Below are 55,821 nucleotides of genomic sequence, written 5' to 3'. Positions count from 1 at the left end.
TCCAACACGCCAGCCGCCAACCCGCGCCAACCGGCATGGGCCGCTGCGACACGAGTCCCTGCGCGGTTGCAGAATAACGCGGGCAGGCAATCGGCAGTCATAGAGGTACAAGCGATGCCTGGGTTGCTGGTCCAACAGCCATCGGCTTCAGCCGTGCGGCCAGGATCAGCCTCAACCACGGTCACCCCGTGAACTTGGCGCAGCCAGGCCGGCTGAATATCAAATGCGTCGCTAAGACGACGGCGATTTTCAAGAACGGCCTCCAGCCTGTCCTCTACATGATCGCCCAAGTTGAGGCTGTCGAACGGCGCCAGGCTGACGCCGCCCGCACGGGTGGTAACGCAGGCCTTTACCCGAGCCGGCGCGGGCCAGTCAGGTATCAGCCAGTCACTCATCCAACAAACGCCTCACGGTCCTGCTTGAGCAGTGACAGCAACCAGACAAAATCGTCCGGCAGTGGCGATTCCCAGCTCATGCGCTTACCACTCGTCGGATGATCCAGTTCCAGGAAGCGTGCATGCAGTGCCTGGCGCGGGAACGTCTTGAGCGATTCAACCATTGTCTGACTGGCCGCAGGCGGAATGCGGAAGCGACCACCGTAGGCAGGATCGCCGACCAACGGGAAGTTGATGTGTGCCATGTGCACTCGAATCTGGTGAGTACGACCGGTTTCCAGCTTGACCCGAACGTGGGTGTGGGAACGGAAACGCTCCAATACACGGTAGTGGCTTACGGCCTGCTTGCCGCCCTCCATTACCGCCATGCGCTGGCGCTGCTGGCCGTGGCGACCGATAGGGGCGTTGATCTTGCCACCCGCGACGACCACGCCGATCACGATGCACTCATAGATCCGGCTGACGCTACGGCTCTGCAACTGCGTAACCAGTTGCGTCTGCGCCTGAATGGTCTTGGCAACCACCATCAGGCCGGTGGTGTCCTTGTCCAGACGGTGCACGATACCGCAGCGCGGCACGTTGATGATGTCCGGGATATGGTGCAACAGGGCATTGAGCAAGGTGCCATCAGCGTGCCCGGCCGCCGGGTGAACCACCAGGCCTGCGGGTTTGTTGATGACGAGGATGTCGTCGTCTTCATAGACGATATCCAGCTCAATGTCTTGGGCGACCCATTCTCCCTGGGCTTCCTGCTCGGCAGTCAGCTCAAGAATCGCACCGCCATGGACTATGTCTCGCGGGCGGATAACCGCTCCATCCACAGTCAGGCGGCCGTCTTTGATCCAGGCGGAAAGGCGCGAGCGCGAGTGCTCAGCGAATAATTGTGCGGCGACTTGATCGAGGCGTTGGCCGCCCAATTCGGACGGCACCTCTGCGCGAAGTTCAATTTTATCGGACATGCTCAGACTAGGCGTGGCACAGCCTTTGGTTTCGGCTGCGCGCTTGTGGTTAAATACGGCGTCTTTTGCCCCGAGGCTTTCAACGGGGCGCTCATCATAACAGGACGGCCCCGCCCAAGACAGCGGCCGTCATAGGGACGCAAGCCGCCATGCAAGTGAAACACCTGCTGCTGATCGCCATCCTCGCCATGACTGCTGCTTGCTCGTCAACAAAGGAAGTCGTCGACGAAAACCTGAGCGAAGTCGAGCTGTACCAACTGGCACAGAAAGACTTGGACAATAATAGCTACACCAGCGCCACAGCGAAGCTGAAGGCACTGGAGTCGCGTTATCCGTTCGGGCGCTATGCCGACCAGGCTCAGCTTGAGCTGATCTATGCCAACTACAAGAACGCCGAACCGGAAGCCGCCAAGTCCGCCGCCGAGCGTTTCATCCGTTTGCACCCGCAACACCCGAACGTGGACTACGCCTACTACCTCAAGGGCCTGACCTCGTTCGACCAGGATGTTGGCCTGCTGGCGCGCTTCCTGCCGCTGGACATGACCAAGCGTGACCCAGGTGCTGCCCGCGACTCCTACAATGAGTTCGCCCAGCTGACCAGCCGCTACCCGAACAGCCGCTACGCCCCGGACGCCAAGCAGCGCATGATCTACCTGCGCAACCTGCTGGCGTCTTACGAGATCCACGTAGCTCACTACTACCTGACCCGTCAAGCGTATGTCGCTGCTGCCAACCGTGGCCGCTACGTAGTAGAAAACTTCCAGGAGACCCCTTCCGTGGGTGACGGCCTGGCAGTGATGACCGAGGCCTACCAACGTCTGCACTTGGACGAACTGGCCAACACCAGCCTGGAAACCCTGAAGCTCAACTACCCGGATCACCCGAGCCTGAAAGACGGCCAGTTCGTGCCTCAGGTTGCAGAAGCGGACAACCGTTCGTGGCTGAGCAAATACACCCTGGGCCTGATCGAGTCGCGCCCACCGTTGCCGCCGGGCGAAACCCGCGCCAATCAGGACGTGATCAAGCAGTACCAGGACGCCAAGGAAGCCATTCCTTCGGAGCTCAAGCCGCACGACGAGAACGGCGACGTGATCGAAGAAGAAGAGCCAGAGGCCCTGGGCAACAATCAGGACCGCTCCTGGTTCAGCTACATGACCTTCGGTGTGTTCGACTGATCTGTCGACGCAACGCAAAAAGGAGCCCCTCGGGGCTCCTTTTTTATTGGGCAGTATTATTGCGCTGTGCGCTTGCCACGTCCTTGGCTAAACTGGCGCATTCCTTATCGAGAAACCGCCCATCATGCTTCGTCTTCTGTTCTGGATTGCCGTTATTGCTGCCGCGGTATGGTTCTGGCGCAAATTCAAAAGCCCGGCCACCAAGCAGCGACGCACAAGCGAGCCAAGCGCTGCGTTGATGGTGCGCTGCGCCCACTGCGGCGTGCACCTGCCACAGGATCGCGCTCTAAGCTCGCGCCAGGAGTGGTATTGCACCCAGGCGCATCTGGAGCAGGGACCGAAGTCTATCCAGCGCTGACCCGACCTTCAGGCGCGTAAGGTGCGGGGTCGATAATCGGCGTATGCCCTAGCAGCAAGTCTGCAAACAACTGACAGGACGCCGGCGCCAGAACCAGGCCGTTGCGGTAGTGCCCGCAGTTGAGCCACAGCCCTTTGAAGCCGGGCACCTGGCCAATATAGGGAATGCCTTCCGGTGAACCGGGGCGCAAACCGGCCCAATGCCCAACCACCTCGGCATCCGCCAGAGCGGGAATCAGTTCCACAGCCGAGGCCTTGAGACTTTCCAGCGCAGTTTCGGTGGGTGTCTTGTCGAAGCCCTCATGTTCCAGGGTACTTCCGATGAGAATGTGTCCGTCGCGCCGGGGGATGGCGTAACGCCCCTTGGCCAGGACCATGCTCGACAGGAAGTCCGAGGCGCACTTGTACAAAATCATCTGCCCCTTGACCGGCTCCACCGGAAGCGCCAAGCCCAGCGTGCCAAGCAACTCACCGCTCCACGCTCCTGCCGCCAACACTACATGCGCCCCCACAATCGGCCCCTCTGCCGTATTTACGCCCACCACATTGTCGCCTTCCAGAACAAATCCGGTGACTTCGCACTGTTCGTGAACGATTACGCCAGGCATCGCCAATAACGCGGCTTTAAGGGATTTAACCAAGCGAGGGTTTCGCACATTGGCCACATTCGCCATATAGATTGCCTGGCAATACCCGCCGCCCAGCACCGGCACCGCATCATGGGCGGCCGAAACATCCACTCTGGTCAGGGGCCGACCTTCACGGATCGCCCACGCCAGCGCTTCAGCCTCGTCGTCCAAGTCCAACCAGTACAAGCCGGTGACATGAACCTCCGGATCCACGCCGGTGGCGGCAAACAGGCGCTCACCCAGTTGTGGATAAAAATCCTGGGACCAATGGGCCAAAGCAGTGACCGCCGGGCTGTAGCGCCACGGATACAGCGGCGAAACAATGCCACCGCCCGCCCATGAAGACTCCTGCCCAACGCCGGCGCGCTCCAACAGGACGACCGCCTGCCCCTGGCTCGCCAGGTTGTACGCCGTCAGCAGGCCAATGACTCCGCCCCCGACAATCACCACTTGCTGTTGCTTAGCCATCATTTGATCCAGCCGATAAAATAGGAACAGGCGCGCCCGGCGCCCAATCATCCAGCCACCTCATCATTGCCCCCAGCATGTCTGGCGCGACATTTCAGGAGCAGCACCCGGATTGGCCCGTAGACCGGTGCTGCTGAGGCTGAAGCCACCGCAAGGGTCACCAGCCATCAACGAATCGGCGCCCGGCGTAGCGACCAGGTAGAAATCCTGAGGGTTCAACGCAGCGGTGATTCTATAGCGATCATTGCCCGTGCTGATGCCGCTTGCGTCAATAAATGTGCCGTTCCTCGTATAAAAGCGCTCCAGTAGCTGAGCTTGCTCAGTCAGCAGCGCGACAATTTCCGCGCGATAGACTTTTTTCACATGGCCGGTGTACCCGGGGTAAGCGATCCCGGCCAGAAACGCGATAATCGCCACAGCGATCAGTAACTCGATCAGGGTAAATCCCTGGCTGTCCACGCCCATTCCATTGCTCCTTATTGAAGTTGTCGCCAAGACACTCGCCTAAAACGAGAGCCACTGGCTTCTTCCACTCGCGCGTACACGGTCTCCAATACCGTGCGTGACTGACCACTGATCCCAATCGCCGTCACCCGGTACAACGTTGCTGGGGTTTGCGGTGGCAAATTCGCCAGCCCTACGCTCGGACCAAGGGATTGAATACCGTAGAGCCCCCCTTTGATGGCAACCCAGTTAACTGATGAAACAGGACTGGTACCGGCCGCGACCACCGACAACGCCTCATCCGGAGGCCCACAGGCAACAATCGAATGGCACTGCGGCAAATCCGCACCCTTTCGCCTCACAACTTCCTCCCCCAGCCTTAAGCCACTTTCTGCTGATTGAAACGATTGGTTGCGATGCCACAGGCTGCCGGCAATTTTTTGCTGGGTGACTGCCCCCTGCATGGACGACAACCCGATCAACGCCAACAACAGCAGAAACACCAGGCTTATCAGCAGGACTATCCCTCTTTGTCGCAAAGAAATACCTCCAGCACTCTTCATGGCTGCCCTACCCCACACGGTTTCGCAGAGCCACCACCACGCTGTAGGTTTGATCTCTCACCGTCCCAGTGGGGTCCTGCAGCGTCATGCGGATGCGCACGCTGCGGATCAATGCCTCATCGGATGGCATGGCGTCGTAGCCCACAACTCGCGGTGATGACGCCCTGGCAGCCACGCCGAAACTGATATCGAAATCCCGTACGTTATCCACCAGCACCGCCTTGGCCGGCGCTGCGAGCGTGCTGACCTTTAACTGGCTGGTCTCGAAGGTGTAAGTCAGCTGTCGAATCGCAAAACGAATCTGTCCAGGATCAGGGGCAGGTGGATTCCCTGCATAGGCTTGAGCGTTAGTCGTGCAGTCGGACAGCACCGTCCAGTCTGGCCTGCCAACCCCTCGGCCGACATCAGTGGTGACCAGCGTTAGCGACTTTGAGCTACCCCCGGCAGTCCAGCGCACGGGCTGTTCAAAGGCTGGCGGCGCGTTATCAATAACTTCCGTGGCCAAACAGCCAAACATCCCAGCCTGACGAATGTCCTGAATCATCTTGCCCAGCGCAAACCGCGCGTCATCCTGCAACAACATGGAAGCCTGCTGGCTGGCGTAGGTAACTCGGGAGCTGATCACCACTTGGCTCCCTCCAATCACCAGTACCAAACCGACGGCCAGTGCCAGCAACAATTCCACCAGGCTGAAACCGCTAACCAGAGGCCTCATTGCATTACCCCTGGTTCATTGTCGATGCGACTGGTCAGGGACAAGGTTTCCCGCGCGCCAAGCGTGTTCTCACTTCGGCTGCCATCCCAACTGATACTGACAGTCACTTCATTTGTGCTGACCGCCACTGAACCTTTGGCACCCTCCCCGGCAAAGGCGCGAATATTGGATTCGAAATCATGGAGGTCCAAATCACGCACGCTGACGTTCCCAGTACTGGGGGCCTGCACTCCGTGGCGCAATGAGTAGTCCGCGCCGGAATTGGCGCGGACTCGGTCGAGCATATCGTAGGCAATAAAACTGGCCTGACTGGTCATCCTCGAACTTTCGGTGTACTTGAGGGCATTTAGTTGAAGCACCACTGCGCCTAACAGGCCCACGGTGAGAATCAGCATCGCCACCAGTACCTCGATCAACGTCATGCCGGTCTGGCATCGCGCAAAAGCGTGGGGAAAACAGGTGTTAAGGCAGGAAAGCATTACCGTCGTCATCCGTGTCGAAGGTCGAAGAAAGCAGGAAATCCCGCTGAGCGATCCAAGACTAGCGTCGGTTTTTCGCCCGTGCTGCCCACGGCACAAAGGGAAATACTTTGGACCTATAGGCCATCATTCGCCTCCCAGAAACGGACGCTATACCTATGCCTAGACCTGTTTCCTAAACACGCCCACGGAGAGAAAGCCGATGGAACAGCGAGGTTTTACCCTGATCGAACTGCTGCTTGGACTCCTTGTGAGCGGCACTCTGCTGCATCTGGCAGCACCTAATTTCATGGGCCTGCTGGAGTCACAGCTGCGACAAAGCGCGGCACAATCACTTACCAGCGGGCTTCGCTTCGCACGCACTGAAGCCATCGCGCGTAACCGTGCGGTGGTCATCCACGCACTGGACGAGGACTGGAGCAAGGGTTGGCGGGTGATATTGGATGTGAGCGGACACGGCCATCAGGACGACGACAACCCCGTGCTCTTGGAGCGCCAAGACAGCGGGCGCGTGCCGATAGTCGGGAATGGGCCGGTCAAAAGCCAGGTGCGCTTCAGCAGTTCAGGCGAGCCGGTGTTTTCAGGGGGAGGTTTTCGTGCTGGCACTGTGCACGTATGCGCCAGGGACTCGGCGCAAAGCCTGCACCAGTTGGTGCTGGCGCCTAGTGGGCGTATCAGCCTGCGTAGCGATAAAGCCGAACAGGCGTTGTGCCGAAGTTAATCCGGCACCCTGACGTTCAAAGCAATGAGCGAACGCGCAGCTCCTTGGGCATGGAGAAAGTGATGTTCTCTTCACGTCCTGCCAGCTCATCAGCGCCGGTAGCGCCCCAGGCGTGCAGTTGCTGGATAACACCGCGCACCAGCACTTCAGGGGCAGAAGCACCCGCAGTGATGCCAATACGCTCGACGCCATCGAACCAACTGCGTTGCATGTCTTCGGCACCGTCGATCAGGTACGCCGGTGTCGCCATCCGCTCAGCCAGCTCACGCAGGCGGTTGGAATTGGAGCTGTTAGGACTGCCGACCACCAGAACCACATCGCACTCGTCAGCCAATTGTTTGACCGCGTCCTGGCGGTTTTGGGTGGCGTAGCAGATGTCATCCTTGCGCGGGCCGCCAATGGCCGGGAAGCGGCTGCGTAGCGCGTCGATCACACGGCTGGTGTCGTCCATGGATAAGGTTGTCTGAGTCACGAAGGCCAAACGATCAGGGTTGTGTACCTGAAGGCTGGCGACGTCATTCTCGTCCTCCACCAAGTAGATGGCGCCGCCGTTGCTGGCGTCGTATTGGCCCATGGTGCCTTCGACTTCCGGGTGACCGGCATGACCGATCAGAATGCATTCCCGACCATCACGGCTGTAGCGCGCGACTTCGATGTGCACCTTGGTAACCAGCGGGCAAGTCGCGTCGAACACTTTCAGGCCCCGGCCCGCCGCTTCGGTACGCACGGCTTGGGAAACACCATGAGCACTGAAGATGACGATCACGTCGTCCGGCACCTGCTCCAGTTCTTCGACAAAGATGGCGCCACGTGCGCGCAGGTCTTCGACCACAAACTTGTTGTGGACGACTTCATGACGCACGTAGATCGGCGGACCGAAAACTTCCAGGGCACGATTGACGATTTCGATCGCACGGTCCACGCCGGCGCAGAAGCCACGGGGGTTGGCGAGTTTGATTTGCATGCTGTGCCTCGTGTCTTGCAGCTACTATGGGTCAGTATTGAAGCTACTCAACTGACAATGAAGATCAAAGGTGGGAGGGGGCTTGCCCCCGATAGTGATGGGTCAGTAAAAAACTTTGACTGATGCCCCGCTATCGGGGGCAAGCCCCCTCACACAAGTCCGATCCACACATTTAGTGTGTTTCGTCAGTTAGAGCGCTTTAACGTCGATGATTTCAACGTCAAACGTCAAGGTTTTACCGGCCAACGGGTGGTTGAAGTCGATGGTCACTTGCGCGTCATCGAACGCTTTCACCACGCCAGGCAGCTCAGTATTCGCGGCGTCGTTAAAGATCACCAGCAGGCCTTCCGACAGGTCCATGTCCTGGAACTGCGAACGCGGGATGATCTGCACGTTTTGCGGGTTAGGCTGACCAAAAGCGTTTTCCGGCAGGATCTGCAGGGTGCGCTTGTCGCCAGCCTTGAAACCGAATAGAGCCGCTTCGAAACCCGGCAGCAGATTGCCGTCGCCGACCTTGAAGGTCGCCGGGGCCTTGTCGAACGTGCTGTCGACCGTGTCGCCATTCTCCAGGCGCAATGCGAAATGCAAAGTGACTTCCGTGTTCTGGCCGATGCGTTGCTCAGCCAATACCTGATCAGTCATTGACGGTCTCTCCGGTTTTCTTACTTTTGAACATATCCAGCGCCAGCATGATTGCACCAACGGTGATGGCGCTGTCGGCAAAGTTGAACGCAGGGAAATAATGACGGTTCTGCCAATGCACCAGGATAAAGTCGATCACATGGCCCAGGGCAATGCGGTCGTACAGGTTACCCAGCGCGCCGCCCAGAACCAAGGCCAAGGCGACGGCCAGCCAGGTGTCATCGCGGCCCAGGCGCTTGAGCCAGACCACGAGCACCGCACTGACCACCAAGGCGATCAGCGCGAACAACCAGCGCTGCCAGCCGCCACCGTCAGCCAGGAAGCTGAAAGCGGCGCCGGTGTTGTAGGCGAGGGTCCAGCTGAAGTAATCCGGGATCACCACGATTTGCTGGAACATTTCCAGGGAGCCTTCGAAATGAGCCTTGCTGACCTGGTCGATGACCAAGACCAGCAAACTCAGTACGAGCCAGCCCAGACGTCCGAAACGACTGGTATTAGGCATAATGGCGAACCTCGCCTTCACCCGAGATGTTGTCGACGCAACGACCACAGATTTCTGGATGCTCAGGGTTCACACCGACGTCTTCACGGCAATGCCAGCAACGAGCGCACTTGCCAAAGGCCGACTTGACCACTTTGAGCTTGAGGCCCGGCACTTCGGTGGCCACAGCGTCCGCTGGGGCCTGGGCGAATGGCGCCAAGCTTGCAGTCGAGGTGATCAGTACAAAGCGCAGTTCGTTGCTCAGCTTGGTCAAGTCGGCGGTCAGGCCTTCCTCGGCAAACAGGGTGACTTCGGCCTGCAGGTTGCCGCCGACGGCCTTGGCCGCACGCTGCACTTCCAGCTCCTTGTTCACTGCAACTTTGACGGCCATCACGCCTTCCCAGTACTCGCGGCCCAGTTCGAAATCGGCCGGCAGTTCGGTCAGGCCTTCGTACCAGGTGTTGAGCATCACGGACTCGTTACGCTCACCCGGCAGGTATTCCCACAGCTCGTCGGCGGTGAAGGCCAGGATCGGTGCGATCCAGCGCACCAGCGCTTCGGAGATGTGAAACAGAGCGGTCTGCGCCGAGCGGCGAGCCTTGCTGTTGGCGCCGGTGGTGTACTGGCGGTCCTTGATGATGTCGAGGTAGAAACCACCCAACTCCTGCACGCAGAAGTTGTGGATCTTCGAATACACGTTCCAGAAGCGGTATTCGCCGTAGTGCTCCTGCAACTCGCGCTGCAGCAACAGGGTACGGTCCACAGCCCAACGGTCCAGGGCGAGCATGTCCTCGGCCGGCAGGATATCGGTGGCCGGGTTGAAGCCGGTCAGGTTCGACAGCAGGAAGCGCGCGGTATTACGGATACGACGGTAGGCATCGGCGCTGCGGGCCAGGATCTGGTCCGATACGGCGATCTCGCCCGAGTAGTCAGTAGACGCAACCCACAGACGCATGATGTCGGCGCCCAGGGTGTCGTTGATCTTTTTCGGTTCGATCACGTTTTTCAGCGACTTGGACATCTTGCGGCCCGTCTCGTCGACGGTGAAACCGTGGGTCAGCAGCTCGCGATACGGGGCGTGATCGTCGATGGCGCAACCGGTCAGTAATGACGAGTGGAACCAGCCACGGTGTTGGTCCGAGCCTTCCAGGTACAGGTCGGCACGCGGACCGGTCTCGTGGCCCATTGGGTGCGAACCGCGTAGCACGTGCCAGTGGGTGGTGCCCGAGTCGAACCATACGTCGAGGGTGTCGCTGATTTTGTCGTACTGCGGCGCTTCTTCGCCCAGCAACTCGGCGGCGTCCAGCTTGAACCAGGCTTCGATGCCTTCCTGTTCAACACGCTGGGCCACCACTGCCATCAGTTCGACGGTACGCGGATGCAACTCACCGCTTTCCTTGTTCAAGAAGAACGGGATCGGCACACCCCAGTTGCGTTGACGGGAGATGCACCAGTCCGGACGGTTGGCGATCATCGAATGCAGGCGCGCCTGGCCCCAGGCCGGGACGAACGTGGTGTCTTCGATGGCCTTCAGCGAGCGCACACGCAAGGTGTCGCCGCTGGTCGGTTCTTTGTCCATGCCGATAAACCATTGCGCGGTGGCGCGGTAGATCAGCGGGGTCTTGTGACGCCAGCAGTGCATGTAGCTGTGCTTGATGGTGTCGGTTTGCATCAGCGCACCGACTTCACGCAGCTTATCGATGATCGGCTGATCGGCCTTGAAGATGAACTGGCCGCCGAAGAACTCCAGCGAAGGCACGTAAACACCGTTGCTTTGCACCGGGTTGATGATCTCATCGTTGACCATGCCGTACTTCTTGCAGATCACGAAGTCGTCCACGCCATAGGCGGGCGAGCAGTGAACCACACCGGTACCCGAACCCAACTCGACGTAGTCAGCCAAGTACACCGGCGACAGACGGTCATAGAACGGGTGACGGAAGTTGATCAGCTCCAGCGCAGAACCGGTGGTGGTGGCGATCACCGAACCTTGCAGTTCGTAGCGAGCCAGGCACGCTTCGACCATTTCCTCGGCGAGTACCAGCAGGCGATCACCGACGTCCACCAGGGCATAGGTGAATTCCGGGTGCACGTTCAGCGCCTGGTTGGCGGGAATGGTCCACGGGGTGGTGGTCCAGATCACGATGGCAGCCGGTTTGCTCAGGCTAGCCAGGCCAAACGCCTGGGCCAGCTTGGCGTCGTCAGCAATCGGGAAAGCTACGTCGATGGTCGAGGACTTCTTGTCTTCGTATTCGACTTCCGCTTCAGCCAGGGCCGAACCGCAATCGAAGCACCAGTTCACAGGCTTGAGGCCCTTGAACACGAAACCGCCCTTGACGATTTCGGCCAAGGCACGGATTTCACCGGCCTCGTTCTTGAAGTTCATGGTTTTGTACGGGTTGTCCCACTCGCCCAGCACACCCAGGCGGATGAACTCGGATTTCTGCCCTTCGATCTGCTCGGCGGCGTAGGCACGGCACAGTTCGCGGGTTTTATCGGCACCCAGGTTCTTACCGTAGGTCACTTCGACCTTGTGTTCGATCGGCAGGCCGTGGCAGTCCCAACCCGGCACATACGGCGCGTCGAAGCCCGACAGGGTTTTCGAGCGCAGGATCATGTCCTTGAGAATTTTGTTCAGCGCATGACCGATATGAATCGTGCCGTTGGCGTAAGGAGGGCCATCGTGCAGGACGAATTTCGGACGATCCTTGCCAATCTCGCGCAACTTTCCGTACAGGCCAATACTGTCCCAGCGCTGCAGGATCTGCGGTTCGCGCTGTGGCAGGCCGGCCTTCATTGGGAAGGCGGTGTCCGGAAGGTTTAGCGTGGCTTTATAGTCGGTCATTTAAGGCTCTTCGGTTAGCGATGGGCGCTAGGTGCGGCTAGTGCACGGGCGGCGGCGACATCCGCATTGATCGCCGTTTTCAACGCCTCAAGGGAGGCGAAACGCTGCTCTTCACGCAGCTTCTGGTGGAAAACCACCGTCAAACGCCGGTCGTATAAATCACCGGCAAAATCCAAAAGGTGAACCTCCAGGTGGGCCTTGCCATCACCTGCAACCGTGGGCCTGACGCCTATGTTGGCGACTCCCGGCCACGACTGGCCGTCGATATCGACGCTAACCAGGTAAACCCCTGTCAGCGGCACACGACGGCGCTTGAGTTGCACGTTGGCGGTTGGCGTGCCCAATTGGCGCGCCAGCTTCTGGCCGTGCAGCACCCGCCCGGCAATGCGGAACGGGCGACCGAGCAAACGCTCAGCCAAGGCGAAGTCGGCAGCCGCCAGCGCATTACGCACTTGGGTACTGCTCACGCGCAGGCCATCTAATTCGACGGTTTGCGCGGCTTCGACGGTAAAGCCCTGGATGACGCCGGCGTGCTGCAGGAATTCAAAATCCCCAACCCGGTCGCAACCAAAACGGAAGTCGTCGCCGACCTCCAGATGTTGTACGCCCAGGCCATCCACGAGGATGCGGTCAACGAACTCGGCAGCGCTGAGGCTTTGCAAGCGCTGATTGAAAGCCAGGCAGAGGACGCGGTCCACACCTTCTTCAGCTAGCAGTTGCAGCTTGTCCCGCAAGCGAGCCAAGCGGGCTGGCGCCGTTTCCGGAGTGAAATATTCCCGCGGCTGTGGCTCAAAAATCACCACGCAGCTGGGCACGCCCAACTCGACCGCACGCTCGCGCAGCCGGGCCAGAATAGCCTGATGACCACGGTGAACACCGTCAAAGTTGCCAATAGTGGCGACGCAGCCCCGATGCTGGGGGCGCAGGTTGTGGAGACCTCGAACCAGCTGCATAACGCGCTTCTTGCTCATAAAGTGGTCGATTATAACCACACCCAGCCCCGGACGACAGGCAACAGCGCAGGGCAAGGTGGATGGAATCGATAAAACACCTGTTTTATCGCAGCAAACTCTCTAGCTCAGCGACTTGCGATTGAAATCGCGCAGACGGAAACCCTGCAGCAGCAACATACCGAAGTACACCACCACACCGGCGACCACCAGCGCACCCAGGCGCATGAAGCGATCTAACATGTGGCCTTGGTCCCACGCTGGCATAAAGTGCATCAGCCCAAGCAGAACCGCCGACATCATTGCCACCGCCACCAGCAATTTCAGGGCAAACATGCCCCAGCCCGGCTGCGGCTGGAACATCTGCTGTTTGCGCAGCTGATAAAACAGCAGTCCAGCGTTGATGCAGGCGCCCGCACTGATGGCCAGGGCCAGGCCGGCGTGAGCCAACGGGCCGATAAACACTAGGTTGAGCAGTTGCGTGACGATCAGCGTGAAAATCGCGATTTTGACCGGGGTGCGGATGTTCTGCTGGGCGTAGAAGCCAGGCGCCAGCACTTTGATCACGATGATTCCGAGCAGGCCAACGGAGTAAGCAACCAGCGCGTGCTGCGTCATCAAGGCGTCATGGGCGTCGAACTGCCCGTATTGGAACAGTGAGACCGTTAGCGGCTCGGCCAGGATCCCCAGCGCAAGGGCGCACGGCAACACCAGGACGAAACACAGGCGCAGGCCCCAATCGAGGATGCGCGAGTACTCCTGGCGGTCCTTGCTTGCGTAGGTACGCGCCAGGGTCGGCAGCAGAATTGTGCCCAAGGCCACGCCGAGCACGCCGGAAGGCAACTCCATCAGACGATCGGCGTAATACATCCACGACACCGAGCCCGATACCAGCAGCGAGGCAAAGGCCGTGTTGATAATCAGGGAAATTTGACTGACCGACACGCCGAGAATCGCCGGCAGCATATTGCGCATCACGCGCCAGACGCCGGTGTCTTTCAGATTCAGGCGAGGCAGCACGAGCATGCCGATCTTTTTCAGGTGCGGCAGTTGGTAGAGCAATTGCGCCAGACCACCGGCCAGCACCGCCCAACCCAAGGCCATGACCGGCGGATCGAAGTACGGCGTGAGAAACAGCGCGAAAATAATCATGCTGACGTTTAGCAACGTTGGCACGAACGCCGGCACCGAAAACCGGTTCCAGGTATTGAGGATCGCCCCGGCCAGGGATGACAGGGAAATCAGCAATATATAAGGAAAGGTCACTCTCAGCAGATCAGTGGTCAGCGCGAACTTTTCCGGCGTATTGGCAAAACCGGGGGCCGTCGCCCAGATCACCCAGGGAGCGGCGAGCATTCCGAGGAGGGTCACCAGCATTAAAACCAGGGTCAGCAGGCCCGAAACGTAGGCAATAAAGGTACGAGTAGCTTCCTCGCCCTGCTGAGTCTTGTATTCAGCCAGAATCGGCACGAACGCTTGGGAAAATGCGCCTTCAGCGAAGATCCTGCGCAGCAGATTGGGCAACTTAAAGGCAATAAAGAAGGCATCCGTGGCCATGCTGGCGCCAAAAATGCGCGCCAGCAGGGTGTCACGCACGAACCCCAAAACCCTGGAGATCATTGTGATAGAGCTGACGGCAGCCAACGATTTGAGCAGATTCATTGAAAGAGTTTGCGCCTATAGATAAAGAGCAGGCGAACAAAGCGCCCACTTATGCGATACTGCGCGCCTGCAACAGCACAGAGCCAAAGCTCGCGAGTTTACAGGTCAAGCGCCGGAAATAAATCACCCGCCTCTTCAGATCGACCACTCAGCAGTTCGCATCAGCCGCCCTTGACAACACATCAAGTCATCGGCATGATTCGCGGCCTATTTTGTTTGCTATTTCCTAAAAAGTCTTTCGAGGAGCTCGACGGTGGCCAACACACCTTCCGCCAAAAAACGTGCAAAACAGGCTGAGAAGCGTCGCAGCCACAACGCCAGCCTGCGTTCCATGGTTCGTACCTACATCAAGAATGTAGTTAAAGCCATCGACACCAAAGACGCTGAAAAAGCTCAAGCAGCTTACGTTCTGGCTGTGCCAGTTATCGACCGTATGGCCGATAAAGGCATCATCCACAAGAACAAGGCCGCTCGCCATAAGAGCCGCCTGAATGGCCACATCAAGGCTCTGAGCGTTGCTGCTGCAGCCTAAGTGGTAACAACTGCTACGTAACCTTGGTTGCGAAACAGTTAGGAAATGCCCCGTACCGAAAGGTCCGGGGCATTTTTGTTTGTGCCTGAAAACACATGCGAGAGTGGGCTTGCCCCCTGCCACAGATGGAGCAGTGATGATTTCAGGCACAAAAAAAAGCCCCGAACCAGTCGGGGCGTTTTTGCTATCAGCTGATTAACGCATCAATCAGTGCTGATGACCGCCTTCACCGTGAACGTGGCCGTGAGCAACTTCTTCCTGGGAAGCGTCGCGGATGGCAACGATCTTCACTTGGAAGTTCAGGCGCTGACCAGCCAGAGGGTGGTTGCCGTCGACGGTTACGTCGTCGCCGTCCAGATCACGGATGGTCACGATCTGCATTTGGCCGTCCGGCGCGGAAGCGTGGAACTGCATGCCCACTTCCAGCTCGTCAACGCCTTCGAACATGCTGCGGCTCAAAGTGCTGACCAGTTCAGCAGAGTATTCGCCGTAGGCATCTTCAGGTTCTACGGCTACGGTCAGTTCATCACCAACTGCCTTGCCTTCCAGGGCCTTTTCCAGGCCTGGGATGATATTACCTGCGCCTTGCAGGTAGACCAGCGGCGCGCCGCCGGCGGAGCTGTCGATGACCTCACCAGCGTCGTTGGTCAGGGTATAGTCGATGGAGACAGCCTTGTTAGCGGCGATCGTCATGGGGCGAGACCTTTTGCATAAGAATGAAGAACGGACAAGTCTAAACAAGGATTTGCCCGAAAGCGAACGGAACCCGGACGGACGGGACCAATCAACGGTCATGATCATCGGTTTTCATTCGGACGAAGAAGGGCATTGGGTGGCCGAGCTGTCATGCGGCCATACCCAGCACCTGCGCCACCAGCCGCCGTGGCAATCCCGCGCGTGGGTACTCGACCCCGCACAGCGCCTGGAAAAAATAGGCCAGCCCTTTGCCTGCGGCTGGTGTGCGCAAGCGCCGAATAACGATAACCTTGACGCCTGATTCCCGGTAGGCACTCAGCCATAGAGCGCCACCGAAGCCATGCACCTCCAGAGAATTCGCATGCAGACTTTTTTTATCGCGCCCACCGATTTTGGTGTGGGTCTGACCTCCATCAGCCTAGGGCTGGTGCGCACCCTTGAACGGGCCGGGCTGAAAGTCGGCTTCTTCAAGCCGATTGCCCAACCGCATCCTGGCGACACCGGCCCAGAACGCTCCACCGAACTGGTGGCACGCACCCACGGCCTGAAGCCTCCACAACCCCTGGGCCTCGCCCATGTAGAGCGGATGCTCGGCGACGGCCAGCTGGATGAACTGCTCGAAGAAATTATCACGCTGTATCAGCAGGCCGCGGTGGGCAAGGATGTGCTGATCGTCGAAGGCATGGTGCCGACCCGCAATGCCAGCTACGCGGCGCGGGTCAACCTGCACTTGGCCAAGAGCCTGGACGCTGAAGTGATTCTAGTCTCCGCTCCGGAAAACGAAGTGCTTACCGAACTCTCAGGCCGCGTGGAATTGCAGGCCCAGTTGTTCGGCGGCCCGAAAGACCCGAAGGTACTCGGCGTAATCCTCAACAAAGTACGCACCGACGAAAGCATGGAAGCTTTCTCGGCACGCCTGAAAGAACATTCGCCGCTGTTGCGCAGCGGTGACTTCCGCCTGCTGGGCTGCATCCCGTACCAGCCGGAACTCAACGCGCCGCGCACCCGCGACGTAGCCGACCTGATGGGCGCGCAGATCCTCAACGCCGGCGACTACGAAACTCGGCGCATGACCAAAATCATCATTTGCGCCCGCACCATGCGTAACACCGTAGAGCTGCTCAAGCCCGGCGTGCTGGTGGTGACCCCCGGCGACCGTGACGACATCATCCTCGCCGTCAGCCTGGCCGCGATCAACGGCGTACCCCTGGCCGGCCTGCTGCTGACCAGCGATACCCTGCCCGACCCGCGCATCATGGATCTGTGCCGCGGCGCCTTCCAGGCTGGGCTGCCGGTTTTGTCGGTGAGTACCGGTTCCTACGAGACCGCTAACCTGCTCAACAACCTCAACAAGGAAATCCCCATTGATGACCGTGAGCGTGCGGAGATCATCACCGATTTCGTCGCCAGCCACCTCGACGCGCGCTGGCTGCACCAGCGCTGCGGCACGCCGCGGGAGATGCGTCTATCGCCGGCGGTGTTCCGCTACCAGTTGATCCAACGCGCCCAGGCTGCCAACAAACGCATTGTGCTGCCCGAAGGCAGCGAGCCGCTGACCGTGCAAGCCGCCGCTATCTGCCAGGCAAGGGGCATCGCGCGCTGCGTGCTGCTGGCCAAGCCGGCAGACGTGGAAGCCGTCGCCCGCGCCCAAGGCATCGAATTGCCCGATGGCCTTGAGATTCTCGACCCGGACCTGATCCGCCAACGCTACGTCGAACCGATGGTCGCGCTGCGCAAAAGTAAGAGCCTCAACGCGCCAATGGCCGAGCAACAATTGGAAGACACCGTGGTGATCGCCACGATGATGCTCGCGCTGGACGAAGTGGACGGCCTGGTCTCTGGCGTTATCCACTCCACCGCGAACACCATCCGCCCTGCCCTGCAGCTGATCAAAACGGCGCCGGGCTGCACCCTGGTGTCGTCCGTGTTCTTCATGCTGTTCCCCGAGCAGGTGCTGGTCTACGGCGACTGCGTGATGAACCCGCACCCAAGCGCTGCGGAACTGGCGGAAATCGCCCTGCAAAGCGCCGATTCGGCGGCGGCATTCGGCATTACCCCACGTGTGGCGATGATCAGTTATTCCAGCGGTGATTCAGCCAGCGGAGAAGAAGTGGAAAAAGTCCGCGAGGCCACCCTGCTCGCCCACGAGCAGCAAAGCTCGCTGCTGATCGACGGCCCGCTGCAATACGACGCCGCCGCCAACGAAAACGTAGCGCGGCAATTGGCGCCCAACAGCCAGGTCGCCGGCAAAGCCACGGTGTTCGTCTTCCCCGATCTGAACACCGGTAACACCACCCACAAAGCCGTGCAACGCAGCGCCGACTGCGTAAGCCTTGGCCCGATGCTGCAGGGCCTGCGCAAACCGGTCAACGACCTGCCCCGTGGTGCCCAGGTCGACGACATCGTGTACACCATCGCACTGACTGCGATCCAAGCCGCCAACCGACCAATGGATATCTAAATGCTGGATTTTCTACCTGCCGCCGTGCGCGGGGTCATCGCTTCGCTGTTGCTGGCACTGAACACGATACTGCTGTGTTCATTCCTGTTCATCGTCGCGCTGTTCAAGGCGCTACCGTTTGCCAAACGCTTCAGCGAATGGCTGATGAACCACACCCACGAAGCCTGGGTAACTAACAACAAGGGCTGGATGAACCTGGTACAGCGAACGCGTTGGCATCTCAAAGGCCTTGAAGGGCTGGACTATCAGCACTCGTACCTAGTGACCAGCAACCACCAGAGCTGGGTCGACATCATGGTGTTGCAATACGTGCTCAATCGACGGATTCGACCGCTGAAGTTCTTCCTCAAGCAGGAATTGATCTGGGTGCCGGTGATTGGTCTGGCGTGGTGGGCGTTGGGCTTTCCGTTCATGAAGCGCTACACCAAGGCTTACCTGGAGAAACACCCGGAGAAGAAAGGTAAAGACCTGGAAACCACCCGCAAGACCTGTGCGAAGTTTCGCGCAAACCCGGTAGGGATTTTCAACTTTGCCGAAGGCACTCGGTTTACGCCGGGCAAACATGCCCAGCAGAAGTCGCCGTTTCGCTACTTGCTCAAACCCAAGGCGGGCGGAATCGCGTTTGTGTTGGATGCCATGGGGGAACAGCTGAAATCACTGGTCAACGTGACCATTCACTACCCTGGCGGACGCCCTGGGTATTGGGACTTGCTCTGCGGCAAGGTGCAGGACGTGGTGGTGCAGTTTGAAGAGGTGCAGATTCCAGCCGAGTTCGTCGGCAGGAATTATGAGCAGGATGCGGAGTATCGGCTGGCGTTCCAGGGGTGGATTAACCAGCTGTGGGAAACCAAGGATGCGTTGCTGGAGCAGCTTCACACCGAATTCCCAAGCAAGCGATGATCAACCTGCGGGAGGGGGCTTGCCCCCGATGAGGGAGTATCAGTTGATGCAGCCGTAGCGGACCCCCCGCTATCGGGGGGCAAGCCCCCTCCCACATCTGACCGCGCCCGATCTTGAAGATGTGAAAAAGCCCGCCACCGATCACTCGGTGGCGGGCTTTTTTGTGGCCGCGAAGTTTAGATCGCGCCGCGCTGACGCAACAGCTCCAGCACTTGCTTGACGCTCTCTTCCAACGACAGAGCCTGGGTGTCGAGTACCAGATCGGCATTCAACGGCACGTCGTACGGGAAGGACTCGCCAGGGATGTTATCCCCACCGGCAGCGTACAAACCTTGCGGATCACGCTCGGCGCACACCAACGGCGACGCTTGCACGTAGACGGTCAGCAAGCGGTTGCTGCCAATCAGCGCCTTGGCCTGTTCACGGCCTTCGGCATCCGGGGCAACGAACGCCGCCAGGGTCAGCAGGCCGGCCTCGTTGAACTGACGCGCCACGTGAGCAGCACGACGCCAGTTCTCGGTGCGCCCGGCACGATCCTGAGGCAAGCCTTTGTTCAGGTCGTGGCGTAGGTTCTGACCATCCAGTACGAACACTGCACGGCCCATGTCGAACAGCTTGCGCTCAACCGCGTAGGCCAAGGTGCTTTTGCCAGCGCCCGAGAGGCCGCTGAACAGAACGGTGGCCGGTTGCTGGCCAAAGCGCTGGGCACGTTCTTCAGTGGCCACATGAGCCAACTTGCCGTGCTGCGCCGCGCTGCCGTGGGTAACAGGCGGTGCGATGATCATGCCCGCGGCGACGGTGCCGTTGGTCAAACGGTCGATGACAATAAACGCGCCCGTGGTGCGATTGCTGTCGTAACCGTCCAACGCGATGGCGGCGTCGAGGCTGACCTTGACCCGGCCAATCTCATTCAGTTGCAACGAACTCGCCGGGCCTTCGGCCAGGGTGTTCACGTCCACGCGGTGCACGATGCTGGTGATGGAACCCGGCACATAGCTGGTGGCGCGCTTGATGTCGTATTTCTTGCCCGGCAGCATCGGTTCTTCGGCCATCCACACCAGCATGGCGTCGAAGGCGTCAGTCACTTGCGGCACGTTGTCGGCATGCACCAACAGGTCGCCACGGGAGATGTCAATCTCGTCTTCCATGGTCAGGGTCACGGCCTGACCTGGGCCGGCGTGCTCCAGTTCACCGTCGAAGGTGACAATGGATTTGACGCGGCTGCTCTTGCCCGATGGCAGAACAACGATTTCGTCGCCCTTATGCACGATGCCGCTGGCCAGGGTGCCGGCGAAACCGCGGAAGTTAAGGTTTGGACGGTTAACGTACTGCACCGGGAAACGCAGGTCGGTGTAGTTGCGGTCGTTGGCAATCTCGACGGTTTCGAGGATTTCCATCAGCGACTGGCCGGTGTACCAAGGCGAACGCTCGCTCTTGTTCACCACGTTGTCACCCTTGAGCGCCGACATCGGCACGAATGCCAGGGTGCTCGGCTTGAACGCGATACCGTCGGCGAACTTCAGGTAATCAGCCTTGATCGACTCGAATACGCTTTGGTCAAAGCCATTGATGTCCATCTTGTTGATGGCAACGACGATGTGCTTGATGCCCAGCAACGAGGCGATGAAGCTGTGGCGACGGGTCTGGGTCTGCACACCGTAGCGGGCATCGATCAGGATGATCGCCAGGTCACAGGTGGAGGCACCGGTAGCCATGTTGCGGGTGTACTGCTCATGGCCAGGAGTGTCGGCGATGATGAATTTGCGTTTGGCGGTGGAGAAGTAGCGGTAGGCAACATCGATGGTGATGCCCTGCTCACGCTCGGCCTGCAGGCCGTCGACCAGCAACGCCAGGTCGATGTCATCACCGGTGGTGCCGGACTTCTTCGAATCGCGGGTAATGGCTTCCAGGTGATCTTCGTAGATCATCTTGGAGTCGTGCAGCAGGCGCCCGATCAGGGTGCTTTTGCCGTCGTCGACGTTGCCGCAGGTCAGGAAGCGCAACATCTCTTTGCGCTCGTGCTGGCCCAGGTAGGCGAGGATGTCCTCGCTGATCAAATCAGATTGATGCGACATGACAGCCCCTTAGAAATAGCCTTGACGTTTTTTATCTTCCATCGAGCCTGCACCATCGTGGTCGATGACACGGCCCTGGCGCTCGGAAGTTCGCGTCAGGAGCATTTCCTGAATGATGTCCGTCAGCGTCTCGGCTTCGGACTCCACCGCGCCCGTCAACGGGTAGCAGCCAAGGGTACGGAAACGTACTTTCTTTTTGACGATACGGGCTTTGTCTTCGTCGGACAGGTGCTCGAGGATGCGGTCGTCGTCGATCATGATCAACGTGCCGTTCTTCTCGATGACATCGCGTTCGGCGGCAAAGTACAGCGGCACGATCGGGATGCCTTCAAGGTAGATGTACTGCCAGATGTCCAGCTCGGTCCAGTTGGACAGCGGGAACACACGGATCGACTCACCCTTGTTGACGTTGCCGTTGTAGACATTCCACAGCTCGGGGCGCTGGTTCTTCGGATCCCAGCGGTGCTTGCTGTCGCGGAACGAGTACACGCGCTCTTTGGCACGGGATTTCTCTTCATCGCGACGGGCACCGCCGAAGGCAGCGTCGAAACCATGCTTGTCCAATGCCTGCTTAAGGCCTTCGGTCTTCATGATGTCGGTGTGTTTGGCGCTGCCGTGGGTGAACGGGTTGATGCCCTGCGCAACACCATCGGGATTGACGTGGGTGATCAGGTCCAGGCCCAGTTCTTCGACCATCTTGTCGCGGAACGCGTACATCTCCTGGAATTTCCAGCGGGTATCGACGTGCATCACCGGGAACGGCAGTTTGCCCGGGAAGAAGGCCTTGCGTGCCAGATGCAACATCACGGCGGAGTCTTTACCGATCGAGTAGAGCATCACCGGGTTGTCGAACTCGGCGGCGACCTCGCGGATGATGTGGATGCTTTCCGCCTCCAGCTGTTTCAGATGCGTCAGTTTGTCGACCATGGCTACTCACGGAAAAACGATCTTATGGACGGCCAGCGGGCCGTGTTCGAGCGAGGCATGCTAGCACAGCACCTTCTTCTATTCAGGGAGCCAGCTAGATCGAAACGATATAAGAATATGCCCCCAGGTTTGGCGCTCAAATCGGGTTGGGACAATCGATAAACAGATGCTCCAAGGCGAAACGTCGCGCTAAATAATCTCCCAAAGCCTGCACACCGTAGCGCTCGGTTGCGTGGTGCCCGGCGGCGATGAAGCTGATGTCGTTTTCCCGCGCACTGTGGAAAGTTTGCTCGGAAGCTTCACCGCTGAGGAACAGATCAACGCCGGCGGCAATCCCATGGTCGATGTAGCCTTGGCCACCGCCGGTGCACCAGCCGACGCGGCGGATCATCTCGCTGCCTTCGATCAGCAGCGGTTCGCGGCCCATGACGTCCTGTACGCGGCGGGCGAAGTCACGGGGCGACAAAGGTTCGGCGAGGGAGCCGACGAGGCCGACGATCTTGGGGTTACTTGGGTCCAGCGGGCCCTCGACGGTGATGTCCAACTGCTTGGCAAGCTGCACGTTGTTGCCGACGTCGGGGTGCAGGTCCAACGGCAGGTGGTAGGCCAGCAGACTGATGTCGTGCTTGAGCAGGGTTTTCAGTCGCCGTTGCTTCATGCCGGTGATGCAGGGGTTTTCGCCTTTCCAGAAATAACCGTGGTGCACCAGGATCAAATCGGCCTGGGCTTCGACGGCTGCGTCCAGCAGGGCTTGGCTGGCGGTCACGCCGCTGACGATGCGCATCACCTGCGGGCGACCTTCGACTTGCAGCCCGTTGGGGCAGTAGTCGGGGATTTTTGCACTGCCGAGGTAGCGGTCTGCTTCCTCAACGAGGGTGGTAAGGGGGACGGCCATAAAAGACTCCTAAATATCCCGTTCCGAGGCGCTCGCAGCCTCGTATAATGCGCGACATTATGGGCGCTCTCCCGCCCCCTGCAACCTGTCAGGACTTACTTGATGCTCAAGGCACTGCGTTTTTTTGGATGGCCATTGTTGGCTGGCGTGCTGATCGCGATGCTGATTATTCAGCGTTTCCCCCAATGGGTGGGCTTACCGAGCCTTGATGTGAACCTGCAACAGGCACCGCAAACCAGCGCGGTGGTACAAGGCCCGGTGACATACGCGGACGCAGTGGTCATTGCCGCGCCGGCAGTGGTCAACCTGTACACCACCAAGGTCATCAACAAACCAGCGCATCCGCTGTTTGAAGACCCACAGTTCCGCCGCTATTTCGGCGACAACGGGCCCAAGCAACGGCGCATGGAATCCAGCCTGGGTTCCGGGGTGATCATGAGCCCCGAGGGCTACATCCTCACCAACAACCACGTGACCACCGGCGCCGACCAGATTGTGGTGGCCCTGCGTGATGGTCGCGAGACCCTGGCTCGTGTGGTGGGCAGCGACCCGGAAACGGATCTGGCGGTATTGAAGATCGATTTGAAAAGCCTGCCGTCCATCACTCTCGGCCGCTCCGATGGACTGCGGGTGGGTGATGTGGCACTGGCCATCGGCAACCCGTTCGGGGTGGGACAGACGGTGACCATGGGCATCATCAGCGCCACCGGACGCAACCAGCTGGGGCTTAACAGCTACGAAGATTTCATCCAGACCGACGCGGCGATCAACCCTGGCAACTCCGGCGGCGCGCTGGTGGATGCCAATGGCAACTTGACCGGTATCAACACGGCGATTTTCTCCAAGTCGGGCGGTTCCCAGGGCATCGGTTTTGCGATCCCGGTGAAGCTGGCGATGGAAGTGATGAAGTCGATCATCGAGCACGGCCAAGTGATTCGCGGCTGGCTGGGGATCGAAGTGCAGCCGCTGACCAAGGAACTGGCCGAGTCGTTTGGCCTGACCGGGCGCCCAGGCATTGTGGTCGCCGGGATCTTCCGCGACGGTCCGGCACAAAAAGCCGGGCTGCAATTGGGTGACGTGATCCTGAGCATCAACGGCGAACCGGCGGGTGATGGTCGCAAATCGATGAACCAGGTGGCACGGATCAAGCCGACCGATAAGGTGACGATCCTGGTGATGCGCAACGGCAAAGAGATCAAGTTGTCGGCGGAAATCGGACTGCGCCCGCCGCCGGCTCCAGTTAAAGAAGAGGAATAAGCCGCTTCGCTCAGGTGCCCGTTCGCGGGCACCTACAAGCCAACATTTCATAGCGATTCATTCTCATTGGTCATGTTATATTGTTTCAATATCGCTATTGGAATGCTCTATCATGCCGTCTCGAAGAATTGCCCCCTTGGCTGGCCTGGCCTTGGGCTTGCTGCTTGATCCCGCTTTTGCCGAAGAAACCACCGTCGAACTCGATACCATCAGCGTCACCACCGACGCCTATGAATCCGCAACCGGCCCAGTGAAGGGCTACCGCGCCACGCGTTCAGCCAGTGCGACTAAAACCGACACGGCCCTGCGCGATATCCCACAATCCATCAGCGTTATTCCGGCCACGGTGCTCAAGGACCTGGGAAGCACCAACGTGGAACGCGCCCTGGAATTCGCGGGCGGCGTATCCAAGCAAAATAACTTTGGCGGCCTGACACTCTACGAATACAGCGTGCGCGGCTTCACGACCTCAGAGTTCTATCAAGACGGTTTCAGCGCCAACCGTGGTTACCCGAGCACACCGGACGCGGCCACTATCGAACGCATCGAAGTGCTCAAAGGCCCCGCGGCCAGTTTGTACGGGCGTGGCGACCCAGGGGGCACCGTGAATATCGTGACCAAAAAACCTCAGCCAGAAGCCTTCACTACCCTGCAAACCAGTGCCGGTAGTTGGGACCGTTATCGCACCGCTCTCGACGTCAACACGCCGCTGGACAACGAAGGCCACGTGCTGTCGCGGGTCAACCTGGCAGTGGAAGACAGCCACAGCTTCCGCGATCACGTGCAGAGCAAGCGCGTGTTCGTCGCGCCCTCGTTCAGTTGGCAATTGGACCCAGACACCAGCCTGCTCGTCGAAAGTGAATTCGTGCGCCACAGCTCAACCTTCGACCGTGGCATCGTCGACGCCCCCGGCCTGTCACGCGAAACCTTCCTCGGCGAACCCAACGACGGTGACATCGACAACCACAACAATCGCATCCAGGCGACCCTCGAACATCACCTAAACGACGCCTGGAAACTGCGCCTGGCCAGCCACTACAAACAAGGTAGCCTGTGGGGCGACGCCTCGGAAAACCGCGCTCTCAATGCAGATGGCCATACCCTAAACCGCCGCTACCGCGAACGCTCCATGGGCTGGCACGACAGCATCACCCAGTTGGAACTGCGCGGCCTGTTCGACGTCGGCAGCTGGCAGCATGAACTGTTGATCGGCACTGAATACGAGGACTACCGCAAGAAGGAACGCGTGACGGCCATCGCCGGCAGCCCCGGTAGCTCGTACGCCATCGACATCTACAACCCGGTCTACGGCCAAACCAAACCCAATGGCATACGCTCCGGCACCGACTTTTTCGAGCACACCAAAAGCCACGCGCTTAACCTGCAAGACCAGATCGTCTTTACCGATCGCCTGCGCGGCATGGTCGGCGCACGCTTCGAGCATTTCCAGCAAACCGTCGACGACTTCACTCGAAATGTCCCACCGAGCCGGCAAACTCACGACGCTCTTACCCAGCGCGCCGGCCTGCTTTATCAACTCACCCCCGAAGTCGGCGTGTTCGCCAACGCCTCCACTTCGTTCAAACCCAACAGCGGCCTGGACGCGACAGGTAACACCTTCAAGCCCGAAGAAGGCGTGGGTTATGAAGTTGGGATCAAGAGCGAGCTGTTCGACGACCGCCTCAGCGCTACCCTCGCGGCGTTCCATATAGAAAAGGAAAACGTATTGGCCCTGGACCCGGCCACCAACACCAACCGTGCAATGGGCAAGGCGCGCAGCCAGGGCTTTGATCTGCAACTGACCGGGCAACTGACCGACGCGGTGCGAGTGATCGGCGCCTTCGCCTACATTGACGCCGAGGTGACCAAGGGCGACAAGGCCATTCCGGCGGGCAGCCGCATTCTCGGCGTGGCCAAGCGCAGCGGCAGTCTGTTGGGGGTGTATGAATTCCAGGACGGCGCCTTGCGCGGCTCAGACGTGGGCGCGGCGTTCACCTATGTGGGAGACCGCTCGGGTGAAGCCGGCAGCAGTTTTGAACTGCCGGCCTACCACACCGTGGATTTGCTGGCGCACTACAAAGCCACCGAGAACGTGACTGTGGGCCTGAATCTGAACAACCTGTTTGACGAGAAGTACTACGAGCGGTCCTACAGCAACTACTGGATCAGCCCCGGCGAACCGCGCAATCTCACCGTCAGCTTGAGCCTCAGCCTATAGGGACAACGGCGCTCTTTCGCACAAAGTATTGAGCGCCGCCGCCCACTGCGGATCATCATTCAAGCACGGCACCAACACCAACTCCTCGCCCCCCGCCTCACGGAATTGCTCCAACCCGCGATCGCCAATTTCTTCCAGGGTCTCGATGCAATCGGCCACAAACGCCGGGCACATCACCAGCAGCTTTTTCACGCCTTGTTGGGCCAGCGCCTCCAGGCGAGCTTCAGTGTAGGGCTCGATCCACTTCGCACGGCCCAGACGCGATTGAAACGCCACCGACCATTTGCCATCCGGCAAACCCAGGCGGGCGGCTACATCGCGGGCAACACTGAAACATTGTGCGCGATAGCATTTGGCAAGCACTTCAGGCGAGGCTTTCTTGCAGCAGTCGGCATCCTTGAAACAATGCTGGCCAGTCGGGTCGAGCTTAGTCAGGTGGCGCTCGGGCAAACCATGGAAGCTCAGCAGCAAGTGATCGTAATCCTGCTCGACATAACGCCGTGCGCTCGCCGCCAGGGCATCAAGGTATTCCGGCTGGTCGTAGAACGGCTGCAGAATCGAGAGTCGCACATTCAGTTTCTTGCTTCGCACCACGCGCCGGGCTTCTTCGATCACCGTGGTCACGGTGCTGTCGGCGAACTGCGGGTACAACGGCGCCAGGGTGATCTTCTGAATACCCTGGGTGGCGAGGCGCGTCAGTGTCGTTTCCAGGGACGGCTCGCCATAACGCATGGCCAGTTCCACCGGGCCTTGTGTCCACTGCGCCGTCATCTGCTGTTGCAGGCGACGACTGAGCACAACCAGCGGCGAACCTTCATCCCACCAGATCGACGCATAGGCATGGGCCGACTGCTCGGGGCGCTTGATCAGGATCAGCGACACCAGCAATCGACGTACCGGCCACGGCAAGTCGATCACATAAGGGTCCATCAAAAACTGGTTAAGGTAGCTGCGCACATCCGCCACCGAAGTGGACGCCGGTGAACCCAGGTTGACCAGTAACAACGCGTGATCCGTCATGCAACATCCTATTTCTAGAGGCGGCTGGACAAGTCATCCAAAGCCGTATGCAACTCAGTGAACTGGAAAGTGAAACCGGCGGCCATCAAGCGTTCGGGAATCGCCTTCTGCCCGCCCAGCAACAGCCCCGACAACTCACCCAAGCCTACCTTCAGTGCAAAGGCCGGCATCGGCATGAACGCCGGGCGGTGCAGTACCTGGCCCAGGGTCTTGGCGAACTCGCGGTTACGCACTGGGTGTGGGGCGCAGGCATTATAAGGACCGCTGGCGTCATCCTTGTGCAGAAGAAAATCAATCAGGGCGATTTGATCCTTGATATGCACCCATGGCATCCACTGCCGACCATTACCGATAGGCCCGCCCAGCGCCAGTTTGAACGGCAGCAGCAGCCGCGACAAAAAGCCGCCCTCGGCCGCCAACACCAAACCGGTGCGCACCAGAACCACGCGCATGCCCAAGGCTTCAGCACGCTGGGCGGTTTCCTCCCAGGCGATACAGAGCTGGCTGGGAAAATCGTCCTGTACCGGACCACTGGCCTCGGTCAGTTCGCGCTCACCACCGTCGCCGTACCAGCCTACCGCCGAGCCGGAAATCAACACCGCCGGCTTTTGCGCAAGACCTTCCAGCCACGCCAACAGGGTTTCGGTAAGACCGATGCGACTGCTCCACAACAGCGCCTTGCGTTTGTGGGTCCAGGGACGATCGGCGATGGCGGCGCCGGCGAGGTTGACCACAGCGTCCACGACGCCGATCACCTCTTCCAGGCGCGCAACGCCCAGCACCTCGGCGCCACACAAGGCGGCAACCTCTTCGGGATGACGGCTCCACACGGTCAGGCGATGGCCTTGACCGAGCCAGTGTTGGCAGAGTTGGCGGCCGATCAAGCCGGTACCGCCGGTCAGCAAAATGTGCATGGGATCTTCCTCATGTAACGTTCGCCGCCGATCACTGGTCTATTTTATAAGCAGGGATCAATTTGTAATCGTGCGTGACTGTTGTTTAAGCCTCAGCTTTAACCATAGGCCACGCCACACGTTCAGGTACGCCAAAACTTATACCAAAAAACAATATTGTACAGCTATTGGTGTCGGCGTAGTCTGTACCCAACGGTAGAACGAGGCCCTCCATGACTGTCCCCATCGCGATCATCGGTACCGGCATCGCCGGTCTCTCCGCCGCCCGAGCGTTACGAGACGCCGGGCACGCTGTGAAACTCTTCGATAAAAGCCGCGGCAGTGGTGGCCGCATGTCCAGCAAGCGCAGTGATGCCGGTGCGCTGGACATGGGCGCCCAATACTTCACAGCCCGCGACCGACGCTTCGTCAATGAAGTGCAACGCTGGCAAAGCAACGGCTGGGCCGAGCAGTGGAAACCGCAGTTGTACAACTTCAAATCCGGCCAGCTCACCCCTTCCCCCGACGAGCAGATCCGCTGGGTAGGCTCACCGCGCATGAGCGCCATCACCCGTGCCCTGCTCGATGACTTGCCGGTGGAGTTCGGTTGCCGCATTACCGAGGTGTTCCAAGGGACTCAACACTGGAACCTGCTCGACGCTGACGGTGGCAATCATGGACCATTCAGCCACGTGATCATCGCCACGCCAGCGCCACAAGCCACCGCCCTGCTCGCTGCTGCGCCAAAGCTGGCCAGCGCCGCCGCTGGGGTAAAAATGGACCCCACCTGGGCCATCGCCCTGGCCTTCGACACACCCCTTGATACGCCAATGGAAGGCTGCTTCGTGCAGGACAGCCCCCTCGACTGGCTGGCGCGTAACCGCAGCAAACCTGGACGCGATACCACCCTCGACACCTGGGTGCTGCACGCCACCAGCGCCTGGAGCAAAGCCCACTTGGACCTGTCCAAGGAGGCCGTGATCGAACACCTGCACGGCGCCTTCGCCGAGTTACTGCACAGCGCCATGCCTGCGCCGTCGTTCAGCCTGGCGCACCGCTGGCTCTATGCGCGGCCGTCCAGCAGCCATGAATTCGGTGTGCTGGCCGATGCCGACCTGGGTCTGTACGTGTGTGGCGACTGGTGCCTGTCCGGTCGAGTGGAAGGCGCCTGGCTCAGTGGCCAGGAAGCCGCGCGACGCCTGATCGAGCACCTGCAATGAACCGCATCAACCCCGCTAAGCTGCTGCTGTCAAAGTGGACAGCAGCCCATCCCCGTAATAAGGAAAAACACTTTTTGGTCACCGAGCTGTTTCGGGATGAAGAAGGCACGGTGCTGGAAATCGAGCTGCAAGCCATCATGACCAAACGCGGCGAACGCCTTCCGTGGCAGACCTTGCAGAATGCCGAGGCATGGAAAATGGGCTGGAAATAGTCTCCCCCGCAAAAAAAACCTGTACAAATAATTTGACTTGTACAGCTTCAGACCTATGATGAGATTAGTTGTACAGAAATCAACGCTTGTACAAGAATCTTGCAGAGGTTTGGCCATGTCCAGCAGCGCAAAACCGAAGATCGCTATAAGCGCCTGCCTACTAGGCGAGAACGTGCGCTTCAATGGCGGCCATAAACAATCCCTGCTCTGCAGCCAAACCCTCGCCGACTACTTCGACTTTGTGCCCCTGTGCCCCGAAGTTGCGATCGGCCTGGGCATCCCCCGCGAACCGATCCGCCTGGTTGGCGACCCTGCCCATCCGCAGGCCGTGGGCACTGTGCGCCGCGAACTCAACGTGACCCAGCCCCTGAACGAATACGGCCAGCAGATGGCTGAAGAACATACCGATTTGTGCGGCTACATCTTCATGCAGAAGTCGCCGTCCTGTGGACTGGAGCGAGTCAAGGTGTACCGCGAAAACGGCACACCGGTCGACGGTGGCGGACGCGGCATCTATGCCCAGGCGTTTTGCGCGCGCCACCCCAACCTACCGGTCGAAGAAGACGGCCGACTGAACGACCCGGTGCTGCGGGAAAACTTCCTGACCCGCGTTTTCGTCTACGCCAGCTGGCAAAAGCTGCTGGCCGAAGGGCTGACCCGTCACCGCCTGCTGGCCTTTCACTCGCGCTACAAATACCTGCTGATGGCCCACAGTCCCGCCCATTACAAAAGCCTGGGTCACCTGCTGGGCAGCATGGGCAAAGACACCGACCTCAATGAACTCGCCGAGTCTTACTTCAGCGATTTGATGACCGGCCTGACCAAATGCGCCACTCGCGGCACCCACACCAATGTGCTGCAACACATCAGCGGCTACCTCAAGCAGGTGATCAGCGCCGATGACAAGCAGGAAATGCAAACCGTCATCGGCCAATACCGCCACGGCATCGTGCCGCTGGTGGTGCCGCTGACGCTGCTCAAGCATCACTTTCGCCAACACCCGGACCGCTACATCGCGCAGCAGGCGTACCTGCAACCGCACCCGGAAAATCTCAGCCTGCGTAATGCGATCTAGACCATGAAAGCTGCCCTGCAAGACGAACCCGGCGAAGACATCGCACAAGCCCTGGAAGACGGCTGGCTGCCGATCCGCGAAGTGGCGCGCCAGACCGGCGTCAACGCTGTGACCCTGCGCGCCTGGGAGCGTCGCTATGGCCTGATCGTGCCCCAGCGCACACCCAAGGGCCATCGGCTGTTCAGCGCCGACCATGTACAACGCATCCACGCCATCCTCACCTGGCTCAATCGCGGCGTGCCGGTCAGCCAGGTGAAGCACCTGATCGACTCTGCCCAGGCCAACACCGACACGTCGCAGAATGAATGGCACACCCTGCGCCAGACCTTGGTACAGGCCATCAGCGAACTGACCGAACGCCGGGTCGACGATGCCTTCAACCAGGCCATGGCACTGTACCCGCCGCGCACCCTGTGTGAACAACTGCTACTGCCCCTGATCAAGGAGCTGGAGCAGCGTTGGCAGGGCCAGTTCGGCGCGCAGATGGAGCGGGTATTTTTCCTGTCCTGGCTGCGCAGTAAGTTCGGTGCGCGCATCTACCACAACAATCGCCAGTTGCACGGTGCGCCGCTGCTGCTGATTAACCAGTCCGACCTGCCCCTGGAGCCGCAGTTGTGGCTCAGCGCCTGGCTGGCCAGCAGCGCCGACTGCCCCGTGGAAGTGTTTGACTGGCCGCTGCCCGCCGGCGAGCTGGCCCTTGCAGTCGAGCACCTGCAACCGCGCGCGGTCTTGCTGTATTCGAGCAAAGCACTGCACCTGCCGGGCCTGACCAAGCTGCTCACGGGCGTCAGTCGCCCGACGCTGCTCGTCGGACCAACGGTCTGCATCCATCAGGCGGAGTTAGCCGTATTAACCCATGACACTCCTGAATTATTCGTGGCCGAAGATGTGTTGTCGGCCCACCAGCTACTGATACAGCGTGGACTTATTTAAATGCACTTGATCTGGCTGCGCACCGACCTGCGCCTACACGACAACACCGCCTTGGCCGCCGCGACCCAGCGAGGCCCGGTTGCCGCCGTGTACCTGATCACGCCTGAGCAATGGCTGGCCCACGATGATGCTCCGTGCAAGGTCGACTTCTGGCTGCGCAACCTGCAGCACTTGAGCAAAGACTTAGGCGAGCTGAACATTCCCCTGCTGATCCGCACAGCTGCCACCTGGGACCAGGCGCCCAGCGTGCTCAGCGAACTGTGCCGGGACCTGTCGGCGCAATCGCTGCACGTCAACGAGGAGTACGGCATTCATGAAAGCCGTCGTGACGCCGCCGTGGCCCAGGCGCTGGAAGCCGAGGGCGTGACCTTCCACAGTTACCTTGATCAATTGTTCTTCCAACCGGGCAGTGTGCTGACCAAGACCGGTACCTACTTCCAGGTCTTCAGTCAGTTTCGCAAGGTCTGCTACACACGGCTGCACAGCGCGCTTCCACAGGTAGTGCCCACGCCAAAGGCCCAGGCCAAACTCGACCTTAAAAGCGATCCGGTCCCGACCACCGTCGCAGGCTTCGAGCCGCCCAGCGACACCCTGCGTGCCCTATGGCCAGCCGGTGAGGACGAAGCCCGGCGACGCCTCGATGCATTCGCCGACCAGCAGATCAGCTACTACAAAGACGAACGCGACTTCCCCGCCAAGCCCGGTACCAGCCAGCTGTCGGCCTACCTCGCTGCCGGCGTGGTTTCGCCGCGCCAGTGCCTGCATGCAGCCTTGCAGAGCAACCAAGGCGAATTCGAAAGTGGCGACATCGGCGCCATCACCTGGATCAACGAACTGCTCTGGCGTGAGTTCTATAAACACATTCTGGTGGGCTACCCAAGGGTGTCCCGTCACCGTGCGTTCCGCCCCGAGACCGAGGACGTGGCCTGGCGTGATGCGCCCAAGGATCTGGCAGCCTGGCAAGAAGCTCGCACTGGCCTGCCGATCATCGACGCCGCCATGCGTCAATTGCTGGAAACCGGCTGGATGCACAACCGCCTGCGCATGGTAGTGGCAATGTTCCTGACCAAAAACCTGCTGATCGACTGGCGTGAAGGCGAGCGCTTCTTCATGCGTCACCTGATCGACGGCGACTTGGCCGCCAATAACGGTGGCTGGCAGTGGAGCTCGTCCACCGGTACCGACTCGGCGCCCTACTTCCGGATTTTCAGCCCGCTGAGCCAGTCAGAAAAATTCGACAGCGAAGGCGTGTTCATCAAGCACTGGCTGCCGGAATTGGCCGCACTGAATAAAAAGGAAGTGCATAACCCCGAAGCCGCCGGTGGTCTGTTTGGCGTGGCAGATTATCCGCGCTCGATTGTCGACTTGAAGAAGTCCCGCGAGCGCGCCCTGGCCGCCTTCCGTAGCCTGCCTTCACGTCAATCGGTCGTCGAACATGAGTGACTTCCTGCAACGCTTCGCCCAAACCTTCGCCACGCTGGACAAGCACAACCTGCACCTGCTCGACAGCCTGTACAGCAAGGACATTGCCTTTACTGACCCGCTGCACGAGGTCCATGGGCTGACCGCGTTGCACAGTTATTTCGCCGAGTTGTACAGCAACGTCAGCCAACTGCGCTTCGACTTCCACGGTTTCGACCAAGTGGCCGAAGGCGAAGGCTACCTGCGCTGGAAAATGAGTTTTTGCCACCCGCGCCTGGCCAACGGCCAAGTCATCCGGGTGGAAGGATGCTCGCACCTGATGTGGCGGGACAAGGTGTACCGCCACCGCGATTACTTCGATGCCGGCGCCATGCTCTACGAGCACCTGCCCGTGCTGGGCAGAGTCGTCAGTTGGCTCAAAAGGAGAGTGGGATGAACGCAGTGTCGCCACGTCGTTATTGGCTGACCGGTGCCAGCAGTGGGATAGGCGCCGCCTTGGCCGTGGAGCTGCTTAACAGCGGCGCCCATGTCGCCTTGAGTTCTCGCACCCAGGCACCGCTGGATGCGCTGGCTCTACGCTACCCCGGCCAAGTGTTGGTGGTGGCCGGTGACCTAACCAACAGCCAGACCGTGCGCGAAATTGGCGAGCACATCGGTGACGTCTGGGGCTCGCTCGACACCGTGATCCTTAACGCCGGCACCTGTGAATATGTCGACGCCAAGCAGTTTGATTCATCGATCATCGAGCATGTGGTACGCACCAACCTGCTGGCCAGCAGTTATTGCATCGAAGCGGCCCTGCCGTTGTTGCGTGTCGGGCGTGCACCGCATCTGGTGGGCGTCGCCAGCGCCGTGACCTACCTGCCGATGCCCCGCGCAGAAGCCTATGGCGCGTCCAAGGCCGGCCTGCGTTATCTGTTCGAGTCCCTGCGCATCAGCCTGTCGCCGGAAAATATCGATGTCACCGTGATCAGCCCGGGCTTCGTCGATACGCCACTGACCGAGCGCAATGACTTCCCGATGCCCCTGAGCTGGCCGGCCGACAAGGCTGCTCGGCATATATTCTCCAAGCTGGACAAACGCCCGCTGGAAATCGCCTTCCCGGCCTTGTTTATCGCCACTTTGTGGCCGCTGTCGAAACTGCCTAATCGCGCGCAATTGATCATCGGCAAACGCATGCTGCGCAGCCCGCCACCGAAAAAGGACGACCTGTGAAGATCGCCATTATCGGCAGCGGCATTGCTGGCCTGACCAGCGCCTACCTGCTTAGCCGCAGTCACGAAGTCACCGTGTTCGAAGCGGGCGACCGGATCGGCGGGCATACCCATACGGTCAACGTCAGCGTCGACGGCAAAAGCTACGCAGTGGATACCGGCTTCATCGTGTTCAACGACTGGACCTACCCCAACTTCATCCGCTTGCTGGGGCAGATCGGTGTCTCGTTCAAACCCACCGAAATGAGCTTTTCGGTGTGTGACGAAAAAACCCGGTTCGAATACAACGGCAATAACCTCAACAGCCTGTTCGCCCAACGCCGCAATATCCTGTCGCCGGGCTTCTGGGGCATGTTGCGCGACATCCTGCGGTTCAACCGCCAGGCACCGCTGGACCTGCAGGAGCAACGCATCAGTGCCGAGATGACCTTGGGCGATTACCTCACGGCCGGCGGCTACGGCGAGCGCTTTGTGCGGCACTACATCGTGCCGATGGGTGCGGCGATCTGGTCGATGTCCCTGGCGGACATGCTGAGTTTTCCGCTGCAATTCTTTGTGCGCTTCTTCAAGAACCACGGCTTGCTGTCAGTGAACAACCGGCCGCAGTGGTGTGTGATCGAAGGTGGATCCAGCAGCTATATCGAACCGCTGACCCACGGCTTTCGCGAGCAGATCCGCCTCAACAGCCCTGTGCATAACGTCGAGCGCACCGAGCAAGGCGTAGTTATCCACAGTCCTGCCGGCAGCGAGGCATTTGATCGGGTGGTATTCGCCTGTCATAGCGACCAGGCGCTGGCATTGCTCGCCGACCCAAGCCAGGCCGAACAAGAGATTCTCGGTGCCCTGCCCTACGCCGACAACGACGTGGTTTTGCACACCGACACGCGCCTGCTGCCCGACCGCAAACTGGCCTGGGCCAGTTGGAATTACCGGCTGAGCGGTAACATCCAGACTCAGGCCGCCGTCACCTATGACATGAACATCCTGCAAGGCATCGACAGCGCCACCACCTTTTGCGTCAGCCTCAACCAGACGCCGATGATCAACCCGCTGAAGATCCTCGCGCGCTTCACCTACGCGCATCCGCAATACAGCCTGGCGGCGGTGGCCGCGCAAAACCGCTGGGAAGAACTGGCCGGCGTGCGCAACACGTTTTATTGCGGCGCCTACTGGGCCAATGGTTTCCACGAAGACGGCGTGGTCAGTGCGCTGCGCGTGGCCCAGGCCTTTGGGGAAACCCTGTGAACAGCGCCCTGTACAGCGGCTGGATTGCCCATCGACGGTTTGCGCCCAAGGCCCATGCCTTTCGCTACCGCATCGGCCTGCTGTACCTGGATTTGAGCGAACAAGACGAAATCCTAGGACTGTCACCGTTGGCCGGACCAAGTCGCCTGGCGCCCTTCGGCTTTCGTCAGCAGGACTATCTGCGTGAATTCACGCGTCACGGCATGAGCTTGAGCGATGCCGTGCGCCAGGAAGTCGGCAAGGCTCTGGGGCATACGCCTCAGGGCGTTATCTGCCTACTGACCCAGGCCCGCAGTTGGGGCCTGGCTTTTAATCCCGTGAGTTTCTTCTACTGTTTCGAGGCCGATGGGCAACTGGCCGCGATCTTGTGTGAAGTGACCAACACCCCGTGGCGCGAGCGCTACCACTACGTACTGCCGGCCCAAGCCCTGGGCGCTGATGAGCACCAGCATTTCGCGGTGGCCAAGGCCTTCCATGTGTCGCCGTTCCTGCCTCGCGACCTGGAATACCGCATGAGCTTCAGCCCGCCCGCAGACAGGCTCGGCGTGCACATGGCCGACTGGCAGGGCGAGCTGAAAGTCTTCGACGCCACCTTGAGCCTGCAAAAGGAAGCGCTGACCCGCGCCAGCCTGCATCGCTACTTGTGGCGATTTCCGTGGATGACCGCCAAGACTTGCCTGGCCATTTACTGGCAGGCGATACGCCTGTTTCTTAAACGCACACCGATTTTTTCCCACCGGGCCGCCGATGGCGCCTCTCGTACAGCAGTCGGGTATACCAAGGATCGCCGCCATGAAATCCCCTAGCTTATCGGTCAAGACCAGCCGCCTGAACGTCAACGGCGTGACCAGTGCGCTGCTGCGCAAGGGCGTACTGCGCCAACTCAGCCAATTGCGCCATGGCCAATTGGTGGTGATCGAGGACGGCGAACGGCAGGTGTTCGGCGCACGGGAAGCGCACTTGCTGGGGGAAATCCAAATCCTCGACCCTGCGGTGTGGGGCCTGGTGGCGGCCAACGGTTCCATCGGCGCCGGCGAGGCGTTTATTCACGGCTATTGGAGCAGTCCGGACCTGACCGCGGTGGTACGTGTGATGGTCAGCAACCTGGACGTGCTCGACGCCATGGAAGGTGGCCTGGCGCGGCTGGCACGCCCGTTCACTCAAGGTCTGCACTGGCTCAACCGCAATACGCGCAAGGGCTCGCAGAAAAACATCGCCGCGCACTACGACCTTGGCAACGACCTGTTCGAAGAATTCCTCGACCCGACCATGATGTATTCGGCGGCGCAATTTCTGAGCGACGACGACACCCTGGAACAGGCGCAACTGAACAAGCTTGAACGCATCTGCCAGAAACTCGCGCTCAAACCCACCGACCACCTGCTGGAAATCGGCACCGGTTGGGGCAGCATGGCGCTATACGCGGCGCAACACTATGGCTGCAAGGTCACCACCACGACCTTGTCCAAGGAGCAATTCGCCTACACCGAAAAACGCATCGAAACCCTCGGTTTGCAAGGCCAGGTCACGCTGCTGCTGAGCGACTATCGCGACCTCACTGGCCAATACGACAAGCTGGTGTCCATCGAGATGATCGAAGCCGTGGGCCATCGCTTTCTGCCCACCTATTTCAAGCAGTGCGCGCATTTGCTCAAGAGCGATGGGCTGATGCTGCTGCAGGCCATCACGATCCGCGAGCAACGGTTTGAGCAGGCCAAGAACAGCGTGGACTTTATCCAGCGCTACATTTTCCCCGGCGGCGCCCTGCCCAGTGTGCAGAACATGCTGCAGATCGTCAGCCGCGACACCGATATGAACCTGCTGCACATGGAAGACTTTGGCCTGCACTACGCGCGAACCTTGCGCCTGTGGCATGAGAACTTTCGCCGCGCCCACGGCCGTCTGACGGAGCTGGGCTATGACGAATACTTTTTGCGGTTGTGGGAGTTTTACCTCTGCTACTGCGAAGGTGGCTTTATGGAGCGCACTATCGGCACCGCGCAATTGCTGCTGGCCAAACCGGCAGCCATCAACCCGCCGTTGCTCGGGCGCTTCAATGCTTAAAACCCTGGCCAATGCCGCGCTGTTCCAGTGCGGCTGGTTTGCCTGTGTGCTGGGCGGCGACAGCCTGTGGCTGCTGGTTGGCCTGGCGGTGCTGGCCGTTCACCTGCTGTGGATAAGTGCGTGGGCCGAGGACGGTGTACTGATCATCAGCGTGATGCTAGTGGGCACCGCAGTGGACACGCTGTTGCGCGCCGTAGGGGTTTTCCAGTTCAGCGAGCCGGGGCCATTGATTCCGTTCTGGTTGATGCTGCTATGGGCATTGCTGGCGACCACCCTGCGCCATTGCCTGGCCTGGAGTGCGCGGCCGTGGTGGCGTGCCGCACTGCTGGGCGCGATGGGCGGGCCGTTGTCCTACTACGCGGGGAGCCAATTGACCGATGTTCAATTTGGCTATGGCCTGGGCCCTACAATGGCCGGCCTTGCCGTGCTTTGGGCGGTGCTTTTTGTCGGGCTGCACCGGCTGGCACGCTGACGTCCGTCAGAGCATTCATACGTAAATGACCGGCTTGCCTTACACTGCTCGTCTATGACCAACATCCCCCACACCCAAATCACTGAGCCCACCGTCACCTGCTCGACGTGCGCGGCCTGCTGCTGCCAGCTGGAAGTCATGTTGATCACCGATACCGGCGTGCCGGAGCGCTATATCGACACCGACGACTGGGGCGGCGAAGTGATGCTGCGCCTGGACGACGGCTGGTGCGCGGCGCTGGATCGGGACACGATGATGTGCACGATTTATGAGCGTCGGCCGCTGATTTGTCGGGAATTCGAGATGGGCGCACCGGAGTGCCTGACCGAACGCGAAGGAATCGCCACGGCGTACCGCTGATCTCAGGCCAGTGACGACCTCAATGTGGAAGGGGGCTTGACCCCGATAGCGGTAGATCAGTTGGAAAATTCCGCGACTGACACTCCGCCATCGGGGCAAGCCCCCTCCCACAAGGTTTTGAATTACAGCGGCATCGTGTAGTGCAGTGAGTAGCTTTCTACACCGTCGTTATTGCTGCTGATCCCGGCATTGGAGTAGTGCGTGGCGCGAATGCCCACTTCATGCCCACCGGTGAAGCGCAGGCCGAAACCCAAGCGGTCTTCGAACTGGAAAGCCTGGCCGATGTTGTTGTCCTCCAGTTTGGTACGGGAGAACACCGCCACGCCGATCCCGGCTTCGATGTAGGGCTTGACCGACTGACCGGCAAATTCATACACAAAGACAGGCGAGAACGACAGGCTGCTGGCGCCTGCACGGTCATCACCTTCCCAATAGGTATAGGCGCCGCTCCAATAGCCGGTCAGGCGACCGACATCACTTTGCATCCAACTCTTGTCCCAATCTGACGTCAGCCCCAATCGATAGGTGAGCGTCGAATCACTGGTGGCCCCCAGGCCAAACTCAAGCCCGGCGGCCTGCGCCGAAAAAGAGTGTCCCACCACAGCGGCCGCAATCGCAGCCAAACAGAACAAGCGCTTCATAAGAAACATCCTTTCCGAACGAAGTTATATGGTTTTGTACAAGCAATCTGGCTATAGAAGCCTACGCAGTGCCAGAAGTTCAGCGTCTAATGGCGATATTTCACGAAATTTTCACGCGCCAAAGCTTCGCACAACTCCGGAATATTTCCACAGTGTCGGTAGGATATTTCTTAGGTGATACACATCACCGCTGGTCCAGAACTGCGCAGGCTCAGGATCACCGTGGGCAAGCAGGTCGCGTTCGCCCAGTAAACGCTTGAGCTGGCGAGCCACGGCGGCGCCGGTGTCGATGAGGATGATGCTGGGGGGCAGCATCTGCGCCAGGAGCGGCTTGAGGAAGGGATAGTGGGTGCAACCGAGGATGAGCGTGTCGCAACCGGCGCTTAGCAGCGGCTCGATGTAGCCCTGCAACAACTGACGCAGGGCCGGGCTGTGCAGATCACCGGTTTCAATCAGCTCCACCAGGCCCGGGCACGGCTGGGTGATCACCTGCACATCGGTGGCGAAACGGTCGAGCAACGCGGCGAACTTGGCACTTTGCAGAGTACCGGTGGTGGCCAGCACACCGACCACGCCACTGCGCGTGGCGGCAGCCGCAGGTTTGACGGCGGGTTCCATGCCCACCAGCGGCCAATCGGGATAGTCCTGGCGCAAGTCGGCTACGGCGGCGACGGTCGCGGTATTGCAAGCGATCACGAACGCCTTGGCGCCCCGTTCGCGGAAAAACTCAGCGACCCGCCGTGAACGCTCACGAATAAATTCGGGGGTTTTCTCGCCATAGGGGATATGGCCGCAATCGGCCACGTACAGCAGCGATTCGTGGGGCAACAGTTGCTGGATTTCATCCAGCACCGACAAGCCGCCGACCCCGGAATCGAACACACCGATCGGCGCGTCCTTAACCATGTTGCGTCCCACAGACACTGCAACCGGGATCACGCTTGACCCGCAATTCACGAAAGCGCGTGGTCAAGGCATCAATCAATAACAAGCGGCCCACCAGCGGTTCACCAAAACCGGCAAGCAGCTTCAAGGCTTCCAAGGCTTGCAGGCTACCGACCAGCCCCACCAACGGCCCGACCACCCCCGCTTCGCTGCACGTAAGCTCGGTGTCGCTGCCATGCCCGTATAAACAGTGGTAACACGGGCTTTCGGCGCGACGCGGGTCGAAGACAGACAATTGGCCTTCAAGCCGAATTGCCGCGCCGCTGATCAACGGCTTGGCTGCGACGACGCAGGCGGCGTTGACCGCTTCGCGTGTGGAGAAGTTGTCGCTGCAATCGAGCACCACGTCTACCGCCGCCACTGCGGCCGCCAGGGAGTCGGCGTCCAGCGCGGTGCGATGGGCAACCAACGTGATTTCAGGGTTGATGGCGGTCAGGCGGCGCAGCGCCGAGTCGACCTTGGTCTGCCCAACGCTGTCGGTGTCATGGATGATCTGGCGTTGCAGGTTGGTCAGGTCGACGGTGTCGAAGTCGGCCAAATGCAGCTCGCCCACGCCCGCAGCGGCCAGATACAGCGCCACCGGCGCGCCCAGGCCACCGAGCCCGACGATCAGAGCTCGGCTGTTTTTCAGGCGTAATTGGCCCTCGATGTCGACATGTTGCAACAGAATCTGTCGGCTATAGCGCAACAGCTCCTGATCAGTCAGCACGGGCGACGTCCCAGGGTGATGCGTTCGTGACCACCGAGGTCGAGACGGCTATGCACTTCGTCAAAACCCTGGCTCAGCAACAGATCACGTACGGCCAAAGCCTGATCGTAACCGTGTTCGAGCAGCAGCCAGCCACCCGCATTCAGGTGGGCCGGCGCCTCGTTGATGATCAACCGCAAGTCGTCCAGACCATCATGGCCCGCCACCAGCGCACTGGCCGGTTCGAAACGTACATCGCCTGCGACCAGATGCGGGTCGTTGTCAGCGATATAAGGCGGATTACTGATGATCAGATCGTAACTGCGACCTTGCAGTGAGCTGAACCAATGACTGCTCAGAACTGTGGCGTTATTCAGGTGAAGACGCTGGCGGTTGCGTTCGGCCAGGGCCACGGCTTCAAGCACACGGTCGACGGCAGTGACTTGCCAGGCCGGGCGCTCACTGGCCAGGGCCAGGGCGATGGCGCCGCTGCCGGTGCCGAGGTCGAGAACCTTGGCTGGCGTGGCCGGCAGTAATTCCAGGGCCGCCTCCACCAGCAGTTCGGTTTCCGGACGCGGGATCAGCGTGTGAGGCGCGACCTCCAGGTCCAGCTTCCAGAAGCCTTGCTGGCCGAGAATATAAGCGACCGGCTCACCCCCGCGGCGGCGCTGAAGATAGTCGGCAAAGGTCAGAGCGTCTTCGCTGCTGACGATTTTTTCCGGCCAGGTGTGCAGGTAGCTGCGGGATTTGCCCAGGGCAGCCGCCAGCAACAATTCCACATCCAGGCGCGCAGTGGGCGAGTCTGGCAAATCAGCGGCACGCAGCAGGCTGGCGATGATGGTCATTTATTCACCTATCGCGGCCAGTTGATCGGCCTGGTATTCGGCGAGCAAGGGCTCGATCACCGCATCGACGCCACCGGCAAGAATCTCGTCGAGGGAGTACAGGGTGAGGTTGACCCGGTGGTCGGTGACCCGGCCCTGGGCAAAGTTGTAGGTGCGAATGCGCTCTGAACGGTCGCCCGACCCCACCAGCAACTTGCGCTCACTGGCAATCGCATTGGCGGCGGCGCTGGTTTGCTGGTCGTTGAGTTTGGCCGACAACCAGGACATGGCCCGTGCACGGTTCTTGTGCTGGGAACGCTCTTCCTGGCATTCCACCACGATGCCCGACGGCAAGTGGGTGATGCGGATCGCCGAGTCGGTCTTGTTGACGTGCTGCCCCCCGGCACCCGACGAGCGATAAGTGTCCACGCGCAAGTCCGCAGGGTTGATCTCGATGGCTTCCTGCTCGTCAGGCTCAGGCAGTACGGCCACGGTGCACGCGGAGGTGTGGATACGGCCTTGAGATTCGGTCGCTGGTACACGTTGTACGCGGTGCGCGCCGGATTCGAACTTCAGCTTGCCGTAGACATTTTCGCCTTCAACCCGCGCGATGACTTCTTTATAGCCGCCGTGCTCGCCCTCGTTCTCGGACAGGATCTCCACACGCCAGCCACGTCGCTCGGCATAGCGCGAATACATGCGGAAGAGGTCGCCAGAGAAAATCGCCGCCTCGTCACCACCGGTGCCGGCGCGGATTTCGAGGAACACGTTGCGTCCGTCGTTGGGATCCTTGGGCAGCAGCATGCGTTGCAGGTCGCCTTCCAGCGCGATCAGCTTGTCCTTGGCTTCGCGGACTTCTTCGACGGCCATTTCGCGCATGTCCGGGTCGCTGTCCTTGAGCAGCGCCTGGGCGCCTTCAAGGTCGGCCTGGGTCTTCAGCCATTGCCCGTAGGTGCTTACGATCGGCTCAACTTCCGCGTATTCCTTGGAATAGGTACGGAATTTGGTCTGATCGGAGATGACTTCGCCATCGCCGAGCAAGGCGGTCAGTTCTTCGAAACGGTCCTGGAGCACGTCCAGTTTATTGAGCAGTGACGCTTTCATTGCGATTTTTTATCCGAAGAGCTATCTGACGCGCCCTCACCGAGGGCAAAGAGTTCCTGGGCCATGGCCAGCGCATCGAGGCGGCCTTCGGCAGTCAATTTTTTAAGCTGCACGCTGGGGGCGTGGAGTAACTTGTTGGTCAGGCCACGGGCCAGTTGCATCAGCACCTCTTCGGCGCTACCGCCGTTGGCCAGCAAACGCTGAGCCTTGAGCAGCTCCTCGTCGCGCAGCCGTTCACCCTGCTGACGATACGCCTTGAGCACATCCACCGCCGCCAGTTCACGCAGGCGCACCATAAAATCTTCGGCACCGGTGCTGACCATCTCCTCGGCAGCCTGGGCAGCCCCTTGGCGACTCTTGAGATTTTCGGCGACCACTTCGTGCAGATCGTCGACGCTATAGAGGTAAACGTCGTCCAACTCGCCGACTTCGGGCTCGATATCCCGGGGAACGGCGATATCCACCATGAAAATCGGTTTATGCTTGCGCAGCTTCAGCGCACTTTCCACCGCGCCTTTGCCCAGAATCGGCAATTGGCTGGCAGTGGAGCTGATGACGATATCGCTGCGCACCAGTTCAGCCGGAATATCCGCCAGCAGCACGGCGTGGGCACCGAATTGTTCGGCGAGGATGCTGGCCCGCTCCAGGGTACGGTTGGCGACCACGATGCGCTTTACACCCAGGTCATGCAGATGACGGGCGACCAGGGTGATGGTCTCGCCGGCGCCAATCAGCAAGGCCTGGCTGCGCTGCAAGTCGCTGAAAATCTGTTTGGCCAGGCTGACGGCGGCAAATGCCACGGACACCGGGTTTTCGCCGATGGCTGTATCAGTGCGCACTTGCTTGGCGGAATTGAACGTGGCCTGAAACAGCCGACCCAGCAACGGACCAACGGTACCGGCCTCACGCGCCACGGCGTAGGCGGACTTCATCTGGCCCAGAATCTGCGGCTCGCCCAACACCAGCGAATCGAGACCAGCGGCCACACGCATCATGTGACGAACTGCCGCATCCTCTTCGTGCACATAAGCGCATGCGCGCAGGTCGTCGAGGCTCAAATGGTGGTAATCGGCCAGCCAGCGCAGGACGACATCCGCTGAAAGATGTTCCTGCTCTATATAAAGCTCGCTGCGATTGCAGGTCGAAAGGATCGCAGCTTCGCGGCTGTCGGTGAGCCGGCAGAGCTGCTGCAAGGCCTCAACCAACTGCTCTGGCGTAAACGCCACGCGCTCGCGCACGTCTACGGAGGCAGTCTTGTGGTTAATACCGAGTGCGAGGAAGGCCATTCAATATCGCTGATGATGTCGGGAAGCCGACAATTGTCCTACTTCGAAAGATTCAGAACAACCACCGTCGTCTATTGTCCTAATGCCTTGTGTCTATAAAGGCATCAACTGAGACTCGGTTATGTTTGGCCGAAGGCTTGTGTCATGATGATCCGACCGCAGGTTAGTCGTCCTCTTCCTATATGAATAGATCCTCCGCGTTGCTCCTTGCTTTTGTCTTCCTCAGCGGCTGCCAGGCCTTGGCCCCCGTGTCGTCGGACGGTACGCCGCCGGTAGAAGACAGCACCCCCGCCCCTGAAAAGCCCAAGGTTTATTCCTCGTTCAGTGAAGAAACGGTGTTCAGCCTGCTGAGTGCGGAACTGGCTGGCCAGCGCAATCGCTTCGATATTGCGCTGGATAACTATGTGACCCAGGCCATCAACACCCAGGACCCAGGCATCTCCGAACGCGCATTTCGCATCGCCGAGTATCTGGGAGCCGATCAGGCTGCGCTGGATACCTCGCTGATCTGGGCAAAAAACGCACCGGACGATCTGGAGGCGCAACGTGCCGCAGCCATTCAACTGGCGCGGGCCGGGCGCTATGACGACTCCATGGTCTATATGGAGAAAGTCCTGCAAGGCAAGGGTGATACCCATTTCGACTTCCTCGCGCTGTCGGCTGCCGACACCGACCAGGACACGCGCAATGGCCTGATGAAGAGTTTCGACCGCCTGCTTCAAAAGCATCCCAAGAACAGCCAACTGATTTTCGGCAAGGCCCTGTTGCTGCAACAGGACGACGAGCCTGACGCCGCGCTAAAGCTGCTGGAACAGAACCCGCCGGACGATGGCGAGATTGCGCCGATCCTGCTGCGTGCACGCCTGCTGCAAAATCTCAATCGCGGCAAGGAAGCCATTCCGCTGCTGGAAAAAAGCATCAAGAAGTACCCAGACGACAAACGCCTGCGATTGACCTATGCGCGCATGCTGGTTGAGCAGGACCGTATGGAGGACGCCAAAGTGCAGTTCGCCAATCTGGTCCAGCAATACCCGGACGACGATGAGCTGCGTTACTCCCTGGCGCTGGTATGCCTGGAGGCCAAGGCCTGGGATGAGGCCAAGGGCTATCTGGAAGAGCTGATCGAGCGTGAAAGCCATGTGGACTCCGCACACTTGAACCTGGGCCGTATCGCGGAAGAACGCAACGATCCACAAGCTGCCCTGCTCGAATACGCTCAGGTTGGCCCCGGCAACGACTACCTGCCCGCCCAGTTGCGCCAGGCCGACATCCTGATGAGTAACGGGCGCACTGATGAGGCGGAAAAACGCCTGACCGCGGCCCGCGATGCCGAGCCGGACTACGCGATCCAGCTGTACCTGATCCAGGCCGAGACCTTGTCGGCCAACAATCAGGGCGAGCGCGCCTGGAAACTGCTGCAACAAGCCTTGTTGCAATTCCCCGACGATTTGAACCTGCTGTACACCCGTGCCATGCAGGCGGAAAAACGCAATGACCTGGCGCAGATGGAAAAAGACCTGCGCCTGATCATCAAGCGCGACCCCGACAACGCCATGGCTCTCAACGCCCTGGGCTACACCTTGTCTGACCGCACCACGCGCTACGACGAAGCCAAGGTGCTGATCGAACAAGCGCACCAACTCAACCCGGAAGACCCGGCCGTACTCGACAGCCTGGGCTGGGTGAATTATCGCTTGGGCAACCTGGATGAGGCCGAACGTTTGCTGCGCCAAGCGCTGGAGCGCTTCCCCGATCAGGAAGTCGCGGCACACCTGGGTGAAGTGCTGTGGGCCAATGGCAAGCAGCGCGAAGCACGTCAAATCTGGGAAAAATTCCTCAAGGAACAACCCGAAAGCCCCATCCTGCGCGGCACCATCAAGCGCCTGACCGGATCCGAGACCCTTTAAGCTTATGTTCTTGCGCCACATTGTAGTGTTCAGTCTTATTGCCCTGCTCGCCGGTTGCGCGGGTGTAGGCACCCGTGAATCCGTTGAAGGCCAGGGCAACCCGGCGCAATGGAAACAGCATAAGGATCAGCTCAGCAGCATCGATGGCTGGCAGATCGAAGGCAAAGTCGGCGTTCGCGCCCCCAAGGACTCGGGCAGCGGCACGTTGTTCTGGCTGCAACGCCAGGACTACTACGACATTCGTTTGTCGGGCCCGCTGGGCCGTGGTGCCGCTCGCCTGACGGGTCGCCCGGGTCAGGTCAGCCTCGAAGTGGCCAACCAAGGTCGCTATGAGGCGACTTCGCCGGAAGCGCTGCTTGAAGAACAGATTGGCTGGAAGCTGCCCGTATCGCACCTTGTGTGGTGGGTGCGTGGCTTGCCCGCGCCCGATAGCAAGAGTCGACTGAGCCTTAATGGCGACAGCCGCCTCGCCTCGCTGGAGCAGGATGGCTGGCAGGTCGAATACCTCAGCTATACCGAACAGGGCGGTTACTGGCTGCCGGAGCGTATCAAGCTGCATGGCACTGACCTTGACGTCACGCTGGTGATCAAGGACTGGCAACCGCGCAAGCTGGGGCAATAACGTGACTGTAGAAAAACTGACTCTGCCCTCCCCCGCAAAACTCAATCTGATGCTGCACATTCTCGGTCGTCGTGAAGACGGCTATCACGAGTTGCAGACGCTTTTCCAATTTCTCGACTACGGCGATGAACTCACCTTCGCCGTACGCGACGACGGCGTGATTCAACTGCACACCGAATTCGAAGGCGTGCCCCACGACAGCAACCTCATCGTGAGGGCAGCAAAAAAACTTCAGGAACAATCCGGTTGTTCGTTGGGCATCGATATCTGGATCGATAAAATTTTGCCCATGGGCGGCGGAATCGGTGGTGGCAGCTCAAATGCCGCGACGACATTGCTGGGCTTGAATCACTTATGGCAACTCGGTTGGGACCATGATCGCTTAGCAGCGCTGGGCCTTACGCTGGGGGCCGACGTCCCGGTTTTCGTGCACGGACACGCCGCTTTTGCTGAGGGTGTAGGGGAGAAACTCACCCCGGAATACCCGGAAGAGCCGTGGTATGTCGTGCTTGTGCCGCAAGTATCTGTAAGTACAGCAGAAATTTTTTCAGATCCGTTGTTGACACGTAACTCTTCTCCCATTAAAGTGCGCCCCGTTCCCAAGGGAAACAGTCGAAATGACTGCTTACCGGTTGTAGCAAGGCGTTATCCAGAGGTACGTAACGCTTTGAATTTGTTAGGTAAATTTACCGAAGCAAAATTAACCGGAACTGGAAGTTGTGTGTTTGGGGGCTTCCCAAACAAAGCTGAAGCTGATAAAGTCTCGGCCCTTCTTACAGAGACCCTTACAGGGTTTGTAGCAAAGGGAAGCAACGTTTCGATGTTGCATCGCAAGCTGCAAAGTCTGCTCTAAAAGGAACCGAGTACTGGGTACTCGTTGCAACAGATACAGGGGCGTCGCCAAGCGGTAAGGCAGCAGGTTTTGATCCTGCCATGCGTTGGTTCGAATCCAGCCGCCCCTGCCATTTTCTAATACTCATCCAGGTTACCCTCAGCCTCTAGGTACTGCGCGTGTCCAAGATGATGGTCTTTACGGGGAACGCCAACCCCGATCTGGCTCGACGTGTCGTACGTCAGCTGCATATCCCTCTCGGTGACATCTCTGTCGGTAAATTTTCCGACGGCGAAATTACAGCCGAGATCAATGAAAACGTCCGCGGTAAAGACGTATTCATTATTCAGCCGACCTGCGCTCCGACCAACGATAACCTGATGGAACTCGTCGTGATGGCTGATGCCTTCCGCCGCTCCTCAGCGACTCGAATCACAGCTGTAATCCCTTATTTTGGTTATGCCCGTCAGGATCGCCGTCCGCGTTCCGCACGTGTGGCTATCAGTGCGAAAGTCGTTGCTGACATGCTCACCGTGGTAGGTATCGATCGTGTTCTTACGGTTGACCTGCACGCTGACCAAATCCAGGGGTTCTTCGATATTCCAGTAGATAACATCTACGGCTCGCCAGTACTGGTGGACGATATCGAAGACCAGCGCTTTGAAAACCTGATGATCGTGTCCCCGGACATTGGTGGCGTCGTGCGTGCACGGGCTGTTGCCAAATCCCTGGGCGTTGATCTCGGGATCATCGACAAACGCCGCGAGAAAGCCAATCACTCTGAAGTGATGCATATCATCGGTGATGTCGAAGGGCGTACCTGTATTCTGGTTGATGACATGGTCGACACCGCCGGCACCCTGTGCCACGCGGCGAAAGCCTTGAAAGAGCACGGTGCTGCAAAAGTGTTCGCCTACTGCACACACCCTGTGCTGTCGGGCCGCGCGATCGAGAACATCGAGAACTCTGTGCTGGACGAACTGGTGGTGACTAACACCATCCCGTTGTCCGCTGCTGCACAAGCCTGTGCGCGTATCCGTCAACTGGATATCGCACCGGTAGTTGCCGAAGCGGTTCGCCGCATCAGCAATGAAGAATCGATCAGCGCGATGTTCCGCTAAGGGTCAAACCTTCGGATCACCTCACTGACGAAAAGCGCCCCGCCCCAGCATTCTGCTGGGGCGGGGCTTTTTTGCCCATATCGCCTTTAGCGCTGGTCGCAAACGCTGGGGCGAATGTGGTTATTTTGGAGATACAACATGAACGATTTTACTCTGAATGCTGAAGTGCGTTCCGACCTGGGGAAAGGTGCGAGCCGCCGCCTGCGTCGTCTCGCAAGCCTGGTTCCAGCTGTAGTTTACGGTGGCGAAAAAGCCCCTGAATCCATCAGCATGCTGGCTAAAGAAGTTGCCAAACTGCTCGAAAACGATGCTGCCTACAGCCACGTTATCGAACTGAACGTTGGCGGCAAAAAGCAAAACGTCATCATCAAAGCTCTGCAACGTCACCCATCCAAGGGTCACGTCCTGCACGCTGACTTCGTACGTGTCGTAGCCGGCCAGAAACTGACCGCTATCGTGCCTGTGCACTTTGTTGGTGAAGAAGCTCCGGTCAAGAAAGGTGGCGTTGTTTCCCACACCACTACCGAGCTGGAAGTAAGCTGCCTGCCGAAAGATCTGCCTGAGTTCATCGAAGTCGACCTGTCGGCTGCTGAAATCGGCACCATCATTCACCTGTCCGACCTCAAGGCCCCTAAAGGCGTTGAGTTCGTTGCACTGGCTCACAACGACGACAAGGCTGTTGCCAACGTCCACGCGCCACGTGTTGTAGCAGAAGATGAAGCAGGCGAAACCGCTGCAGAGTAATGCTCTCTGCGGCATCGGAGCTTGAGGAAACATCGCGGACCGAAACGTAGCGAGAAAGCGGGCGATAACGCGAAGTTTATCTCTGGATAAGTGAGCTCCTGTCGTCCACTTTCGCCGCACTCCGGTCAGGCGATGTTATCCACAACTCCAAAGGAAGGGCCCCTGTCGTGACTGCCATTAAACTGATCGTTGGCCTGGGAAATCCAGGCGCCGAATACGAACAGACCCGGCATAACGCGGGGGCCCTTTTTGTTGAGCGTATCGCCCATGCCCAAGGTGTAAACCTGGCGGCCGATCGCAAATATTTTGGCCTGACCGGGCGCTTTTCGCACCAGGGTCAGGATGTTCGTCTGCTGATTCCCACCACCTACATGAACCGCAGCGGCCAAGCTGTTGCGGCGCTTGCGGGCTTCTTTCGAATCAAACCCGAAGAAATCCTGGTGGCCCATGACGAACTGGATCTGCCACCCGGCGTAGCCAAGCTCAAGCTTGGCGGCGGGCACGGCGGGCACAACGGCCTGCGCGACATCATCGCGCAGTTGGGTAATCAGAATAATTTTTACCGTCTGCGGCTCGGCATTGGCCACCCAGGCGTTGCGAGTATGGTTTCAAATTTCGTCCTGGGTCGTGCGCCACGCGCCGAACAGGAAAAACTCGATGCCAGCATCGACTTTGCCCTCGGCGTGCTGCCGGATATCTTCGCCGGTGAATGGAACCGCGCGATGAAAAACCTGCACAGCCAGAAGGCCTGACTTTTTTCCGAGGGGAAACACCATGGGATTCAATTGCGGCATCGTCGGCCTGCCCAACGTCGGCAAATCCACCTTGTTCAACGCTTTGACCAAGTCCGGTATTGCGGCGGAGAACTTCCCCTTCTGCACCATCGAGCCTAACAGCGGTATCGTCCCGATGCCGGATACACGCCTGGACGCTCTGGCAGCGATCGTCAATCCGAAGCGTGTACTGCCGACCACCATGGAGTTCGTCGACATCGCAGGCCTGGTAGCCGGCGCATCGAAAGGTGAAGGCCTGGGCAACAAGTTCCTGGCCAACATCCGCGAAACCGATGCCATCGCCCACGTGGTCCGCTGCTTTGAAGACGAGAACGTGATTCACGTCTCCAATAGCGTCGACCCGAAACGCGACATCGAGATCATTGACTTGGAATTGATCTTCGCTGACCTCGACAGCTGCGAGAAGCAACTGCAGAAAGTGGCGCGCAACGCCAAGGGAGGCGACAAAGACGCCGTGGTCCAGAAAGGCCTGTTGGAACAGTTGATCGCGCACTTCACCGAGGGCAAGCCGGCACGCAGCCTGATGAAAAGCATGGGCACTGACGAGAAGGCCGTGATCAAGGGCTTCCACCTGCTGACCACCAAGCCAGTGATGTACATCGCCAACGTGGCTGAAGACGGTTTCGAGAACAACCCGTTGCTCGACGTGGTCAAGGCCATCGCCGACGAAGAAGGCGCCATCGTGGTGCCGGTTTGCAACAAGATCGAAGCGGAAATCGCCGAGCTTGATGACGGCGAAGAAAAAGACATGTTCCTCGAGGCCCTGGGCCTGGAAGAACCAGGTCTGAACCGCGTGATCCGCGCCGGCTACGAAATGCTCAACCTGCAGACTTACTTCACCGCTGGTGTCGAAGAAGTCCGCGCTTGGACCGTCAAGGTCGGCGCCACCGCGCCACAAGCTGCTGGCGTGATCCACACCGACTTTGAAAAAGGCTTTATCCGCGCAGAAGTGATCGCCTACAACGACTTCATCCAATTCAAAGGTGAAGCCGGTGCCAAGGAAGCCGGTAAGTGGCGCCTGGAAGGTAAGGAATATATCGTCAAGGATGGCGACGTGATGCACTTCCGCTTTAACGTGTAAGCAGCCGCCGCAAATAAAAAAGCCGATGCAATGCATCGGCTTTTTTGTGGGCGACGATTAAAACTCAGACAAAGAAAACACCCACACTCAATTATCAGATTCCCCCTACTCACTTCCCAGGCTTATAGATACAACAACACTCAAACAACTAAATAGCTATAACCAACGATGTTTTCCTACACCATTGCAGTACATACCCGCTTTAAGCGCACATCATAATCCTTATACGCTTCACTTTAGCGATCGGCGTCTGGATAACGCCGTTAAACAGTGAAACACTCGCAACAATGGAGCGCCCAGTTAATGCCGGCCCACTCTAATGGGGAAAATGAATCGACCATCTTACTTAATGATGGCCCGGATATTGAAAACACACTTAACAGTACGGCATCCCTCAACATTGACATTTTACTACTGGGGGAAACCGGTACTGGCAAAGATACATTGGCACAACGGGTTCATCGCTTATCGGGACGACGGGGTAATTTTGTTGCCGTGAACTGCGCAGCTATTCCTGAAAGCCTCGCAGAAAGCCAATTGTTCGGAGTCAACAGCGGTGCTTATACCGGGGCAATGCAATCACGGGCCGGATTTGTCGAAGCCGCCCATCTAGGTACCCTGTACCTCGACGAAATCGACAGCATGCCATTGAGCTTGCAAGCCAAACTGCTACGAGTGCTGGAGTCGCGTGGGGTGGAGCGCTTGGGCTCAACCCGTTTTATCCCGGTGGACATGCGTGTCATTGCGTCCGCACAGCATTCGCTTTATCAGATGGTCGAGCACGGCACTTTCAGGCGTGACCTGTACTTTCGCCTGAATGTCGTCAACATCCAGCTCCCGCCGCTGCGCGATAGGCGAGAACGCATCATCCCGCTGTTTCTGGAAATGATCCAACAAGAAGCTGCCCAGTTCAAATGCAATGCCCCGCCACCGCCTGGTGGGCTGTTGCAACAGCTGCTGTGCCACCCCTGGCTAGGCAATGTTCGTGAACTACGCTCGACGGCCAAAAGATTCGTGCTGGGCCTGCCACCGCTTTCGACGTCGTCGAGCCAGTTGCAGGATAACCAAATGAACCTTAAGGCACGCCTGCAGCACATTGAAAGGGCATTGATTGAAGAGTCCTTGTGCCGCCATCTCTACTGCGTGGATACCGTGGCGATTGAGTTGGGTATTGCGAAGCGCACGCTGTACTACAGGATGAAACAATTGGACATCTCATTGGCTTGAGGACACAGAGCTCATTAAAGACTCAGTAAGGGGGCCATGCTTCTACCCTCAGCACTCCAATCATCCAGAAATATCTAGCCATAGACATATCAGGAACGCTTTAGCGTTGCGAGCCACATATTCAAAGCCTGGTTCAAGTTACAAAAAGTTCCAGACATCAGGGCTTGGCTCACGACACGTGAATCAACGTTCAAAATATCCAAATCGGAGTCTTATTATGAATGGTATATCCGGTAGCAGTTCATACGGTGGATACGCATACGGCAACAGCATGATGTCCAGTGAACTCGATGGAGTACAGAGTGGCAGTGGTTCCCGTTCCGCTTCTGAACGCGCAGAGGAAGTCGCCGAGCTTACGTTCCAAGAAAGTTTGAAATCAAAGATGATTTCGGGCTTGTACGCCGCGGCTAAAGAAATTCGCTCGTAACATGATTACCTCCCTGGCTCATTAGCCGGGGAGGTTGTCATATGAGTCGATGTAATAAATGCGGCATCAGCCATTATCAAGAACCTGCTTCAGACACCTCACCGCAGGCCCTATATGCAGATAGAAGCATTTGACTTTTCAACGCCAAACAAACTTCACAGCAACACGGGCGTCACTCGGGAACCTTCGGCTTCTAGTACGGATGTTGGTTTCTTCACCTCAATGCTCGAAGGGTCGATATCAAACACGCCTGCCTCCGCCAACCATACTGTATTGGACATGCTGACAGAGCCATCAAAACATATCGTAGATGCCAAAGATCGCCTTGCACGCGCGTTGAAATCATCAAGTAAAGGGATGGACGCTGACAAGCTCAGAGAGTATCCGCAGGAACTTTCTAATGTAGCGCTAACGACCCAACTTTTAGTAAAGAGCCTTGGCAAGACAAGCCAATGCATCGACAAAATCTGTAACCTGCAATAGTGAACATGACTAAATACCTGCCTGCCGCCCTACTTCTGACTTTTGCATTCATGCTAAACGGTTGCAGCGACCGCGTTGAACTTCATCGACAGCTTTCTGAGCAAGAAGCCAATGAAGTGGTAGCGGAATTGGCAGACAAACATATTCGCGCCCAAAAAATCCCGTCCAAAGACGGTGTCGTCGTGGCGGTTAACACCGCCGATATCGGGCGTGCCGTACGTACATTGGAAGCCGCAGGATTACCTAGAGTGGCACGAACCACGCTGGGCGATACCTTTCGCAAGGAAGGGGTTATTTCCACTCCACTGGAAGAACGAGCACGCTATATCTACGCCTTATCCCAGGAGCTTGAAGCCACCTTATCCAACATTGACGGGGTAATTATTGCCCGGGTGCACGTGGTATTGCCCGAACGCATCGCACCGGGAGAACCAGTCCAGCCCGCTTCAGCGTCAGTATTCATTAAGCATGACCCACGGCTGGATCCCGATAATATTCGCGCGCGCGTTCGCAGGATGGTGGCGAGCAGCATTCCAGGCATGACCACTGCAGTGGATAACCTGCAAAAACTCAGCGTGATCTTTGTACCTGCCACCACCTACCAGGAGCAGCAGCGGCTGGTGTATTTCGGCCCTTTCCTGGTGCCAAGCGATGATCTTGGGTTTTGGCGAGGCAGTGTTATCGCGGTACTGCTTGGCGTGGCGTCCTCCTTGGTTGCCGGGCTATTCCTGTTCAGCCGCCGCCAACATCCTCCGCAAGAGCCGCGCATAGCCCACGAACAGGATGGCACCTCTCATGACACCTGAGCTGGATCACTCCATGAGTGAACATCTGGCCTGGGCTCAATGGTGGGCGTTCCCTTGGAGGCACGCCCACGAGGACTGGAGGGGCGACAAGTACCCCGCAATTAAAGTGCTTTATCGCAACAGGCGGTCCGCGCCGGACGACCTCACTGGCATTGTTGCGTGCTTGCCTCCTGCCCCTCACCCGACGGTACTTCGCTTGGCCCTTGCTTCAACTGAACAACTCAACCTGGCGCTGACACTGGTTCACGACACGTTCAATCCTGAAGCGGCGACGCCGTTGAGCGAGAGTCAGCACCTGTGGTGCATGCGTTTATCCAAGGCGCTGCCCCCTACCATGCTGTCGCACGATGCTGATCCATTGCAATTGCTCTCCAGCTGGGTAGAGCCCGATACCTGGCGGCGCCTTCGACTGAGATTCCCCCGTAACCGCGTACAGGCGGTTGAGAAAAGTACCGTCTCACTCGAAAACGCAAGCAGTCGACTGAACACGCTATGGCAAGCCGTAGTCTGGCGCGTGACGACATTGGCAAACGCCCCCCTGTCACCTGACCCGAACGCGTAAGGAAAACAGCGATGTTATGCCGACACACCATTGAGTTGCTCAAGGATGCTTCGGAATTGCCACGTTGCCTGATCCCCCGGGAAGAGCTTGCAAACTGGGCACACGCCAACCAACTCATCAGTCGCGCCAAGGCACAGGCCGATGAACTGGTAATCCAGGCAGAGAAGCGATGCGAAATGCTGCTGGAAAAGGCGTCCCTGGATGTCTGGCAACGCGCAGACGCCCAACTCAAGCGCTGGGAGCGTGACCGTCAAGCGATGTGTGACAACCTGGAGGTGTATGCAACATCAATCACCAACCAGGCGATTCGCTGCCTGCTTGACGACACGGTGCCCCCCGAGCGGCTGGCCGCCCTTCTGAGGCAACTACTGGCAAACCAGATTCATGAGATCAACGCCTCGCTGCTCTGTCACCCACAGGACATTGAGGAGATAAAACAGTGCCTCGCCAATCAACAGGCAACACTCTGGAAGCTCCAGCCCGACGAAACAATCCCTGCGCAGACCCTTGTATTGAAAACCGATGAGGGTGATTTCCGTATTAGCTGGCACTCGATGCTCGATGCTTTTTTCAATCACGCAAAGGAATACCGGATAGACATTTAATTGCATCCGCCTGGCGTCCTGCACAACGCTACTTAACAACAATTGATCCACCCATGCACGTCCACCCAAGACAAAGGAACGCCCATGAGTCTTTCCAACAATCTTTCACAAGAACTTTCAAGAAGCAGCAGTATTGCCCACAAGCTGTATAAGCAGAGTTCAAGCAACGGCTCTAAAGATGGGGCTGACGCTGAATTATTCTATGAACTTGCCGTCAAGAACACTCTTTCCCAAATGGCGTATCTGGAACATAACCGCGTTTCGCATATGTTGCTCAAAAGTACTTTTGAGAGTTTCCAATAACATGCAATCGCTAGTTCGTGATTGGTTAAGTGGCTGTAGAGAACAACTCAGTTTGTTTGAGGGTGATGACCAAATCATGCTGAAACGTCAGGGAGACGCGTTGTTACTTAGCGCTCAACTGACCTCAATCCGCGCAGACACCACCACCTTGCAGCACTGGATGCGCCTGGGCGCGGCCAGCCTGAATCATTTCCATGGCGCACTGGCTCAAAAAGCTGACAGCGGCGCGTTATGGCTGATTCAGAAACTGCCAGTTGGGCAGGGAGAGGCTTACGTGCT

Annotated in this window: 60 protein-coding genes and 1 tRNA gene (2 of these 61 running past the window's edge); 36 read left to right on the top strand and 25 right to left on the bottom strand. The window is 58.9% G+C overall.

The annotated features are described in order from the left end of the window. A protein-coding gene (gene pgeF / locus BW43_RS17295) for a peptidoglycan editing factor PgeF (protein ID WP_032886185.1) crosses the window boundary here: on the bottom strand, positions 1-395 show its 5' portion. Its footprint begins 331 nt before the window's first position; 395 of the gene's 726 nt are visible here — the first part of the coding sequence; the start codon lies at positions 393-395; the stop codon falls past the left edge of the window. Then, entirely contained in the window at positions 392-1,354 is a 963-nt protein-coding gene (gene rluD, locus BW43_RS17300) for a 23S rRNA pseudouridine(1911/1915/1917) synthase RluD (RefSeq protein ID WP_032886184.1), read from the bottom strand. The genes pgeF and rluD overlap by 4 nt, the downstream gene beginning before the upstream one ends. Positions 1,355-1,503: 149 nt before the next feature. Here rluD and BW43_RS17305 point away from each other — a divergent pair, with 149 nt between their 5' ends. Both BW43_RS17305 and BW43_RS17310 read left to right on the top strand, forming a co-directional pair. After that, positions 1,504-2,529, top strand: a complete 1,026-nt coding sequence (locus BW43_RS17305) for an outer membrane protein assembly factor BamD (RefSeq protein ID WP_032886183.1) — start codon at positions 1,504-1,506, stop codon at positions 2,527-2,529. A 124-nt stretch (positions 2,530-2,653) separates the two neighbouring features. After that, complete coding sequence (locus BW43_RS17310) at positions 2,654-2,887, top strand: PP0621 family protein (RefSeq protein ID WP_032886182.1); 234 nt, start codon at positions 2,654-2,656, stop codon at positions 2,885-2,887. Here BW43_RS17310 and thiO read toward each other — a convergent pair. From thiO to pilV, 5 genes are all read right to left on the bottom strand, one after another. Further along, positions 2,874-3,983: a glycine oxidase ThiO gene (gene thiO, locus BW43_RS17315; protein WP_032886480.1), complete on the bottom strand. Its 1,110-nt coding sequence runs from the start codon at positions 3,981-3,983 to the stop codon at positions 2,874-2,876. The genes BW43_RS17310 and thiO overlap by 14 nt on opposite strands. Before the next feature lie 63 nt (positions 3,984-4,046). Continuing rightward, on the bottom strand, positions 4,047-4,448 hold the full coding sequence (locus BW43_RS17320) for a type IV pilin protein (protein ID WP_032886181.1): 402 nt from the start codon (positions 4,446-4,448) through the stop codon (positions 4,047-4,049). Positions 4,449-4,459: 11 nt separating this feature from the next. After that, on the bottom strand, positions 4,460-4,990 hold the full coding sequence (locus BW43_RS28295) for a PilX N-terminal domain-containing pilus assembly protein (RefSeq protein WP_081797677.1): 531 nt from the start codon (positions 4,988-4,990) through the stop codon (positions 4,460-4,462). Positions 4,991-4,997: 7 nt separating this feature from the next. Continuing rightward, positions 4,998-5,705: a prepilin-type N-terminal cleavage/methylation domain-containing protein gene (locus BW43_RS17325; RefSeq protein ID WP_032886180.1), complete on the bottom strand. Its 708-nt coding sequence runs from the start codon at positions 5,703-5,705 to the stop codon at positions 4,998-5,000. Further along, on the bottom strand, positions 5,702-6,184 hold the full coding sequence (gene pilV, locus BW43_RS17330) for a type IV pilus modification protein PilV (RefSeq protein WP_032886179.1): 483 nt from the start codon (positions 6,182-6,184) through the stop codon (positions 5,702-5,704). The genes BW43_RS17325 and pilV overlap by 4 nt, the downstream gene beginning before the upstream one ends. A gap of 202 nt (positions 6,185-6,386) precedes the next feature. On the opposite strand from pilV, the gene BW43_RS17335 reads away from it, so the two are divergent. Next, a complete protein-coding gene (locus BW43_RS17335; protein WP_050442823.1) occupies positions 6,387-6,905 on the top strand; it encodes a GspH/FimT family protein in 519 nt (172 codons plus the stop codon). A gap of 16 nt (positions 6,906-6,921) precedes the next feature. Here BW43_RS17335 and ispH read toward each other — a convergent pair whose 3' ends face one another. From ispH to murJ, 6 genes are all read right to left on the bottom strand, one after another. Then, positions 6,922-7,869, bottom strand: coding sequence for a 4-hydroxy-3-methylbut-2-enyl diphosphate reductase (gene ispH, locus BW43_RS17340; protein WP_032886178.1), 948 nt, complete (start codon positions 7,867-7,869; stop codon positions 6,922-6,924). Between the two features lie 189 nt (positions 7,870-8,058). Next, positions 8,059-8,496, bottom strand: coding sequence for an FKBP-type peptidyl-prolyl cis-trans isomerase (fkpB, locus tag BW43_RS17345; RefSeq protein ID WP_174562729.1), 438 nt, complete (start codon positions 8,494-8,496; stop codon positions 8,059-8,061). A gap of 7 nt (positions 8,497-8,503) precedes the next feature. Continuing rightward, positions 8,504-9,013 (bottom strand): signal peptidase II, encoded by a 510-nt coding sequence (lspA, locus tag BW43_RS17350; RefSeq protein WP_032886176.1) that lies wholly within the window; start codon positions 9,011-9,013, stop codon positions 8,504-8,506. Continuing rightward, on the bottom strand, positions 9,006-11,837 hold the full coding sequence (gene ileS, locus BW43_RS17355; RefSeq protein WP_032886175.1) for an isoleucine--tRNA ligase: 2,832 nt from the start codon (positions 11,835-11,837) through the stop codon (positions 9,006-9,008). Before ileS ends, lspA begins: the two co-directional genes overlap by 8 nt. 14 nt (positions 11,838-11,851) lie before the next feature. After that, positions 11,852-12,790: a bifunctional riboflavin kinase/FAD synthetase gene (ribF, locus tag BW43_RS17360; RefSeq protein ID WP_032886174.1), complete on the bottom strand. Its 939-nt coding sequence runs from the start codon at positions 12,788-12,790 to the stop codon at positions 11,852-11,854. Between the two features lie 120 nt (positions 12,791-12,910). Beyond that, on the bottom strand, positions 12,911-14,449 hold the full coding sequence (gene murJ / locus BW43_RS17365; RefSeq protein WP_032886173.1) for a murein biosynthesis integral membrane protein MurJ: 1,539 nt from the start codon (positions 14,447-14,449) through the stop codon (positions 12,911-12,913). A 253-nt stretch (positions 14,450-14,702) separates the two neighbouring features. Between murJ and rpsT the strand changes: the two genes are divergently transcribed. Beyond that, a complete protein-coding gene (gene rpsT, locus BW43_RS17370) occupies positions 14,703-14,981 on the top strand; it encodes a 30S ribosomal protein S20 (protein WP_016976313.1) in 279 nt (92 codons plus the stop codon). A 207-nt stretch (positions 14,982-15,188) separates the two neighbouring features. On the opposite strand, the gene BW43_RS17375 is transcribed toward rpsT, so the two are convergent. Beyond that, entirely contained in the window at positions 15,189-15,674 is a 486-nt protein-coding gene (locus tag BW43_RS17375; RefSeq protein WP_032886172.1) for a peptidylprolyl isomerase, read from the bottom strand. On the opposite strand from BW43_RS17375, the gene BW43_RS0127410 reads away from it, so the two are divergent. Genes BW43_RS0127410 through BW43_RS17385 form a run of 3 tightly spaced genes read left to right on the top strand, consistent with a single transcriptional unit; the run spans position 15,643 to position 19,038 of the window. Further along, the gene (locus BW43_RS0127410; RefSeq protein ID WP_032886171.1) at positions 15,643-15,978 is read left to right on the top strand and encodes a DUF3565 domain-containing protein; all 336 of its coding nucleotides are present in this window, start codon (positions 15,643-15,645) and stop codon (positions 15,976-15,978) included. The two genes, BW43_RS17375 and BW43_RS0127410, sit on opposite strands and share 32 nt — an antisense overlap. A gap of 60 nt (positions 15,979-16,038) precedes the next feature. Further along, positions 16,039-18,138: a phosphate acetyltransferase gene (gene pta / locus BW43_RS17380; RefSeq protein WP_032886170.1), complete on the top strand. Its 2,100-nt coding sequence runs from the start codon at positions 16,039-16,041 to the stop codon at positions 18,136-18,138. Then, positions 18,139-19,038: an acyltransferase gene (locus BW43_RS17385; protein WP_032886168.1), complete on the top strand. Its 900-nt coding sequence runs from the start codon at positions 18,139-18,141 to the stop codon at positions 19,036-19,038. It begins immediately after the preceding gene. A 176-nt stretch (positions 19,039-19,214) separates the two neighbouring features. Here the strand turns inward: BW43_RS17385 and cysN are convergent, their stop codons facing one another. The 3 genes from cysN to BW43_RS17400 form a co-directional block, all read right to left on the bottom strand. Beyond that, positions 19,215-21,113, bottom strand: a complete 1,899-nt coding sequence (gene cysN / locus BW43_RS17390; RefSeq protein WP_032886166.1) for a sulfate adenylyltransferase subunit CysN — start codon at positions 21,111-21,113, stop codon at positions 19,215-19,217. 9 nt (positions 21,114-21,122) lie between these two features. After that, the gene (cysD, locus tag BW43_RS17395; RefSeq protein WP_032886164.1) at positions 21,123-22,040 is read right to left on the bottom strand and encodes a sulfate adenylyltransferase subunit CysD; all 918 of its coding nucleotides are present in this window, start codon (positions 22,038-22,040) and stop codon (positions 21,123-21,125) included. Between the two features lie 136 nt (positions 22,041-22,176). Next, on the bottom strand, positions 22,177-22,935 hold the full coding sequence (locus tag BW43_RS17400; protein ID WP_032886163.1) for a Nif3-like dinuclear metal center hexameric protein: 759 nt from the start codon (positions 22,933-22,935) through the stop codon (positions 22,177-22,179). A gap of 102 nt (positions 22,936-23,037) precedes the next feature. Here BW43_RS17400 and algW point away from each other — a divergent pair, with 102 nt between their 5' ends. Then, positions 23,038-24,192 (top strand): Do family serine endopeptidase AlgW, encoded by a 1,155-nt coding sequence (algW, locus tag BW43_RS17405; protein WP_032886161.1) that lies wholly within the window; start codon positions 23,038-23,040, stop codon positions 24,190-24,192. Between the two features lie 112 nt (positions 24,193-24,304). Continuing rightward, the gene (locus BW43_RS17410) at positions 24,305-26,410 is read left to right on the top strand and encodes a TonB-dependent siderophore receptor (protein ID WP_032886156.1); all 2,106 of its coding nucleotides are present in this window, start codon (positions 24,305-24,307) and stop codon (positions 26,408-26,410) included. Here the strand turns inward: BW43_RS17410 and hemH are convergent. Further along, the gene (gene hemH / locus BW43_RS17415) at positions 26,405-27,430 is read right to left on the bottom strand and encodes a ferrochelatase (RefSeq protein WP_032886152.1); all 1,026 of its coding nucleotides are present in this window, start codon (positions 27,428-27,430) and stop codon (positions 26,405-26,407) included. The two genes, BW43_RS17410 and hemH, sit on opposite strands and share 6 nt — an antisense overlap. A gap of 14 nt (positions 27,431-27,444) precedes the next feature. Continuing rightward, entirely contained in the window at positions 27,445-28,344 is a 900-nt protein-coding gene (locus BW43_RS17420; RefSeq protein WP_032886147.1) for a TIGR01777 family oxidoreductase, read from the bottom strand. 212 nt (positions 28,345-28,556) lie between these two features. On the opposite strand from BW43_RS17420, the gene BW43_RS17425 reads away from it, so the two are divergent. From BW43_RS17425 to BW43_RS17480, 12 genes are all read left to right on the top strand, one after another. Beyond that, a complete protein-coding gene (locus BW43_RS17425; protein ID WP_032886146.1) occupies positions 28,557-29,543 on the top strand; it encodes an NAD(P)/FAD-dependent oxidoreductase in 987 nt (328 codons plus the stop codon). Then, positions 29,540-29,755, top strand: coding sequence for a TIGR02450 family Trp-rich protein (locus tag BW43_RS17430; RefSeq protein WP_032886144.1), 216 nt, complete (start codon positions 29,540-29,542; stop codon positions 29,753-29,755). Before BW43_RS17425 ends, BW43_RS17430 begins: the two co-directional genes overlap by 4 nt. Before the next feature lie 115 nt (positions 29,756-29,870). Then, complete coding sequence (locus BW43_RS17435; protein WP_032886142.1) at positions 29,871-30,830, top strand: DUF523 and DUF1722 domain-containing protein; 960 nt, start codon at positions 29,871-29,873, stop codon at positions 30,828-30,830. A gap of 3 nt (positions 30,831-30,833) precedes the next feature. Then, positions 30,834-31,763 (top strand): MerR family transcriptional regulator, encoded by a 930-nt coding sequence (locus BW43_RS17440; RefSeq protein ID WP_032886141.1) that lies wholly within the window; start codon positions 30,834-30,836, stop codon positions 31,761-31,763. Then, entirely contained in the window at positions 31,764-33,206 is a 1,443-nt protein-coding gene (gene phrB / locus BW43_RS17445) for a deoxyribodipyrimidine photo-lyase (RefSeq protein WP_032886139.1), read from the top strand. It begins immediately after the preceding gene. After that, entirely contained in the window at positions 33,199-33,621 is a 423-nt protein-coding gene (locus BW43_RS17450; RefSeq protein WP_032886136.1) for a nuclear transport factor 2 family protein, read from the top strand. The genes phrB and BW43_RS17450 overlap by 8 nt, the downstream gene beginning before the upstream one ends. Further along, positions 33,618-34,400, top strand: coding sequence for an SDR family oxidoreductase (locus tag BW43_RS17455; RefSeq protein ID WP_032886135.1), 783 nt, complete (start codon positions 33,618-33,620; stop codon positions 34,398-34,400). Before BW43_RS17450 ends, BW43_RS17455 begins: the two co-directional genes overlap by 4 nt. Next, entirely contained in the window at positions 34,397-35,644 is a 1,248-nt protein-coding gene (locus BW43_RS17460) for an NAD(P)/FAD-dependent oxidoreductase (protein WP_032886133.1), read from the top strand. Before BW43_RS17455 ends, BW43_RS17460 begins: the two co-directional genes overlap by 4 nt. Continuing rightward, the gene (locus BW43_RS17465; protein ID WP_032886131.1) at positions 35,641-36,450 is read left to right on the top strand and encodes a DUF1365 domain-containing protein; all 810 of its coding nucleotides are present in this window, start codon (positions 35,641-35,643) and stop codon (positions 36,448-36,450) included. Before BW43_RS17460 ends, BW43_RS17465 begins: the two co-directional genes overlap by 4 nt. Continuing rightward, a complete protein-coding gene (locus tag BW43_RS17470) occupies positions 36,437-37,708 on the top strand; it encodes a cyclopropane-fatty-acyl-phospholipid synthase family protein (RefSeq protein ID WP_032886130.1) in 1,272 nt (423 codons plus the stop codon). Before BW43_RS17465 ends, BW43_RS17470 begins: the two co-directional genes overlap by 14 nt. Beyond that, positions 37,701-38,180, top strand: a complete 480-nt coding sequence (locus BW43_RS17475; RefSeq protein ID WP_032886128.1) for a DUF2878 domain-containing protein — start codon at positions 37,701-37,703, stop codon at positions 38,178-38,180. The genes BW43_RS17470 and BW43_RS17475 overlap by 8 nt, the downstream gene beginning before the upstream one ends. Before the next feature lie 54 nt (positions 38,181-38,234). Further along, the gene (locus BW43_RS17480; protein ID WP_032886126.1) at positions 38,235-38,540 is read left to right on the top strand and encodes a YkgJ family cysteine cluster protein; all 306 of its coding nucleotides are present in this window, start codon (positions 38,235-38,237) and stop codon (positions 38,538-38,540) included. A 122-nt stretch (positions 38,541-38,662) separates the two neighbouring features. Here BW43_RS17480 and BW43_RS17485 read toward each other — a convergent pair whose 3' ends face one another. The 6 genes from BW43_RS17485 to hemA all read right to left on the bottom strand — a co-directional run bounded on the left by BW43_RS17485 (position 38,663) and on the right by hemA (position 44,028). Next, the gene (locus BW43_RS17485) at positions 38,663-39,181 is read right to left on the bottom strand and encodes an acyloxyacyl hydrolase (RefSeq protein ID WP_032886125.1); all 519 of its coding nucleotides are present in this window, start codon (positions 39,179-39,181) and stop codon (positions 38,663-38,665) included. A 111-nt stretch (positions 39,182-39,292) separates the two neighbouring features. After that, positions 39,293-40,087: a glutamate racemase gene (murI, locus tag BW43_RS17490; protein WP_032886124.1), complete on the bottom strand. Its 795-nt coding sequence runs from the start codon at positions 40,085-40,087 to the stop codon at positions 39,293-39,295. Beyond that, positions 40,080-40,835 carry a molybdopterin-synthase adenylyltransferase MoeB gene (locus BW43_RS17495; protein WP_032886123.1) on the bottom strand — a complete coding sequence of 252 codons (756 nt, stop codon included), beginning with the start codon at positions 40,833-40,835 and terminating at the stop codon, positions 40,080-40,082. Before BW43_RS17495 ends, murI begins: the two co-directional genes overlap by 8 nt. Then, positions 40,829-41,659 carry a peptide chain release factor N(5)-glutamine methyltransferase gene (prmC, locus tag BW43_RS17500; RefSeq protein WP_032886122.1) on the bottom strand — a complete coding sequence of 277 codons (831 nt, stop codon included), beginning with the start codon at positions 41,657-41,659 and terminating at the stop codon, positions 40,829-40,831. The genes BW43_RS17495 and prmC overlap by 7 nt, the downstream gene beginning before the upstream one ends. Beyond that, entirely contained in the window at positions 41,660-42,742 is a 1,083-nt protein-coding gene (gene prfA / locus BW43_RS17505; protein ID WP_032886121.1) for a peptide chain release factor 1, read from the bottom strand. After that, positions 42,739-44,028 carry a glutamyl-tRNA reductase gene (gene hemA, locus BW43_RS17510; RefSeq protein ID WP_032886119.1) on the bottom strand — a complete coding sequence of 430 codons (1,290 nt, stop codon included), beginning with the start codon at positions 44,026-44,028 and terminating at the stop codon, positions 42,739-42,741. Before hemA ends, prfA begins: the two co-directional genes overlap by 4 nt. A 182-nt stretch (positions 44,029-44,210) precedes the next feature. On the opposite strand from hemA, the gene BW43_RS17515 reads away from it, so the two are divergent. The 15 genes from BW43_RS17515 to BW43_RS17580 form a co-directional block, all read left to right on the top strand. Then, positions 44,211-45,935, top strand: coding sequence for a tetratricopeptide repeat protein (locus tag BW43_RS17515; protein WP_032886118.1), 1,725 nt, complete (start codon positions 44,211-44,213; stop codon positions 45,933-45,935). Between the two features lie 4 nt (positions 45,936-45,939). Then, positions 45,940-46,557 (top strand): lipoprotein insertase outer membrane protein LolB, encoded by a 618-nt coding sequence (gene lolB / locus BW43_RS17520; protein ID WP_032886116.1) that lies wholly within the window; start codon positions 45,940-45,942, stop codon positions 46,555-46,557. Positions 46,558-46,606: 49 nt separating this feature from the next. Continuing rightward, entirely contained in the window at positions 46,607-47,410 is an 804-nt protein-coding gene (gene ispE, locus BW43_RS17525) for a 4-(cytidine 5'-diphospho)-2-C-methyl-D-erythritol kinase (protein ID WP_185168227.1), read from the top strand. Between the two features lie 37 nt (positions 47,411-47,447). After that, positions 47,448-47,522: transfer RNA gene (locus BW43_RS17530), tRNA-Gln, on the top strand. A 46-nt stretch (positions 47,523-47,568) separates the two neighbouring features. Beyond that, positions 47,569-48,510: a ribose-phosphate pyrophosphokinase gene (locus tag BW43_RS17535; protein ID WP_003171603.1), complete on the top strand. Its 942-nt coding sequence runs from the start codon at positions 47,569-47,571 to the stop codon at positions 48,508-48,510. Positions 48,511-48,648: 138 nt separating this feature from the next. Continuing rightward, positions 48,649-49,254 carry a 50S ribosomal protein L25/general stress protein Ctc gene (locus tag BW43_RS17540; RefSeq protein WP_032886113.1) on the top strand — a complete coding sequence of 202 codons (606 nt, stop codon included), beginning with the start codon at positions 48,649-48,651 and terminating at the stop codon, positions 49,252-49,254. A 167-nt stretch (positions 49,255-49,421) separates the two neighbouring features. Then, complete coding sequence (pth, locus tag BW43_RS17545) at positions 49,422-50,006, top strand: aminoacyl-tRNA hydrolase (RefSeq protein WP_003171596.1); 585 nt, start codon at positions 49,422-49,424, stop codon at positions 50,004-50,006. Between the two features lie 22 nt (positions 50,007-50,028). Next, entirely contained in the window at positions 50,029-51,129 is a 1,101-nt protein-coding gene (ychF, locus tag BW43_RS17550) for a redox-regulated ATPase YchF (protein ID WP_032886111.1), read from the top strand. A 303-nt stretch (positions 51,130-51,432) separates the two neighbouring features. Beyond that, on the top strand, positions 51,433-52,356 hold the full coding sequence (locus tag BW43_RS17555; protein WP_032886110.1) for a sigma 54-interacting transcriptional regulator: 924 nt from the start codon (positions 51,433-51,435) through the stop codon (positions 52,354-52,356). A 541-nt stretch (positions 52,357-52,897) separates the two neighbouring features. Continuing rightward, the gene (locus BW43_RS28285; protein WP_081797676.1) at positions 52,898-53,266 is read left to right on the top strand and encodes an EscI/YscI/HrpB family type III secretion system inner rod protein; all 369 of its coding nucleotides are present in this window, start codon (positions 52,898-52,900) and stop codon (positions 53,264-53,266) included. 5 nt (positions 53,267-53,271) lie between these two features. After that, positions 53,272-54,072 (top strand): type III secretion system inner membrane ring lipoprotein SctJ, encoded by an 801-nt coding sequence (gene sctJ, locus BW43_RS17560; RefSeq protein WP_032886108.1) that lies wholly within the window; start codon positions 53,272-53,274, stop codon positions 54,070-54,072. Positions 54,073-54,085: 13 nt separating this feature from the next. Continuing rightward, entirely contained in the window at positions 54,086-54,634 is a 549-nt protein-coding gene (locus tag BW43_RS17565) for a hypothetical protein (RefSeq protein ID WP_032886479.1), read from the top strand. 11 nt (positions 54,635-54,645) lie between these two features. Beyond that, a complete protein-coding gene (sctL, locus tag BW43_RS17570; RefSeq protein ID WP_032886106.1) occupies positions 54,646-55,239 on the top strand; it encodes a type III secretion system stator protein SctL in 594 nt (197 codons plus the stop codon). An 84-nt stretch (positions 55,240-55,323) separates the two neighbouring features. Then, complete coding sequence (locus tag BW43_RS17575; protein ID WP_032886104.1) at positions 55,324-55,542, top strand: hypothetical protein; 219 nt, start codon at positions 55,324-55,326, stop codon at positions 55,540-55,542. Positions 55,543-55,618: 76 nt separating this feature from the next. Then, on the top strand, positions 55,619-55,821 hold the 5' portion of the coding sequence (locus BW43_RS17580; RefSeq protein WP_256226246.1) for a type III secretion protein. 115 nt of this gene lie beyond the right edge of the window; 203 of the gene's 318 nt are visible here — the first part of the coding sequence; it begins with the start codon at positions 55,619-55,621; its stop codon lies off the right edge, out of view.

The sequence above is a fragment of the Pseudomonas sp. RIT357 genome, from assembly GCF_000632245.1.
Lineage (GTDB): Bacteria > Pseudomonadota > Gammaproteobacteria > Pseudomonadales > Pseudomonadaceae > Aquipseudomonas > Aquipseudomonas sivasensis.
The sequence above is the reverse complement of the archived record's forward strand: the minus strand, read 5'-3'. Positions and strand labels throughout refer to the sequence as shown.

Excerpts from the sequence above, each read along its gene's own strand:
- lspA (WP_032886176.1), bottom strand. The coding sequence starts at position 9,013 with ATGCCTAATACCAGTCGTTTCGGACGTCTGGGCTGGCTCGTACTGAGT.
- BW43_RS17325 (WP_032886180.1), bottom strand. The coding sequence starts at position 5,705 with ATGAGGCCTCTGGTTAGCGGTTTCAGCCTGGTGGAATTGTTGCTGGCA.
- prfA (WP_032886121.1), bottom strand. The coding sequence starts at position 42,742 with ATGAAAGCGTCACTGCTCAATAAACTGGACGTGCTCCAGGACCGTTTC.
- BW43_RS17335 (WP_050442823.1), top strand. The coding sequence starts at position 6,387 with ATGGAACAGCGAGGTTTTACCCTGATCGAACTGCTGCTTGGACTCCTT.
- phrB (WP_032886139.1), top strand. The coding sequence starts at position 31,764 with ATGCACTTGATCTGGCTGCGCACCGACCTGCGCCTACACGACAACACC.
- cysD (WP_032886164.1), bottom strand. The coding sequence starts at position 22,040 with ATGGTCGACAAACTGACGCATCTGAAACAGCTGGAGGCGGAAAGCATC.
- BW43_RS17320 (WP_032886181.1), bottom strand. The coding sequence starts at position 4,448 with ATGGGCGTGGACAGCCAGGGATTTACCCTGATCGAGTTACTGATCGCT.
- sctJ (WP_032886108.1), top strand. The coding sequence starts at position 53,272 with ATGACTAAATACCTGCCTGCCGCCCTACTTCTGACTTTTGCATTCATG.
- BW43_RS17420 (WP_032886147.1), bottom strand. The coding sequence starts at position 28,344 with ATGCACATTTTGCTGACCGGCGGTACCGGCTTGATCGGCCGCCAACTC.
- BW43_RS0127410 (WP_032886171.1), top strand. The coding sequence starts at position 15,643 with ATGGAGACAGCCTTGTTAGCGGCGATCGTCATGGGGCGAGACCTTTTG.
- BW43_RS17410 (WP_032886156.1), top strand. The coding sequence starts at position 24,305 with ATGCCGTCTCGAAGAATTGCCCCCTTGGCTGGCCTGGCCTTGGGCTTG.
- pilV (WP_032886179.1), bottom strand. The coding sequence starts at position 6,184 with ATGCTTTCCTGCCTTAACACCTGTTTTCCCCACGCTTTTGCGCGATGC.
- BW43_RS17555 (WP_032886110.1), top strand. The coding sequence starts at position 51,433 with ATGCCGGCCCACTCTAATGGGGAAAATGAATCGACCATCTTACTTAAT.
- ileS (WP_032886175.1), bottom strand. The coding sequence starts at position 11,837 with ATGACCGACTATAAAGCCACGCTAAACCTTCCGGACACCGCCTTCCCA.
- BW43_RS17450 (WP_032886136.1), top strand. The coding sequence starts at position 33,199 with ATGAGTGACTTCCTGCAACGCTTCGCCCAAACCTTCGCCACGCTGGAC.
- BW43_RS17485 (WP_032886125.1), bottom strand. The coding sequence starts at position 39,181 with ATGAAGCGCTTGTTCTGTTTGGCTGCGATTGCGGCCGCTGTGGTGGGA.
- BW43_RS17575 (WP_032886104.1), top strand. The coding sequence starts at position 55,324 with ATGAGTCTTTCCAACAATCTTTCACAAGAACTTTCAAGAAGCAGCAGT.
- prmC (WP_032886122.1), bottom strand. The coding sequence starts at position 41,659 with ATGACCATCATCGCCAGCCTGCTGCGTGCCGCTGATTTGCCAGACTCG.
- BW43_RS17425 (WP_032886146.1), top strand. The coding sequence starts at position 28,557 with ATGACTGTCCCCATCGCGATCATCGGTACCGGCATCGCCGGTCTCTCC.
- ispH (WP_032886178.1), bottom strand. The coding sequence starts at position 7,869 with ATGCAAATCAAACTCGCCAACCCCCGTGGCTTCTGCGCCGGCGTGGAC.
- ribF (WP_032886174.1), bottom strand. The coding sequence starts at position 12,790 with ATGCAGCTGGTTCGAGGTCTCCACAACCTGCGCCCCCAGCATCGGGGC.
- murJ (WP_032886173.1), bottom strand. The coding sequence starts at position 14,449 with ATGAATCTGCTCAAATCGTTGGCTGCCGTCAGCTCTATCACAATGATC.
- BW43_RS17375 (WP_032886172.1), bottom strand. The coding sequence starts at position 15,674 with ATGACGATCGCCGCTAACAAGGCTGTCTCCATCGACTATACCCTGACC.
- BW43_RS17480 (WP_032886126.1), top strand. The coding sequence starts at position 38,235 with ATGACCAACATCCCCCACACCCAAATCACTGAGCCCACCGTCACCTGC.
- thiO (WP_032886480.1), bottom strand. The coding sequence starts at position 3,983 with ATGGCTAAGCAACAGCAAGTGGTGATTGTCGGGGGCGGAGTCATTGGC.
- lolB (WP_032886116.1), top strand. The coding sequence starts at position 45,940 with ATGTTCTTGCGCCACATTGTAGTGTTCAGTCTTATTGCCCTGCTCGCC.
- algW (WP_032886161.1), top strand. The coding sequence starts at position 23,038 with ATGCTCAAGGCACTGCGTTTTTTTGGATGGCCATTGTTGGCTGGCGTG.
- BW43_RS17515 (WP_032886118.1), top strand. The coding sequence starts at position 44,211 with ATGAATAGATCCTCCGCGTTGCTCCTTGCTTTTGTCTTCCTCAGCGGC.
- BW43_RS17540 (WP_032886113.1), top strand. The coding sequence starts at position 48,649 with ATGAACGATTTTACTCTGAATGCTGAAGTGCGTTCCGACCTGGGGAAA.
- ispE (WP_185168227.1), top strand. The coding sequence starts at position 46,607 with ATGCTGCACATTCTCGGTCGTCGTGAAGACGGCTATCACGAGTTGCAG.
- BW43_RS28295 (WP_081797677.1), bottom strand. The coding sequence starts at position 4,990 with ATGAAGAGTGCTGGAGGTATTTCTTTGCGACAAAGAGGGATAGTCCTG.
- BW43_RS17385 (WP_032886168.1), top strand. The coding sequence starts at position 18,139 with ATGCTGGATTTTCTACCTGCCGCCGTGCGCGGGGTCATCGCTTCGCTG.
- BW43_RS17430 (WP_032886144.1), top strand. The coding sequence starts at position 29,540 with ATGAACCGCATCAACCCCGCTAAGCTGCTGCTGTCAAAGTGGACAGCA.
- sctL (WP_032886106.1), top strand. The coding sequence starts at position 54,646 with ATGTTATGCCGACACACCATTGAGTTGCTCAAGGATGCTTCGGAATTG.
- BW43_RS17565 (WP_032886479.1), top strand. The coding sequence starts at position 54,086 with ATGAGTGAACATCTGGCCTGGGCTCAATGGTGGGCGTTCCCTTGGAGG.
- murI (WP_032886124.1), bottom strand. The coding sequence starts at position 40,087 with ATGGTTAAGGACGCGCCGATCGGTGTGTTCGATTCCGGGGTCGGCGGC.
- pta (WP_032886170.1), top strand. The coding sequence starts at position 16,039 with ATGCAGACTTTTTTTATCGCGCCCACCGATTTTGGTGTGGGTCTGACC.
- BW43_RS17435 (WP_032886142.1), top strand. The coding sequence starts at position 29,871 with ATGTCCAGCAGCGCAAAACCGAAGATCGCTATAAGCGCCTGCCTACTA.
- cysN (WP_032886166.1), bottom strand. The coding sequence starts at position 21,113 with ATGTCGCATCAATCTGATTTGATCAGCGAGGACATCCTCGCCTACCTG.
- BW43_RS17470 (WP_032886130.1), top strand. The coding sequence starts at position 36,437 with ATGAAATCCCCTAGCTTATCGGTCAAGACCAGCCGCCTGAACGTCAAC.
- BW43_RS17440 (WP_032886141.1), top strand. The coding sequence starts at position 30,834 with ATGAAAGCTGCCCTGCAAGACGAACCCGGCGAAGACATCGCACAAGCC.
- BW43_RS17310 (WP_032886182.1), top strand. The coding sequence starts at position 2,654 with ATGCTTCGTCTTCTGTTCTGGATTGCCGTTATTGCTGCCGCGGTATGG.
- hemH (WP_032886152.1), bottom strand. The coding sequence starts at position 27,430 with ATGACGGATCACGCGTTGTTACTGGTCAACCTGGGTTCACCGGCGTCC.
- BW43_RS17475 (WP_032886128.1), top strand. The coding sequence starts at position 37,701 with ATGCTTAAAACCCTGGCCAATGCCGCGCTGTTCCAGTGCGGCTGGTTT.
- BW43_RS17305 (WP_032886183.1), top strand. The coding sequence starts at position 1,504 with ATGCAAGTGAAACACCTGCTGCTGATCGCCATCCTCGCCATGACTGCT.
- BW43_RS17455 (WP_032886135.1), top strand. The coding sequence starts at position 33,618 with ATGAACGCAGTGTCGCCACGTCGTTATTGGCTGACCGGTGCCAGCAGT.
- hemA (WP_032886119.1), bottom strand. The coding sequence starts at position 44,028 with ATGGCCTTCCTCGCACTCGGTATTAACCACAAGACTGCCTCCGTAGAC.
- rluD (WP_032886184.1), bottom strand. The coding sequence starts at position 1,354 with ATGTCCGATAAAATTGAACTTCGCGCAGAGGTGCCGTCCGAATTGGGC.
- BW43_RS28285 (WP_081797676.1), top strand. The coding sequence starts at position 52,898 with ATGCAGATAGAAGCATTTGACTTTTCAACGCCAAACAAACTTCACAGC.
- ychF (WP_032886111.1), top strand. The coding sequence starts at position 50,029 with ATGGGATTCAATTGCGGCATCGTCGGCCTGCCCAACGTCGGCAAATCC.
- BW43_RS17400 (WP_032886163.1), bottom strand. The coding sequence starts at position 22,935 with ATGGCCGTCCCCCTTACCACCCTCGTTGAGGAAGCAGACCGCTACCTC.